Here is a 57,020-nt window from a genome sequence, read left to right on the forward strand (position 1 = left end):
GGCCAGGAGGCCCGCGATGCCGCTGAAGAGCACGAACCCGCCGCTGACGCCCGTCGCGCCGATGCCCAGCACCAGCGCGAGGTTGGAGACCAGGCCGTCGTTGGCGCCGAACACCGCCGCGCGGAACGACCCCGAGAGCCGGCGACGGCCGCGTGCAGCCAGACCGCGAACGACCTCGTGATGCACCTTCTCATCGGCGCGCATCGCCGGGGTGGCGTAGGCCTCGGTGTCGTACGGCGATCGCGCCTCCGCGGACTGGGCGAGGGCCAGGACGAAGATGGACCCGAAGTGCTTCGCCATCCATCCCAGCATCCGGGATCGGAAGCCCGCTCGCGGCAGCTTCGCCGGTTCCCCGCCGAGCAGGTCCAGCCAGTGCTGCTCGTGACGTCGCTCGGCCTCGGCGAGAGAGAGCAGGATCTCCTGCTCCTCGCCGGTGCGGCGCCCCGCGAGCCCCAGATACACGGCACCCTCCGCTCGCTCCTCGACGAGGTAGCGCGCCCAGCGCTTCCTGTCTGCAGCTGTGGGCGTGGGCGCAGGCACGGCCGCGGGCGCAGTCATGGGACCTCCGATCGAAAGGGAACATTCCACGCTATCCGTGCGGATGCCGCGGAACCGCACGGATCCGCGGATTCAGAGCATTTCGGGCGTCCGAAGCGCTCAGGAGCGGACGCGCTTGCGCAGCACCTCGATGCGCGCCTGCAGCTGGGTCACCGTGGCCTGCGCCACGGCGGGTCCGCCGCACACCCTGCGCAGCTCGGCGTGCACCGCGCCGTGCGGCTCGCCGCTCTGCCGCGCATAGAGCCCCACCAGGCTGTTCAGCAGCTGACGCTGCTCGCGGAGAGTGCGGTGCAGCGGGGCCGGCAGCGTCGTCGTGGTCTCAGGGCCGGCCTGTGCCTCCCGCGCCTCGCGGAGGCGCGATTGCCGGGCCTGGCGTTGCATCAGCAGTTCGTGCACGTGCTCGGGCTCGAGCAGGCCGGGCAGTCCGATGAACTCCTCCTCCTCCGGGGAGCCGGGTTCGGCGAGCTGCCCGAAATCCTTGCCCTCGAACACCACCCTGTCGAAGTGCGCGATCGACGAGATCGCCTGGTAGCTGAACTCCTGGGTGAGCGCGTCGGACGCCTCGTCCTCGCGATTCGCACTCTCCAGCAGCGAGTCGTCCAGGCCGTCGTCGTCCTTGTCCCGGCGGTCGAGGGCGTGGTCGCGCTGCCGTTCCATCTCGTTCGCGAGCGTCATCAGCACCGGGACGTTGGGCAGGAACACGCTGGCGGCCTCGCCGCGGCGCCGCGCGCGCACGAAGCGGCCGATCGCCTGGGCGAAGAACAGCGGCGTGGAGGACGAGGTCGCGTAGACGCCGACCGCGAGACGCGGCACGTCCACGCCCTCCGACACCATCCGCACCGCGACCATCCAGCGCCGATCGTTCTCGCTGAACTTCTCGATGCGCTCGGACGCCGAGGCATCGTCGGAGAGCACGACCGTCGGCTGCTCCCCCGTGATGCTGTGCAGGATCTTCGCGTAGGCGCGGGCCACGGTCTGGTCCGTCGCGAGCACCAGTCCACCGGCATCCGGCACATGGTGGCGGATCTCGGTGAGCCGGCGGTCCGCCGCGGACAGCACCGCCGGCATCCACGACCCCTCCGGGTCGAGGGCGGTGCGCCAGGCCTGCGAGGTGATGTCCTTGGTGTTGTCCTGCCCGAGGTGGGCCTCGAGTTCGTCACCGGCACTCGTGCGCCAGGTCATCTTGCCGGAGTACATGTGGAACAGCACCGGCCGGACGACGCCGTCGGCGAGGGCGCGACCGTACCCGTACCGGTAGTCGGTGACCGAGACGCGCGCTCCGGATTCGTCCGGGTGGTACTCCACGAACGGGATCGGCGCGGTGTCGCTGCGGAACGGCGTGCCGGAGAGCAGCAGCCTGCGCTTCGCGGGGCCGTAGGCGTCGCGGATCGCGTCTCCCCAGCTCAGGGCGTCGCCGCCGTGGTGCACCTCGTCGAGGATGACGAGGGTCTTCGCGTCCTCGGTCAGGTGGCGGTGCACGGACGACTTCGCGGCGACCTGCGCGTAGGTCACGACCACGCCGTGGTAGTGCCTGGCCGGCGCCCAGTGGCTGTTGCGGAACCGCGGATCGAGACGGATGTGCACGCGCGCGGCCGCATCCGCCCACTGCGTCTTCAGGTGCTCGGTCGGGGCCACCACGATCACCCTGTTCACCTCGCCCATGCGCAGCAGCTCGACGGCGAGGGTCAGGGCGAAGGTCGTCTTGCCCGCGCCCGGCGTCGCGGCGACCAGGTAGTCGCGCTGGTCTCGCTGGAAGTAGTCGTCCAGCGCCTCGCGCTGCCAGGCGCGCAGTTTGTCCGCTGTTCCCCATGGAGCGCGCTGGGGGAAGGACGGGGAAAGCATCGCCTCAACGATAGTCGAGGCCGGGGACATCGTCGGCGCACGCGGTAGGCTCGCATGCGGCGCGCCCGGCATCCATGGGCGCCCGCCGCGTGAAGGAGAGTTCGATGGCCGACCAGGAATCGTCCCGCACCCCGTACATCGCCAACGAGGGCGCCCACCCATGGCACCGGTTCGTCGCCATCGGGGACTCGTTCACCGAGGGCATCGGCGACCCGGACCCGAACGTGCCGGGAGGGCACCGGGGCTGGGCCGACCGCGTGGCCGAAGTGCTCGCCCAGGACTCGGACGACTTCGCGTACGCGAACCTCGCGGTGCGCGGCAAGCTCATCGCGCAGATCGTCGCCGATCAGATCGAGCCCGCGATCGCGCTGAAGCCGGATCTGATCTCGATCTGCGCCGGCGGGAACGACGTGATCCGCCCCGGCACCGACCCCGATGAGATCGCGGCCCAACTCGAGGGCGCGGTGTCGCGCCTGTCGGCCAGCGGTGCGGCCGTCGTGCTCTTCACCGGCATCGACACCGGCTTCACGCCGGTGTTCCGCCCGTTCCGCGGCAAGGTCGCGATCTACAACGAGAACGTGCGCACGATCGCGGACAGGTACGACTGCATCGTCGCCGACCAGTGGGCTCTGAAGGTCGTACAGGACCCGCGGTTCTTCGACGACGATCGGCTGCACTTCAACGCGCTCGGTCACCACGAGGTGGCGCGCATGGTGCTGCGCGCGCTGAACGTGCCCAACGACCTGCAGGCGATGCAGCCCGATCCGGTGCCGGTGCGCACCTGGCGCGAGGCGCGCGCCGAGGACATCGGCTGGGCGCGCGAGCATCTCGTGCCCTGGGTGCTGCGCCGTCTGCGCCACCAGTCGTCCGGGGACAACGTCGAGGCCAAGCGGCCGGAACCTGCGCCGGTGAGCCTGCCCGGCGATCCCGCCGCGTAGCCGCGGGCAGGGTCCGCCGTCAGCGCAGGTTCGGGTTCAGCGGGAGCTCGATGGCGCCGGTCTCCCCCGCGTGACGCGCCATCGGCACGCGCCGCCCGAGCACCTGCGCGACCACGTCGTGAGCGATCTTCGACGCGGTGAGACCGGCGTCCTCGAGGATCTGCTCCCGGGACGCGTGATCGATGAAGGCGTCCGGAACACCGAGTTCGTCCACCGCGGTGTCCACGCCGGCCTCGCGCAGCACCTGACGCACGCGCGTGCCGATTCCGCCCACCCGGATCCCGTCCTCCATGGTGATCACGAGCCGGTGCCGGGCCGCGAGCTCGACGATCGAGGGCTGCACCGGAATCGCCCAGCGCGGGTCGATCACGGTCGCACCGATCCCCTGCGCGCGCAGTCGCTGCGCGACATCCAGCGCCATCGAGGCGAACGGACCGATGCCGATCAACAGCACGTCCTCGGTCTCGTCCCTGGCCAGAACGTCGACACCGTCATCCAGCCGCTCGATCGCGGGGATCTCGTCCGGCGCAGCGCCCTTCGGATACCGGATCACCGTCGGCGCATCGTCGATCGAGACCGCCTCTTCCAGGACCTCCTGAAGGCGCGCTCCGTCGCGCGGTGCGGCGATGCGGATGCCCGGGACGATCTGCAGCATCGACAGATCCCAGATGCCGTGGTGGCTCGGTCCGTCGGGGCCGGTGACCCCGGCGCGATCGAGCACGAACGTCACGCCGGCCTTGTGCAGACCGACGTCCATCAGCACCTGGTCGAGGGCACGGCCCATGAACGTCGCATAGATCGCGACCACCGGGTGCAGACCGCCGAAGGCGAGCCCGGCGGCGGATGCGACGGCGTGCTGCTCCGCGATGCCCACGTCGTAGACGCGATCGGGGAAGCGCTCCGCGAAGGGTGCGAGTCCGGTGGGGCGCAGCATCGCCGCGGTCATCGCGATCACGTCGTCGTGACGGGCGCCGACGTCGACGAGCGCCTCCGCGAAGACATCGGTCCAGGCGCGCCCTGAGGACTTCGCCAGTGAGCCGCCCGTCTTGGGGTCGATGCGCCCGACCGAGTGGAACTGGTCGGCCTCGTCGTCGAGGGCCGGCTGGTAGCCGCGGCCCTTCTCGGTGATGACGTGCACGATGACCGGCGCGCCGAAGCCCTTGGCCAGTTGCAGGGTCTCCTGCAGCGCGCCGATGTCGTGTCCGTCGACGGGCCCGAGGTATTTGATGTCGAGGTTCGAGTACAGCGCGGCGTTGTTGGTGAACCGGCTGAGGAAGCCGTGCGTACCGCCGCGGACCCCGCGGAACAGCGCGCGCCCGAACGGGCCGAACGCGCGGAAGAGCCGGTCCGAGCGATGGTGCAGATCGCGGTAGGCGGCGGCCGTGCGGACACGGTTGAGGTAGCGCGACATCCCGCCGATGGTCGGCGCGTAGGATCGGCCGTTGTCGTTGACGACGATGACGAGGTTGCGGTCGTTGTCGTCGGAGATGTTGTTGAGCGCCTCCCAGGTCATCCCGCCGGTGAGGGCGCCGTCGCCGACGACGGCGACCACGTGGCGATCCGCACGTCCTGTGGCGGTGAGTGCACGGGACACGCCGTCGGCCCAGCTGAGCGAGCTGGACGCGTGCGAGGACTCCACGACGTCGTGCGGGCTCTCCGCACGCTGCGGGTAGCCGGCCAGTCCCCCGCGCGCACGCAGCTCGCTGAAGTCCTGCCGGCCGGTGAGCAGTTTGTGCACGTAGGACTGATGGCCCGTGTCGAAGATGATCGGATCGTCCGGTGAGGAGAACACCCGGTGCAGGGCGATGGTCAGCTCGACGACACCGAGGTTCGGCCCCAGGTGGCCCCCGGTCCTGGCGACGTTCTCGATCAGGAAGGAGCGGATCTCCGTGGCCAGCTCGTTCAGCTGATCCGGGGAGAGCCGGTCGAGGTCTCGGGGTCCGGTGATGCTCGGCAGGATCGGCATCGACGCTCCTCTTCGACTCGGTACGGCGTTCCGCACGGCGGCGCAGAACGTCTCCCATTCTATCCGTCGACCTGTACGGCGGCCGGGACGGCGCAGGGCCCGGACGGGGAACCGTCCGGGCCCTGCGCCTGCGTGCGGTCAGACCAGCGAACGCAGCACGTACTGCAGGATGCCGCCGTTGCGGTAGTAGTCCGCCTCACCGGGGNGTAGTCCGCCTCACCGGGGGTGTCGATGCGCACCACCGCGTCGAACTCGACGGTCTGCTTGCCCTCGGGCGAGAACTCGCTCGGGGTGGCGGTGACCTTGACGGTCTTCGGCGTGATGCCCTCGTTCAGCGCGGTCAGACCCTCGATCGAGATGATCTCGGTGCCGTCGAGACCCAGCGACTCCCAGGACTCGCCCGCAGGGAACTGCAGCGGGACGACACCCATGCCGATCAGGTTGGAGCGGTGGATGCGCTCGAAGCTCTCGGTGATGACCGCCTTGACGCCCAGCAGCGTGGTGCCCTTGGCCGCCCAGTCGCGCGACGAGCCGGAGCCGTACTCCTTGCCGCCGAACACCACGAGCGGGGTTCCCTGAGCCTGGTAGTTCATGCTGGCGTCGTAGATGTAGGCCTGCGGACCGCCGGGCTGGGTGAAGTCGCGCGTGAAGCCGCCCTCGATCTGCTGACCGCCGTTGACGGCCTTGACCATGGCGTTCTTCAGACGGATGTTCGCGAACGTGCCGCGGATCATCACCTCGTGGTTGCCACGACGCGAGCCGAAGGAGTTGAAGTCCTTGCGGTCCACTCCGTGCTCGGTCAGGTACTGCGCCGCGGGCGTACCGGGCTTGATGTTGCCTGCCGGCGAGATGTGGTCGGTCGTGACCGAGTCGCCCAGCGTCGCCATGACCCGCGCGCCGGTGATGTCGGCGACCGGGGTGAGCTCCATGGTCATGCCGTCGAAGTACGGTGCCTTGCGCACGTACGTCGAGTCGGCGTCCCACTCGAAGATCGGCCCCGTCGGCGTCGGAAGGCTCGTCCAGCGCTCATCACCGTCGAAGACGGTGGCGTACTGCTTGATGAACTGGTCGCGCGAGATCGACGAGTCGATGATGGCCTGCACCTCGTCGGGAGCGGGCCAGATGTCCTTCAGGAAGACATCGTTGCCCTCGCCGTCCTGGCCGAGTGCGTCGTTGTCGAAGTCGAAGTGCATCGAACCGGCCAGCGCGTAGGCCACCACGAGCGGCGGCGAGGCGAGGTAGTTCATCTTCACGTCGGGGCTGATCCGCCCCTCGAAGTTGCGGTTGCCGGAGAGCACGGCGGTGACGGCCAGGTCGTGCTCGTTGACGGCGGCCGAGACCTCGTCGATGAGCGGGCCCGAGTTGCCGATGCAGATCGTGCAGCCGTAGCCGACCGTGTAGAAGCCGAGGCCCTCGAGATCCTTGTCGAGACCGGACTTCTCGTAGTAGTCGGTGACGACCTTCGAACCGGGACCGAGGGTGGTCTTGACCCAGGGCTTCTGCTTCAGGCCCTTCTTCAGCGCGTTGCGCGCGATGAGGCCGGCGGCGATCATCACCGACGGGTTCGACGTGTTGGTGCACGAGGTGATCGCGGCGAGGGTCACGGCGCCGTTGTCGAGGACGTACTTGTCTCCCGACGGCGTGGTGACCGGCACCGGCTTCGACGCGTGCGCGGGCGCACCGCTGTTGATGTGCACCGGGCGGGTGGTCACCGTCTCCTCACCGGGCACCTGGCCGGGGTCGGATGCCGGGAACGAGTGCTTCGACTCGAGATCGATGAGCTCATCCGAGGTCGACGGCGAAGCGTAGTTCAGGATGTCCTTCTCGAACTGCTCCTTGGCCTCGGACAGCAGGATGCGGTCCTGGGGACGCTTCGGGCCGGCGATCGAGGGGACGACGGTGCCGAGGTCGAGTTCGAGGTACTCGCTGTACACGGGCTCGTTCGCCGCGTCGTGCCAGAGACCCTGCGTCTTGGCGTAGTCCTCGACGAGCGCGACGGCCTCCTCGGAGCGACCGGTGAGTCGCAGGTAGTCGAGGGTGACGTCGTCGATCGGGAAGATCGCCGCGGTCGAGCCGAACTCGGGCGACATGTTTCCGATGGTGGCGCGGTTGGCGAGCGGCACGGATGCGACGCCCGCGCCGTAGAACTCGACGAACTTGCCGACCACACCGTGCTGGCGCAGCAGGTCGGTGATCGTGAGCACGACGTCGGTAGCGGTGACGCCGGCCGGGATCTCACCGGTGAGCTTGAAGCCCACCACGCGCGGGATCAGCATCGACACGGGCTGGCCGAGCATCGCGGCCTCGGCCTCGATGCCGCCGACGCCCCAGCCCAGCACGCCGAGGCCGTTCACCATCGTGGTGTGCGAGTCGGTGCCGACGCAGGTGTCGGGGTAGGCGCGGAGGACACCGTCGACCGAACGGTCGTAGATGACCTTGGCGAGGTGCTCGATGTTCACCTGGTGCACGATGCCGGTGCCCGGGGGCACGACCTTGAAGTCCTGGAAGGCCGTCTGGCCCCAGCGCAGGAACTGGTAGCGCTCGCCGTTGCGCTCGTACTCGATCTCGACGTTGCGCTCGAGCGCGTTCTCGGTGCCGAACAGGTCCGCGATGACCGAGTGGTCGATGACCATCTCTGCCGGCGAGAGCGGGTTGATCTTGTTGGCGTCTCCGCCGAGTGCGGTGACGGCCTCGCGCATGGTGGCGAGGTCGACGATGCAGGGCACGCCGGTGAAGTCCTGCATGACCACGCGCGCGGGCGTGAACTGGATCTCCGTGCTCGGCTCAGCCGCGGCATCCCACGAGCCCAGCGCCTCGATCTGCGCCTTGGTGACGTTCGCGCCGTCCTCGGTGCGGAGGAGGTTCTCGAGCAGCACCTTCAGGCTGAACGGGAGCTTCTCGTGTCCGGCGACGGTGTCGATCCGGAAGATCTCGTAGTCGGTGCTGCCGACCGTCAGGGTGCTCTTCGCACCGAAGCTGTTCACCGTGGACACGTATCCGTCTCCTTCTAATGGGATGGGAGCGACAGGCGACTCCATCTTGCTCGCCGTGCACGTGCCATGGCTAGCAAGGCGGGCCTTACCAGTCTGCGCCGCCGCGCGCGTTGGCGGAAGCGTGAGATTTATCTTGATGTCAAGATAAATCTAACACTATTCGGACGTGCCCTCATCCACCACGCCGCTGTCCCGGTCCTTGGGGTACAGCGCCCGTGCGACCAGCCAGGTGACGGCGACGAGCGGCGCGAACAACGGGAGCCCCATCACGATCTTGAGGGTGCCCAGCAGGGCGACGTCACCGGCGAAGTAGAGCGGCAGCTGCACCGCGAGGCGCGCGAAGAAGACACCGGCCCACGCGATGCCGAGCCAGAAGAAGGTGCGCCGCTTGCGCTTGTCCTTGCGCCAGGCGATGCCGTCGCCCATGAGGTAGCCGACGATGAGACCGATCAGCGACCAGCCGATCAGCGCTGAGATCAGGTAGGCCGAGCCGTACAGCGTGTTCGTGATGAAGCCCGGCACGAAGTTGTCCTCGCCGCGCCCCGTCCAGAGCGCGAGGGCCGCGGCGACACCGGCGGCGATCAGGCCGCCGAATGCCGCGCTCGAAGGCGACCGCTGGATGAGGCGGATCGCCGTGAAGACCGCGGCGAGGCCGACGGAACTGACCAGCGAGATCCACAGCGGCTCGGGCCTGAGCGTGTACACGACCACGAAGACGAGGCCGGGGAGCACGGATTCGACGACGCCGCGCCAGCCGCCCATCGCCCGCCAGACCACATGACCGGTGGACGTGCTCTGATCCGCGTCGAGACCCATCCGGCGAGCGGCGTCCCCGAAGGCCGCCCCCAGCACGTCGGACGCGGGTGGGGTCTGCTCGGAGTCGCCCGGTTCGGCGGGCCGGCTCACACCGATCCCGGCGTGGAGGGCATCCGCAGCGGGATCAGGTCGCGAGGAGGCATCGGCGACGCTCCGCGGACCACGACGATCGAGCGGAACAGATCCTCGACCTGCTCGGCGGACTGGGGGTCGGATGCGGCGGCACCGCCGATCACCCCGCGAAGGAACCAGCGCGGGCCGTCGACACCGACGAAGCGCGCCAGGCGCAGTCCGGAGCCCTCGGCCGCAGTGCCGGGGACCTCGGCGAGAAGTTCCTTGCCGAGCGGGCCCTCGCGCTCCTCGGCGCGACCACCCTGGGAACGGATCTGGTCGCGCAGCTGAACGCGGGTCTCGTCCCAGAGCCCGCGGGTGCGCGGTGCGGCGAAGGGCTGCACCTGGAGCGAGGAGTCCGCGTAGTCGAGTCCGACCGCGACGATGCGCTTGGACTGCTCCTCGACCTCGAGGCGCAGGTTCAGTCCCTCTCGCGGCAGCACCTTGATACCGCCCAGGTCGATGTACGGGCGAACCGGGTTCGCCTCGGAATCGTCGAAGGGGCCGGCGGTCGCGCGGTCGGCGGGGGCGGACTTCAGCGCGTCGTCCGCGCCGTCCAGCTCGTTGTTCTCAGTCATCGTTCTCCCTGGGTGTACCCGGTGGATCCGAAGCCGCCGTCTCCGCGGACGCTCTCGGGCAGCTCGTCCATCGGGATGAAGTTCGCGCGTGTCACGGGCATGACGATCAGCTGCGCGATGCGGTCTCCGACCGCCACATCGTACGCGCTCCGGCTGTCCGTGTTCAGCAGACTCACCTTGATCTCGCCCCGGTAGCCGGCATCGACGGTTCCCGGCGAGTTCACCACGGTGATGCCGTGCTTGGCCGCCAATCCGCTGCGCGGCACCACGAAGGCTGCGTAACCCTCCGGCAGGGCGATCCGCACGCCGGTCCCGATCAGTGCCCGCTCCCCCGGCTCCAGGCGGATCGCCTCGGCGGCGACGAGGTCTGCTCCGGCATCACCGGGGTGGGCGTAGCCAGGAGTCTGGGCGGCGATAATGGGGACGTCCACGGAATCGGTCACCTGACGAGGCTAATGCAGATGAACACCCCCGCCACACGCCCCCGCTACAGGGAGCGCCTCGCACCGAGCCTGTGGATGCTGATCACCATCGCACTGGCCGGCCCGATGGTCGCTCTGGTGTTCGTCCCCGTCGGTGCGACTCTCGCTCTTGTCCTCGGCGCGGCGGTCTCGCTGCTCCTGGTGACCGCCGGCATCCTGCTCTCGCCCGTGATCGAGGTCGACGGCACAGTGCTGCGCGCAGGGCGCGCGCACATCGACGTGCGGTGGCTGGGCGATGCCGAGCAGCGCACGGGCGAGGATGCGCGCCGCGCCCGGGGGCCGGACCTGGCCCACGACGGCTGGCATCTGGTACGTGGCGGCATCGACGGCGTCGTGGTCGTGCCGCTCACCGATCCCGACGACCCGCACAGTGCCTGGACGCTCTCCTCGCGCACCCCCGACCGGCTCGCCGCCGCCATCCGCGCGGCACGTCAGGAAACAGAACGCGCCCCGATCTGACGATCGGGGCGCGAAGGGCGTGCGGCCGTCAGGCGGCGCATTCCTTGCAGATGGGGCCCTCGGGGCCCTCGTGGTCCAGCTGCGAGCGGTGCTTCACCAGGAAACAGCTCATGCAGGTGAACTCGTCCTGCTGAGCGGGGAGCACGACGACGTCGAGCTCGACATCAGACAGGTCAGCACCGGGAAGCTCGAACCCGGTCGGGTTGTCCGAGTCCTCGTCGTTGCTGGCGCCGGCACGATTGTCCGGCACGCGCTCCTTCAGAGCTTCGATCGACTCGGAGTCGTCTTCGCTCTTGCGGGGTGCGTCGTAGTCGGTTGCCATGCGGGAGATCTCAACTTTCACAGTGGTGTGCGGGGTCACCGTCGGGTGTGCGGCGGCCATAGTTTGCACGACCTCGGATGATTTCGCAAATATCCGGGGACGCGACCGGGAAAACTCACGGCGCGCCCACGGTATTCCCAGGGCCTATGCGTGCGCCGTGACACCATGAACGCACACCCATCCTGAGGGGCATTCGCATGGAAAACGTCACCATCGTCGGCGCTGAGTCGGGCGTGCTCGTGCTCGCCACCGAGTCGGGCGAGCGCTTCGCCCTGCCCATCGACGACCTCCTGCACCGCGAGATCCGTCGTGCGTCCAGAGACGCCGAGGCCGCGCCCGCGCGCCTGGCAGCCAGCCCGCGCGACATCCAGGCCCAGATCCGCGCCGGTCTCTCCGCCGCCGAGGTGGCGGAACTGCTCGGTGTGAGCGTGTCGGACGTCGAGCGCTTCGAAGGACCGGTGCTCGCGGAGCGGGAGCACATCGTCGGCCAGGCGCTCGCGGTCCCGGTGCTGATCGGCAGCGAGGTCGAGCCCGACGCGCAACCGACCTTCGGCTCCGCCATCCGGACGAAGCTGTCCGAGGCGCGCGCGAGCGATGAGCACTGGGCGAGCTGGAAGGACGAGTCCGGGTGGATCGTCAAGCTCGTCTTCGTCGCCGACGAGGTCGAGCACGACGCCCGCTGGAGCTTCGATCCGCGGCGCAGTCTGCTCTCTCCCCTGAACGCCGACGCCACGCAGCTGTCGCGTCAGGGATCACTTCCCGATGGCCTCATCCCGCGACTGCGCGCGGTCGAGACCGAGAAGACGTCGCCGTACAAGGACGACTCCCGCTTCGACTCGGGTGCATTCGGTCCGCGACTGGTCCCGGCACCGGAGATCGCCAACATCGATCTCGAGGACGAGACGCCGGCACGGGCATCCGCGGCGGTGCAGGATGCCGCTGCCCGGCATGCCCCCGCCGAGTCCAAGACCAGCGCCGAGACCGCAGATCTGCTCGAGGCGCTGCGCCGCCGCCGCGGTCAGCGGGAGACGGCACCTGTTCTCGAAGAGGTGGAGGACGCGAACGAGACCGGACCGATCGCCCTGTTCGAGTCGCTCGACGAGGACGAGGCCCCGGAACCCCAGCCCGAGCAACCGGAGCCGGACCGGACGGCACGTCGTGGCCGGCGCGGTGCGATGCCGTCCTGGGACGAGATCGTCTTCGGCGCACGCACCGACGAGTGATCAGGCGGCGAAACCGCCGAACCTCAGATACGGCACCCGCCACTCTTCGGGAGTGAGCGCGCCGTGCTGACCGACCATGTTGCGTCCGCGCTGGTCCTCGGCCGCACCGTCGTAGAGGGCCCTGTTGCCGCGCGCGATCGCGAGGATGTCGCCGATTCGGGCGGTCGCGGCATCGGAGACCTCGGGACCGAACAGCCCGGCCGCGATCGCCTCGTCACGCGGGAGCACGTCAGCGAGGCCTTCGAGGTCACGGCGCCAGCGTCCCAGGACGGCGGCGGCGTCGGCGTCCTGCTCGAGGTAGACGTGCAGCATGCGCGGTTCTCCCCCGATGTGCCGCACACCGTCGTGCCAGCCGTCGCTCTCGTCCAGGACGACCTGTCGGTGCGCAGGGACGTCGACCATCCCGTGGTCCGCCGTGACCAGCACGCCGACCCCGGGCGGCACCGTGAGGCGCAGGGCGGCGTCGATGTCCTCGAGCGCCGCCACCCATTCGGCCGAGTCGACGCCGTGCTTGTGGCCGGCCTTGTCGGTCTCCGGCAGATAGCAGTAGACCAGAGCGCCGGGGTTCCGCTCCGCGAGATCCCAGGCGGTCGCCACGCGCTCGGCAGGACGTCCGGCGGGAACGAAGGATGCCCCGCGCAGCGTCGCGTGCGTGAACCCGCTGTGGGCGTGGCCGGCGAAGCCCACGGCGAATGCGGGATGCCCGGCGCTCACAGCCCGCTCGAAGACGGTCGGCTGCGCCTGCCAGGTGAGCGGATCGATCCCCGCCCCCTCCCATTCGGTGAGCTGGTTCACGAGCACGTCACGGCGCGGATCGCGCACGCGGTATCCGACCAGACCGTGCGCACCGGGCATCTCGCCGGTGAGCAGCGTCGTGAGAGCCGCGGCCGTCGTCGTCGGGAAGACCGACGCCGCGGCATCCTTCTTCGACATGGCGGCGGTGAGCGTACGCGCGTGACCGGCGTGCGCACGCAGCGGAAGGGCACCGAGGCCGTCCACGACCACGAGCACTGTGGATGAGACCGGCGGCAGCGTCTCGGACTCCCCGCGCAGCGAGGCGAGAAGGTCGGGCGCCACCCCGGCGATGCTGCGCGCCTGAGCGGGCCCGGCCGGTAGCATGAGAGTCATCGTCGCCAGTCTCGCACAGGCGACGGCGCTGAATTCGTTGCCCAGGAAGTCACAGCCGAAAACAACATGGCCCGATCCACTCCTCCCGAACCGGTCGACGAGCGCATTCAGGACATCGATCTCTCGCAGGAGATGCAGGGATCGTTCCTGGAGTACGCCTACTCGGTGATCTACTCCCGCGCTCTCCCCGATGCCCGCGACGGCATGAAGCCCGTCCAGCGACGCATCCTCTACCAGATGGCCGAGATGGGGCTGCGCCCGGACCGCGGCCATGTCAAGAGCGCCCGCGTCGTGGGCGAGGTGATGGGAAAGCTGCACCCGCACGGCGACTCCGCGATCTACGACGCCCTGGTCCGCCTCGCGCAGGACTTCGCCCTGCGCGTGCCGCTGGTCGACGGCCACGGGAACTTCGGTTCGCTCGACGACGGACCCGCGGCCTCGCGATACACCGAGGCGCGCCTCGCGGCATCCGCCCTCGCGATGACGGAGAGCCTCGATGAGGACGTCGTCGACTTCGTGCCGAACTACGACGGCCAGTTCCAGCAGCCGGCTGTGCTGCCCGCCGCGTTCCCGAACCTGCTGGTCAACGGCGCGAGCGGCATCGCGGTCGGGATGGCCACGAACATGGCGCCGCACAACCTCATCGAGGTCGTCGCAGCCGCCACGCACCTGCTCGAGAACCCTGACGCCTCGACAGAGGACCTGATGGAGTTCGTTCCGGGACCGGACTTCCCGTCCGGCGGCATCCTGATGGGTCTCGACGGCGTCAAGGACGCGTACACCACCGGCCGCGGCGCGTTCAAGCTGCGCGCGAAGACCTCGATCGAATCACTCGGCCCGCGTAAGACCGGCATCGTCGTGACCGAACTGCCCTACCAGGTCGGCCCGGAGCGCGTGATCGCGAAGCTCAAGGACGCCGTGGGGGCGAAGAAGCTCCAGGGCATCAGCGACGTGCAGGATCTCACCGACCGCAAGAACGGCCTGCGGCTGGTCATCACGGTCAAGACGGGCTTCGATCCGGCCGCGGTGCTGGAGCAGCTGTTCCGGCTGACGCCGCTCGAGGACTCGTTCTCGATCAACAACGTCGCCCTGGTCGACGGCCAGCCGCGCACGCTCGGGCTCAAAGAGCTGCTGCGCGTGTACCTGGCCCACCGCATCGATGTGGTCACCCGGCGCAGCCAGTACCGTCTGGCCCGGCGCAATGAGCGCCTGCACCTGGTCCGCGGCCTCCTGCTGGCCATCCTCGACATCGACGAGGTCATCCAGGTCATCCGCTCGTCCGACGATTCCGAGAGCGCACGCGCGCGCCTGCAGCAGGTGTTCGAGCTCGACGAGATCCAGGCCGAGTACATCCTCGAACTGCGGCTGCGCCGGCTCACGAAGTTCTCCCGCATCGAGCTCGAGGCCGAGCGCGACAAGCTGCTCGCCGAGATCGCGGAGCTCGAGACGCTGCTCGGCGACCCCGCGCTGCTGCGCGGGCAGGTCGCCGCAGAGCTCGACGCCGTGGCCGAGACCTTCGGCACCCCGCGGCGGACGCTGCTCCTGAACGCCGCGCCGCCGAAGCAGCGTCAGACGAAGTCGGCGGCCGAGCTGCAGATCGCGGATGCCCCGACGACGGTGCTGCTGTCGACGACGGGCCGCGCGGTGCGTGTGGACCTCGAGCCGGGCGCCGCGATCGCCACGCCCGCGCGACGCAGCAAGCACGACGGCATCATCGCAAGGCTGGAGACCAGCACGCGGAGCGAGATCGGTGCGGTCACCAGCACCGGCCGTGTCGTGCGATTCACTCCGATGGACATCCCCGCTGTACCCGCGACCTCCGTCGGTCTGGGCGCCGGGGTGCGGATCGCCGACTACCTCGGCATCACCGACAGGACCGAGCGCGTACTCGCGCTGATCCGGTTCGACGATGACACTCCCCTCGCGCTGGGCACGAAGGACGGCGTGGTCAAGCGCATCGTCCCCACAGCTCTCCCGGTGCGACCGGAGCTGGAGATCATCGGACTGAAGCCGAAGGATGTCGTCGTGGGCGCCGCGCCGGCTGCAGATGACGCCGAGCTCGTCTTCGTGACCTCGGACGCGCAGCTGCTGCACTTCGCCGGCTCGAACGTGCGCCCCCAGGGTGCGCCCGCGGCCGGCATGGCGGGCATCAAGCTCGGCAGCGGCGCAGAGGTCATCTCGTTCACCGCGGTGTCCGCACCGGACGACGCGGTCGTGGTGACCGTCTCCGGAGCCGACGCGGTTCTGGCCGGCACGGACAACGGCCGCGCGAAGGTGTCGCTGTTCTCGGAGTTCCCCGGCAAGGGCCGCGCCACGGGCGGTGTGCGGGCACACGCGTTCCTGAAGGGCGAGGACCGCCTTCGTCTGGCCTGGGTCGGTTCCGATCCCCGCGCCCTGGGCACCGACGGGGCGGCCAGGCAGCTGCCGGAGTCCGGTGCCAAGCGCGACGGTTCCGGTCAGCCCCTCGACGCGGTCATCGGCTCGATCGGCACGGCGATCGGCTGAGTGTCATCTCTGGGTCGCTGAGCCTGCCGGGCGTCGCCAGGGGGTCTCACTGGGTCGCTGAGCCTGTCGAAGCGTCGTCCACGCCGCTCGCCCCCGAGAGCGCCGGAAGCTCAGCGCTCCGGCCGTCGATCAGCGCCTGCTTCTTCGCCCTGCTCCATCCCTGGATCTGCTTCTCGCGGAAGAACGCCGCATCAATGGTCTCGAACTGCTCGGCATAGACGAGCACAAGAGGCCGCCGCTTGATCGTGAAACGCGCGGCCCAATGCTCGTCATGGTTGTGCTGCCAGACTCGCGCGTCCAAGTCGCCATTGGTGCTACCGGTGTAGAAGCTGCCATCACGGCAACGAAGGATGTATGTCCACGCCATGCTCGAGAGTCTGGCCCGGAATAGGGCAGGGTGTGCTGGGGTTGTGGACAACTCAAACGGATGCGCCTCGACGCTTCGACAAGCTCAGCGACCCAACAACGGGGCCCCGACGCTTCGACAAGCTCAGCGACCCAACAACGGGGCCCCGACGCTTCGACAAGCTCAGCGACCCAACAACGGCGCCTCGACGCCTCGACAAGCCCAGCGACCCAACAACGGCGCCTCGACGCCTCGACAAGCTCAGCGACCCAACAACGGCGCCTCGACGCCTCGACAAGCCCAGCGACCCAACAACGGCGCCTCGACGCCTCGACAAGCCCAGCGACCCAACAACGGCGCCTCGACGCTTCGACAAGCTCAGTGGCCTGCGGAGGGATGACGGCGCATCCAGACATCGATGCCGTCGTCGTCCTCGACGACGAAGCCGTGGCGGGCGTAGAGCCGCTGCGCGGGTGAGCCGACGAGTACCTGCAGACGGAGAGGTGCATTCGTCTCCGCCAGCACCTCCGTCAGCACCGACGTTCCGAGGCCCCGTCCCTGGTGCTCGGCGGCGAGGTAGAACATCTCGAGCCAGACGTCACCGCCCTCCGGCCGGAGCGTGATCGTGCCCGCTGTGGTGTCGTCGACCAGGATCATGCGCGTGTGCGCGGGCGAGAAGTGCTCGATGACCCGGGCTCTCGACTTCTCCGGGTCCCAGCCGATCAGCCGATCGAGATCGGCACGCATCACGCGCTCCTTGAGAGCGATGACCGTCTCCAGATCATCCGGGGTCGCGGGCCGCAGCCGCACCTCGGGCGGCATCACGCGTCGATCGACTCGCGGCTCAGCTTGTCGCTGGAGCTCATGATGAACTCGCGTCGCGGAGCCACGTCGTTGCCCATCAGCAGCTCGAAGGTGCGCACCGCGGCATCCGCGGACTCGGCGTCCTCGACCGTGACGCGGCGCAGCAGCCGGCCCGACTTCTCCATGGTCGTGTTCGCGAGCTGATCGGCGTCCATCTCGCCCAGGCCCTTGTAGCGCTGGATCGGGTCCTGCCAACGCTTGCCGGCCCTCTGCAGCTTCGTGAGCAGCGCGTGCAGCTCGCCCTCGGAGTACGTGTAGATGGTCTCGTTCGGCTTGGAACCGGGGTTCATGACGATCACGCGATGCAACGGGGGCACCGCCGAGAACACCCGGCCGGCTTCGACGAGCGGACGCATGTACCGGAAGAACAGCGTGAGCAGCAGGGTCCGGATGTGTGCGCCGTCCACGTCGGCGTCGCTCATCAGGATGACCTTGCCGTAGCGGGCCTGGCTCAGATCGAACGAGCGCCCGGAGCCCGCGCCGATCGTCGTGATGATCGCCGCGCACTCGGCGTTGCCGAGCATGTCGCTGACCGACGCCTTCTGCACGTTGAGGATCTTGCCGCGGATCGGCAACAGCGCCTGGAACTCGCTGTTGCGAGCATGCCGGGCGGTGCCCAGGGCGGAGTCTCCCTCGACGATGAACAGCTCGGACTGCGTGACGTCGCTGGATCGGCAGTCCACGAGCTTCGCCGGCAGCGAGGACGACTCCAGCGCGTTCTTGCGACGTTGGGTCTCCTTGTGCGCACGCGCCGACACGCGGGCCTTCATCTCGGCGACGACCTTGTCGAGCAGCTGCGACGCCTGGCTCTTGTCGTCGCGCTTCGTCGAGCTGAATCGGGCCGCGAGCTCCTTGCGGACGACCTGCGACACGATCGAGCGCACCGCAGGTGTTCCGAGGACCTCCTTCGTCTGGCCCTCGAACTGCGGTTCGGGCAGGTTCACGGTGAGCACCGCGGTGAGCCCCGCCAGGACGTCGTCCTTCTCGAGCTTGTCGCTGCCGACCTTGAGGCGTCGCGCGTTCTGCTCCACCTGACCGCGCAGCGACTTCAGCAGCTCCTGCTCGAAACCCTGTTGATGCGTGCCGCCCTTCGGCGTGGCGATGATGTTCACGAACGACCGCGTCGTGGTGTCGTACCCGGTCCCCCAGCGCAGCGCGAGGTCCACGGAGCAGGTGCGTTCGACCTCGGTGGCGACCATGTGCCCGTCGGGCTGCAGCACCGGGACGGTCTCCTTGAACGTCCCTTCGCCCTGGATCCGCCAGGTGTCGGTCACGGGTGCGTCGGTGGCGAGATACTCGACGAACTCGGAGATGCCGCCCTCGTAGTGGTACGACGTCTCGTTCCGCTCGCCGCCGCGGTCGTCGCTGACGACGAGCTCGAGCCCGGGTACGAGGAACGCCGTCTGGCGCGCCCTGGTCTCCAGCTCACCGAGCTGGAAGGCGGCGTCCTTTGTGAAGATCTGCCGGTCAGCCCAGTACCGGATCCGCGTGCCGGTCGCGCCCTTGGCCGCCTTGCCGACCACCCGCAGCTCGCTCTTCTCCGAGAACGGCGTGAACGGGGCGTCCGGGCGCTTCTCGCCGCCGTCGTCGTCGAAGATCCCGGGTTCGCCCCGGTGGAACGACATCGCGTAGGTCTTGCCGCCGCGGTCGACCTCGACGTCGAGCCGCTCCGAGAGGGCGTTCACGACCGAGGCGCCGACGCCGTGCAGGCCGCCGGATGCCGCGTAGGAGCCGCCGCCGAACTTGCCGCCGGCGTGCAGTTTGGTGAAGACGACCTCGACGCCGGTGAGGCCGGTGCGCGGCTCGACGTCGACGGGGATGCCGCGGCCACGGTCATGCACCTCGACGCTGCCGTCGGAATGCAGGATGATGTCGATCTTCGCGCCGTTGCCGGCCACCGCCTCATCCACGGCGTTGTCGATGATCTCCCAGAGGCAGTGCATGAGGCCGGGCGATCCGTTCGACCCGATGTACATGCCCGGGCGTTTCCGGACGGCTTCGAGGCCCTCGAGAACCTGCAGATGATGGGCGGAGTACTCGGCGGTCACAATCCTCGATTCTATTCGCCGTGGAGCGCGCCACCCGGCCGACACTCCCCCGTGCGCCCGCACCCGTGCCGATCAGTACGCGCAGAGCGAAACACGCCGTCCCGCGGGCATTGCTCACAGGTCTGCGTGGTTGTATTGAGCACGACCACACAGACGTCCGAGACCGAGGAGGAACCGAGATGAACGCTACGACCGAACGTGAGACGTCCACCGTCGAGTACCGCCTGACGGCCATGGACCGGTGCGATTCCTGCGGTGCGCAGGCCTACATCGCCGCCGAGGTCAACGGGTCCGAGCTGCTGTTCTGCGCTCACCACGGCCGCAAGTACGAAGAGAAGCTGCGCGCCGTCGCCACGAGCTGGCACGACGAGACCGCGCGCCTCGCAGAAGCGGTCTGACCTCCCGCTCCGTCGCCGCAGTCGAGGTCAGTCGACCTCGACCCGGCGTACGCGCGGCGTGAGTCGCAGGAGGATCTCCTCCCCGACTGTGTCGATGCGCTCCGCAAGCGCGGTCGCGTCCTGTTCACCCTGTGCGCCTCGGCCGAACACGGTGACGAGATCACCCTCGGACGCAGCGGGCCATGCCTCCACCAGGCTGGTCATCGCGCCGACCTCGCGCAGGAGCCGAGCCCCCGCGGGCGTGCCGATCACCGCACCCGCGAGCGTCGACGGAAGGCCGTCGAAGGATCCGATCCCGACCTCCACGACGTCGCCGGCGACGGACAGGACCTGCGCGCGCAGCTCGGCAGCCGGGAGGACGCCGGGGATCTGCGGTCCGTCCGCCGAACGGACGCCGTAGCAGAACGCCCCGATCCGGCTCAGCGAGCCGCGCAGCTCGGGGCGCCACCAGGACGCCGCGGATGCGGTGAGATGCAGCACCTCGGGCTCCGCCCCCGCATCGCGGAGCGACTGCACCGCGACGCGGAACTCCCCCGCCGCCTCGTCGTCCTCGCTGTCGCTGGCCTCGGCGAGATGGCTCCACACGCCGACCACGGCGAGGACGCCGCGCTGCTCGGCGGCTCGGGCCTCGGCCACGAACGCCGGCCAGTCCTCCGGCCGGACGCCGTTGCGATGCAGGCCCGTGTCGATCTTCAGATGCACACGCGCTCGGACCCCGAGAAGCGCCGCCTGTGCGATCACCCGGCGCAGGTACGGCAGCGTGCCGACGCCGAGGTCGACGCCCGCCTCGATCGCCGCGGCGATCTCGTCGTCGGGCGAGGTCGCCCAGGCGTAGACGCGGGCCTCCTGCCGCCGGGCACGGATGCGCAGTGCCGAAGCGATGTCGTACGACCCGAACCAGGAGACGCCGTCGGCCGCGTCCACCGCCCATTCCAGCCCGTGCCCGTATGCGTCGTCCTTCATGACGAGCATCAGCTCGCTGGGGACGATCTGCGCGCGCACCGCGGCGATGTTGCTCTGCAGCGTCCCGCGCGAGATCTCCAGCATCGGAACGCTCATGCCCGCCACTCCCGTCCTGAGCTCATCCCGGCGACGCCGACGAGCTCGCCGACGGTGAGACCGGTGATCCGTGCCCACTCCGCCAGAGCGTCGCGTGCGGGCCCCTGGCCGCCGAAGTAGGTGACTTCCGCACCCTCTGCCGCCCCGGCTCCCTGCAGATCGATGACGCAGACATCCATGGCCACCCGGCCGATGATGGGCCGCAGCACGCCATCGATCTCCGCCAGGGCTCGATTTCCGAGGGATCGGACGATGCCCTGCGCGTAGCCGCCCGTGACGAGCGCGACGGTGGTCGGTTCCTGGGCGCGGTGCGTGTAGCCGTAGGACACGGCGTCACCGGCACGCAGCGGCTTCGTGGACATGACGGTGCCGACCAGGCGCATCACCGGGGGCGTGCCGGCGCCGGGAAGACCGTAGAAGAGGAACGGATCGACGTCGGGCGATCCGGAGGTGACGGCGTCGACACCCGCCATCCGCAGTCTCTGCGCGATCTCGTCGTCGTCGACCAGCACCTGAAGGGACCCGGCCGCCGCGGCCCCGGCGACCTCGTCCACGCCGTGCCCCCACGCATCCCTGCGCAGGTCAGCGCGAGTGCCGCCTGCCGCGACCGCCGTCCTGACCGCGGACGCCAGTGCAGCCCGGGAGAGGACGGCACGCGGGAGTGCGCTGCTCGCGGCGGATCTCACAGGGTGTCCTCCGTCACACCTGAATGGTCTTGAAGCCCTTGTCACGGGTGGGACGCATCAGGATCTTCGTGCGAGCAGCCTCGGCGTACTCGTCGAGATCGCTGCGACGCGCCGGGGAGAGCGTCAGCCCGCGACGCTCTGCGACGGCATCGACGAGCACATCCGTGAGCTCGGGGTTCAGCGGGAGCACGGGGCCCTGCACGTTGCTGGCGAAGGTGTTGCCCACGCGCACGAACTCGCCCCGCCCTTCGTCTCGGCCGAAGCTGCCGTGACCGTCGCGCACCGTGCCGTAGGCGGATGCCGCGTCGGTGAGCGTCCACTCGGAGGCGTGGTCCTCGAAGCCCACCACGGGTCCATGCGGTGTGTCGACGATGATGTAGCCGACCCGCCGCTCGCTGACGCGCACGACGCGGTACGGCAGCACGCCGATCCCGTCGAGCGTCTCGCCGTCCGGTGCATCGAGGCGCTCGCCGAGCAGCTCGGCCGAACCGCCGACGGAGAACAGCACACCGCCGTCCGCGACGAACTCGTCGAGCCTGCCCTTCCTCGCGATCAGGTCGGCGTGCACGCCCCGCAACGCGGACAGCGGGCCGTTGCCGATCACGAGGACGTCGAGCTCACGGGGAAGCTCCTCGCCGGGGGCGACGAGCACCGTCGTCGTCTCCACGCCTCGCGCGGCGAGGCGCCGCTCGATGGCGCGGACGTTGCCGCGGTCGCCGGTGATGCCGAGTTCGGCCGGGTACAGCTGTGCGATGGTGACCAGGGTCATCGGCGCGTCTCCTGCTCTTCGCGGCCGAGGATGCGTCGACCGACCATCATCAGCTCGTAGTTGACGAACCAGATCTGACGACCGGCCGCCGTCTCGGGGAACGAGCGCATGAGCTCCACGGCCTTCTCCATGTCGGGTTCGACCGTTCCGATCTCCACGCCCGCGTACGCGAGCGCGAGGGCGAGCTGATGTGCTTTCTCACCGGTGACCACATCGACCCGCGGCAGCGGGGCGAAGTCCACGTCGTACAGCCACGAGACATCAGGTGTGCCGTCGTCGATCGCGATGAGTGCGCGCTCGGGCGTACCGTCCAGCGCATCCAGGTTCATCTGCAGGCTCGGCGCGTTCTTGAACATCACGAACTCGACCTGCTCACCAGCGGGGTTCCCGCGCAGCGGGATGACCTCGCCGCGGCCATAGGCGGGCGCCATGGTGGCGAAGCCCGCCGCGGACCGGTCGGCGTCGAACTCATCACCCAGCACACGCGCGGCGACGGTCAGCGCGGCAGCGGCGTCCGCCGCATAGTGCAGTCCTCGTGCGGGCAGCGTGATGCGGGCATCCGTGCCACCGACGTTCACGACGATGTCGCGTCCTCTGACCTCGCGCACCTCGGCGAACGCGTCTCGCGGCGTCGCACCGGCGGTGCCGCTGCGCGTGTCGGCGGCGTTGGCCAGGCCGTGGGCGGAGGCCGCGACGATGTCCTCTGCGATGCCGAAGAACGAGACCGGAGCCTTCATGGCGCCCACGTCGATCTTCGACAGGTAGGGGTCGTCACGGTTGACGACGACGTGATCTGACGCCCGGGTCGAGGCGTCCAGCATCATGTCGGCGACGCGCTCGGTCTCGAAGAACCGGAACAGCTGATCGACCTGCACGTTCAGCGACAGGATCACCGACGGCGAGAGACGGTCGGCCAGGTCGGCGGCGTAGCCCTCATCGATCTCGAGGACCGCGACGTCGGCCTTGATCCGACCGGTCAGCGACGCATCGGCGAGCAGCGCACTCGTCACACCCTGCGGCAGGTTCGCGCCGGTCGGGTTGGTGAAGACCTTCAGGCCGTGCGCGCGCAGCACCTCGCTGACCATGTGCGTGGTCGTCGTCTTGCCGTTCGAACCGAGCACGAAGATCACGCCGTAGCGGAACTGGTCCGCGAGCGTGGGCAGCAGAGTCGGCGCCATCCGGTTGGTGAGGTACCCCGGAAACGCCGACCCGCCACCGCGCAGGCGCGTCGCGAAGCGGGCGAGCTTACCCGCCAGAACCGGCACGATGTACCGGGGACCCGCCGACCGCGCCTGAGGTGCGGCCGCCATCATTCGAGGTAGTCCCGCAGCGACTGCGAGCGGCTCGGGTGACGCAGCTTGGCCATCGTCTTCGACTCGATCTGACGGATGCGCTCGCGCGTGACGCCGAACGTGTCGCCGATCTGGTCGAGGGTCTTGGGCTGGCCGTCGCCGAGGCCGAAGCGCATACGGATCACGCCCGCCTCGCGCTCCGAGAGCGAGTCGAGCAGCTGCTCGAGCTGACGCTGCAGCATCGTGAAGCCGACCGCGTCCGCGGGGACCACGGCCTCGGTGTCCTCGATGAGGTCACCGAACTCGCTGTCGCCGTCCTCGCCGAGCGGGGTGTGCAGCGAGATCGGCTCGCGGCCGTACTTCTGCACCTCGATGACCTTCTCGGGGGTCATGTCGAGCTCGCGGGACAGCTCCTCGGGGGTGGGCTCGCGGCCCAGGTCCTGCAGCATCTGGCGCTGCACGCGGGCGAGCTTGTTGATGACCTCGACCATGTGCACCGGGATGCGGATGGTGCGGGCCTGGTCGGCCATGGCGCGGGTGATCGCCTGGCGGATCCACCAGGTGGCGTAGGTCGAGAACTTGAAGCCCTTGGTGTAGTCGAACTTCTCGACCGCGCGGATGAGACCGAGGTTGCCCTCCTGGATCAGGTCCAGGAACTGCATGCCGCGGCCGGTGTAGCGCTTGGCGAGGGAGACGACGAGTCGCAGGTTGGCGCCGAGCAGGTGGCTCTTGGCACGCTGGCCGTCACGCGCGACCCACTGCAGATCCAGGCCCAGCTGGCTGGTCTTCTCCGCCGCCGTCATCGTGGACAGCTTCTCCTCGGCGAACAGACCGGCCTCGATCCGCATCGCGAGCTCGACCTCTTCGGCCGCGTTCAGCAGCGCGACCTTTCCGATCTGCTTGAGGTAGTCCTTGACCGGGTCGGCGGTGGCGCCGGTGATCTGGGTCGAGTAGACGGGGACGTCGTCCTCGTCGTTCGAGGTGATGACGATGGCGCCGGTCGGCAGCGGCTCGGTGAAGGCGGGCTTCTTGTCGCCCTCCTCCTCGTCGTCGGCAGTGTCGTCGGCGTGGGCGTCCTCGGCGGCCGCCTCGGCGACCGGGTCGTCCTTCTTCCGTCGCGCCGCGGGCTTCTTCGCGGCGGCCTTCTTGGCAGGCGCTGCCTTGTTGGCCGCGGGCTCGGCGGCTTCGACCGCGTCGACGTCAGCGGGCTCGGCCTCGGCAGGGGTCGTCGTCTTGGTCGTCCGGCTCTTCTTGGTCGTGGCTTGAGTCACGTTTCGCCTTTCACGGGGCGGTGCGCACGCCCCGGGAGATTTCGGACACTAGTAAGACCCTTGTCAAGTCCGATCGCGAATACGACGGTTGACAACGGGTCGAATGTCCATTATCACACACCCGAGAGCGTTCGGATGCCGCAAAGCACCGATTCCGCTCTCAGCCTCGCTTCCCGTCTTCCTCGCCGGTGGGACGGGAGGCCAGATACCGTTCCAGCTCGGCAGCGATCTCATCGGCGCTGGGCAGGTCGCGCTCGTCGAAACCGCCCTCGTCGGCGTCCTCCGGATCGCGGCCCGCCATGTAGGCGTCGTACCGGCGCTCGAGAGTGTGCACCATCTGCATGAGCTCTTCGTTGCCGTGCACCTGCTCCTCGACCCGCGACAGGTAGTCCGCGCGGCTCTCCTGCACCTCGTCCATCCTCAGCACCAGGCCCGTGGCTGCCATGAGGCGTTCGGCCGCCGTGATCACCGCATCCGGGTACTCGGTGTCGGCGAGGTAGTGCGGTACGAGCAGCACGAATCCCGCGACGCGGTCGTCGCGCTGCGAGAAGCGGTACTCGAGCAGATGGCCGGCAGTCGACGGCACCTGGGTGCGCGGGCGCCAGACCGAGTGCGCCACGATCAGGTCGCGTCGGTTTCCGCTCACCGTGGTGCCGATCGGGCGGGTGTGCGGAACCGGCATCGCGATCGAGTGCACCCAGGAGACACCGGACACCGCGAACTCGGTCGCCAGGTCGAGGACAGCGTCGGAGAAGGCGTTCCACGCGAAGTCGGGCTCGTATCCGGCCAGGAGCAGGAACGGCTGCCCCAGCGCGTCGTGCGCGAGCGACAGCTCCAGACGAGCCGGGCGGAACTCCGTCAGATGGTCCTGGTCGAACGAGACCACGGGGCGTCGCGCGCGGTAGTCGAGCAGCATGTCGTTGTCGAAGACCACGATCGGCTGCGGACCGGCCGTCTCCTCCAGGTGATCGATCAGGCCCGACACCGCGTTCCCCGCGTCGGTGAACCCGGTGAGCAGGATGACGAGAGGAAGGCCGGTCGGCACGACCGGGGCGTTCGCGACGCGTTCGTGGACGTCTCCGGTGAAGGGCATGCATCCATGCTACGAGCCGGTCACGATGCGGAGGCCGTCGGTCTCAAGCTGAGAGCGAACACCGGTGCGGGCTCCCCGCTCCGTCCCTGAATAGGATGGGTGGCATGACGCTACCCGCGCTCTCGCACACGACCGAAACGTTCCCCGAAAGCGCTGCAGACGCCGCAGTGCTCGTGATCCAGGATCCGGAGGTCGCGCCAGAAGCGCTCACGGCCTACCCGGGTCTCGTGGAGTTCCTCTCCGGCGTCGGATTCCGCGGATCAGCAGGGGCGACGGCCCGGGTGCACCTCCCGGGGATCACATCGCTCCCGCTCACCGTCGTCAGCGTCGGCAAGGAGCCGACCGCCGCTGCGGTGCGCGACGCCGTCGCCACCGCCGCGCGCACTCTGACCGGCTTCAGCCGTGTCGCGATCGGATTCGCCCCGGGCGCCGACGCGCACGCCGCCGCAGCGGCAGAGGGGGCCGTGCTCGGCGGCTACCGCTTCGACGACTACCGCAGCGATCGCGGTCCCTCGCGCGCCGACGAGCTCGTGCTGCACGCGGAATTGAGCGACGCGGATGTCGCACGCGCCGTCGCCGTCGCCGAAGCCGTCGCCCTCATCAAGGACCTGGTGAACGTGCCCGCGGAGTGGCAGAGCCCCGCACAGCTCGCCGACAGCGCGATCGACGCGGTGAAGGACCTCGACGTCTCGGTGGAGGTGCTGGACGAGAAGCAGCTCGAGGAGCAGGGCTACGGCGGCATCCTCGGCGTGGGGCGCGGGTCGGATCGCCCGCCGCGCCTGGTGCGTCTGGACTACTCCCCCGCCGGCGCGAGCCGGCACATCGCCCTGGTCGGCAAGGGGATCACGTTCGACACCGGCGGCCTCTCGCTGAAGCCCGCGGCCAGCATGGTCGGGATGAAGTTCGACATGGCCGGCGCCGCGACGGCACTCGCCGCGGTCCGAGCCGTCGCCGCTCTCGGACTGCCCGTGCGCGTCACCGCGTGGCTGTGCATCGCGGACAACATGCCGTCCGGCCGCGCGACGCGCCCCGGCGACGTTCTCCGGATGCTGGACGGCCAGACCGTCGAGGTGCTCAACACCGACGCTGAGGGCCGGCTGGTGATGGCCGACGGCCTGGTCGCCGCAAGCCGCGAGAACCCCGACGTCATCATCGACGTCGCCACGCTCACCGGTGCGATCATCGTCGCGCTCGGGATGCGCCACACCGGCGTGATGGGCAGCGACGAAGCGGTGGCCGAGTACCTGTCCGCCGCCGACAGCGTCGATGAGCTCGCGTGGGCGCTCCCGCTCCCCGATCACATGGAGGAGTCGCTGGAGTCGCCGATCGCCGACATGATCAACTCCAACATGAGTGACCGCTCCGGCGGCTCTCTGTTCGCCGGCCTGTTCCTGCGCCGCTTCGTCGGCCGCACCTCCGATGAGGCCGACGCTCCGCGCATCCCGTGGATCCACCTGGACATCGCCGGCTCGGGCGAGCACAAGGGCTCGGCGTACGGCTTCACGGAGAAGGGCCCGACCGGGGCCACGGTGCGTTCGCTGATCGCATTCGCCGAAGCGTCCTCCAAGGAGGCATGATGACCACCCACACCTTCGACGTCGTCATCCTGGGCGGCGGCAGCGGCGGCTACGCGGCTGCCCTGCGCGCCGCTGAACTGGGCAAGAAGGTCGCCCTGATCGAGAAGGACAAGGTCGGCGGCACCTGCCTGCACCGCGGCTGCATCCCGACCAAGGCCCTGCTGCACGCGGCCGAGGTCGCCGAGCACGTCCGCGATGCGGCATCCGTCGGCGTGTCCGCGACCCTCGAGGGAATCGACGCCGCCGGCGTCCGCTCCTACCGTGAGGGGATCGTCGCCAAAAAGTTCAAGGGTCTCGAGGGCCTGATCAAGGCCCGCGGCATCACCGTGGTCAGCGGCGCCGGCCGCCTCGACACCGACCGGGCGGTCGTCGTCGGTGAGGACCGTTACGTGGGCGCCGACGTCGTGCTCGCGACGGGCTCGTACAGCCGGTCCCTGCCGGGTCTCGAGATCGGCGGCCGGATCCTCACCAGCGAGCAGGCACTGGCACTGGACGAGGTACCCGCGCGGGTCCTCATCCTGGGTGGCGGTGTCATCGGTGTCGAGTTCGCAAGCGTCTGGCGCTCGTTCGGTGCAGAGGTGACGATCATCGAAGCGCTGCCGCATCTGGTCCCCAACGAGGACATCGCCCTCAGCAAGGGCTTGGAGCGCGCTTTCCGTCGACGTGGGATCGGGTACTCGCTCGGAGTGCGCTTCCAGTCGGCCGCTCAGACGGCGGATGCCGTGACCGTCACGCTCGAGGACGGCAAGACGCTGGAAGCCGACTACCTGCTGATCGCCGTCGGGCGCGGTCCCGCCACGGCGGATCTCGGCTTCGCCGAGGCCGGAGTCACGATGGACCGCGGCTTCGTGATCGTCGACGAGGAGCTGCGCACCGGCGTGCCGGGTCTGTGGGCCGTCGGCGACATCGTTCCCGGCCTGCAGCTCGCTCACCGTGGATTCCTGCAGGGCATCGCGGTCGCCGAGCGCATCGCCGGGCAGAGCCCCGCTCCGATGGCCGAGACGAACATCCCCCGGGTCACCTACTGCAGCCCGGAGGTCGCGTCGGTGGGCGTCACCGAGGAGGCAGCGGTGGCCGCGCACGGTGCGGACCAGGTCGTCTCCTACGACTACAACCTCGCAGGCAACGGCAAGAGCGAGATCATCGGCACGGGCGGCCTCGTCAAGGTCGTCCGCCTCAAGGACGGGCCTGTGCTCGGCGTGCACCTGCTCGGCGATCGCGTCGGTGAGCTGATCACCGAGGGCCAGTTGGCCGTCGCGTGGGAGGCGCACCCCGAGGACATCGCTCCGCTGATCCACGCCCACCCCACTCAGAGCGAGGCTCTGGGCGAGGCGTTCCTTGCACTCGCGGGCAAGCCTTTGCACGCATTGTGAAAACTTTTTCGCGCATTGTGGAAGTTTCCTTCTGTCTCTGCGCGGTCAAGGCCACTAAGCTGAACACCACACGAACTTCCTGAAGGAGACTCCGACATGAGCACATCCGTGGTCCTCCCCGCTCTCGGAGAGAGCGTCACCGAGGGTACGGTCACCCGCTGGCTCAAGCAGGTCGGCGACACCGTCGAGGCTGACGAAGGCCTCCTCGAGATCTCGACCGACAAGGTCGACACCGAGATCCCCGCACCCGTCAGCGGTGTGCTCGAGGCGATCCTGGTCGAAGAGGACGAGACGGTCGAGATCGGCGCACTGCTCGCCCGCATCGGCGACGGCTCCGGCGCGGCACCTGCCGCCGAAGCCCCCGCCGCAACCGAGGCCCCCGCCGCCGCGCCCGAGGCGCCCGCCGCTCCCGCTCCGGCTGCCGAGGCACCGTCTCCGGCTGCGGAGGCCCCGGCGGCACCCGCGCCTGCAGGGGATGCCACAGACATCGTGCTCCCCGAGCTCGGTGAGAGCGTCACTGAGGGCACCGTCACGCGCTGGCTCAAGCAGGTCGGCGACAGCGTCGAGGTCGACGAGGCACTCCTCGAGATCTCGACCGACAAGGTCGACACCGAGATCCCGTCGCCGGTCGCCGGCGTTCTGCAGGAGATCGTCGCCGCCGAGGACGAGACCGTGGCCGTCGGCGCCGTGCTCGCCCGCGTCGGCTCCGGTGCTCCCGCCGCCGCTCCGGCCCCCGCTGCGCCTGCTCCGGCCGCCGCAGCACCTGCTCCGGCACCGGCTCCCGCTGCTCCGGCACCGGCTCCGGCTGCTCCGGCACCGGCTCCGGCTGCTCCGGCACCGGCTCCGGCTGCTCCGGCACCGGCTCCGGCTGCGCCGGCACCGGCTCCCGCTGCTCCGGCACCGGCTCCCGCTGCTGCGGCTCCTGCTGCTGCAGCGGAGGGCTCGGACAACGTCTACGTCACCCCGCTTGTGCGTCGCCTCGCCGCCCAGCAGGGCGTCGACCTGGCCAGCGTGCAGGGTTCCGGCGTCGGTGGACGCATCCGCAAGGAGGACGTGCTGAAGGCCGCCGAGGCGAAGTCCCAGGCTCCTGCGGCTTCGGCCGCCCCTGCCGCCGCGGCGCCTGCGCCGCTCGAGGTCTCGCCGCTACGCGGCACCACGCAGAAGATGTCGCGCCTGCGCAAGGTCGTCGCCGAGCGCGCCGTGGCCTCCATGCAGCAGACCGCACAGCTGACCACGTTCGTCGAGATCGACGTGACGGCGCTGGCCCAGTACCGCGACAGCGTCAAGGTGGCGTTCCAGCAGAAGACGGGCGACAAGCTCTCGTTCCTGCCGTTCTTCACCCTGGCCGCCGCTGAGGCGCTGCAGGCCTTCCCGATCATCAACTCGACGGTCGACGGCGACAGCATCGTCTACCCCGCGACGGAGAACATCTCCATCGCGGTCGACACCGAGCGCGGCCTGCTGACGCCGGTCGTGCGCGATGCGGCGACGAAGAACCTCGCCCAGCTGGCGCACGAGATCGCCGATCTCGCGGCCCGCACGCGTGACAACAAGCTGAAGCCCGACGAGCTGGCCGGCGGCACCTTCACAGTGACCAACACCGGTTCACGCGGCGCGCTGTTCGACACCCCGCTGGTGTTCCTGCCGCAGTCCGCGATCCTCGGCACCGGCGTCGTGTTCAAGCGCCCCGGCGTCGTGAACGTCGGCGGCGTCGACGCGATCGCGGTCCGCTCGTACGTGTACTTCGCGATCTCGTACGACCACCGGATCATCGACGGTGCCGACGCCGCGCGCTTCCTCGGCGCGGTCAAGGCCCGCCTCGAGGCGGCGGACTTCGCCGCCGTGCTCGGAGCGTAAGTCTCAGGACGAACCCGGCTGGTCCGCGACGGCATAGACGTCGCGGACCAGCCATTCGTCTTTCCGGCGCAGGAGCACCAGGACCTGCTGCTCCCCGTCCGGGTCGCCACGACGGACCACCGCGATGTCGCCGTAGGAGTCCACCAGGGCGACCGCATCACCGGCATCCGCGCTCTCGATCGCCTTGAGCACAGCGGAGGCCGAACCCGCGACGACCGCGTCCGCGCAGACGGCGTCACCCTCTTTCAGACATCGTTCGACCTGCTTCACGAGACCGGGAGCAGCGGCCACAGGGTCATCCGTCCGTGGTGGCTTCGCCGTCGCAGCCGGGTTCGATGCCTTCGGAACGGGCGTCTCCGCCGCGGGCTTCACCGCGGCCTGAGCGGATGCGTGCTCGTCCCCCTCGCCCGTCGGCCACAGCAGCCCCACGGCCAGCACGGTCGTCGCCACGGCGGCGCCGATGAGGAGCGGCCGTCTGCGCGTCCCGCCGGGCTTGCCGGTGCCGCGGTCGGGCACCCGCTCCGGGGCCGGTTCGCGCTCGCCTCGTCCGCTCGGCACCACTCGGCGCAGTGCCCGGCGCGTGCTCTCGATCGTCGCCACGGCCCGCTCCGCGATGACCATCTGCCAGCCACGGCGTTCGTCGACCGGCTCGTCGAGGCCGCCGGAGAAGCGGTTCGCGACCACGTCTCCGGCAGCGGCCGGAGCGAAGACCTCCCGTTGCAGCGGCCTGGGCGCAGCGAGTTCGGTCAGCTCGGCATCCCAGCGCTCCATCCGTCGTCTGGCGGCACGGAGGTCCGACAGCCCCGATCCGATGTCGCCGAGCAATCGCTCGAGACTCCGGTCCGCACTGCCGTCGCGCAACCGCGCGATCAACGCTCTCGCTCCCTCAGCGGCGGACTCGCCCGCGCCGAGGACGAACACCGGCCTGCCGCCGTCGGTGAGCCACCACGCGCCAGCCAGCGGGGACCCGTCCAATTCGACCAGGCCCCGCAGCAGACTGCCTGCCAGGGTGACGCACTCGCCCGTGCTCAGGGCCTGCTGCGCCGCGGCTCGACGTCCGAGGAAGGTCGAGATCCGCTCGGTGCACCAAGGCAGAAGCACGTCGGTCCTGTCGGGCCTGCGCACGAGATCCAGAGGCGCCGCGACATGGTCGGCCCCACCGAACGCCCAGAACGGCTGACCGGCGCAGCCGGCAGCATCCATGACCACCCGCACCTCGTCGCCGTCCGCCACCAGCTCGCCCGCGAACGGCCCCTCCTGCGGGTCCAGCATCCGGATCCGCCGGTGCACACCGGCGACGAGCTCGTCGGGCGATCTGTTCTCGGCCATGTGCCCATCCCAGCGCAGCAGGAACAGCGGGTGTCCACCGGAATCCCGGACCTGTGCAGGGAATGTCCGATTCCCCCGCCTGTGGAGCGCGAGACCGGGCGGCGACGGCCCCCTGACGACCGGTAGGCTGGTACCCATGGCAAAGCGTGATTCCGCACCCGAGAAGCGACCCGGATTCTTCTCCCAGCTGAAGTCCCTGTTCCGCTTCACGCGCGAGATCTACGGCTGGCTCCCCTGGGCGCAGGCCGCGATCGTCGTCGGCGGTGTGCTGATCGGTGTGATCCTCGGCTACCTGATTCCGCCGAGCGGTGTGCTCGCGATCATCCTGTGGGGCATCACCGGTCTCATGCTCGGTCTGCTCGGCGCGATGATGCTGATGACCCGCCTCTCCACGAGTGCGATGTACCAGAAGATCGACGGCATGCCCGGCGCCAGCGGCCACGTGCTGTCGACCAGCCTCGGCCGCAACTGGCAGGCCTCCGACACCCCTGCGGGCATCAACCCGAAGACCCAGGAGGCCGTCTACCGTGCGGTCGGCCGCGGTGGCGTCGTGGTGGTCGGCGAGGGGGCGCGCGGACGTCTGACGCGCCTCGTGAACGAGGAGCGTTCGAAGGCTCAGCGTGTGGCAGCCGGAGTTCCGGTCACCGTCCTCTACGTCGGACACGGTGAGGACGAGGTGCAGATCAAGGACCTCGCGAAGACGATCAAGAAGCTGCCGAAGAAGATCGACAAGGCCACGATGGCCGCGGTGATCAACCGCATCGAGTCCGTCTCGCAGTCCGTCACCTCGCTGCCGATCCCGAAGGGCATCGACCCGATGAAGGCCCGCGCGCAGCGTCCGCGCTGATCGCCGGCATCCAGAGTCCATGAAGAAGGCCCCGTCCGCTGACGGGGCCTTCTCTCGTCTCACTCGCCGAGCGGCTGCTTGGGAAGGCGGCGCACCTTGGCGCGGCGGCGGGGCCGCTCAGGGATCATCGAGCGCATCTCGTCGAGCTTGCCGAAGCACAGCAGGCGGTCACCGGCCTCGAGCACGACGTGCTTGCGCGGATTCGGGATCACATTCACGCCCCGGTGCAGCGTGAGCACGGTGATGTCCCGGTCCCACAGACCGAGGTCGCCGAGCTGTTTGCCGACCTGCTCCGCCCCCGAGTGCATCACGAGCTCGGCGACGCCGTAGCCGGTGGACACGCTCAGCCGCTGACGGACGTCGATGTCCGGGAACGCCACCTGCTCCGAGATGTAGTCGATGATGGCTCCCGCGACGTCGAGCTTGGTCGCCGCCTCGATGCCCTGCAGGCCGGGTGAGGAGTTGACCTCCATGACCAACGGACCGTCCTCGCCCTCGAGCATGTCCACGCCGGCGACGCGCAGGCCCATGATCTGAGCCGCACGCACCGCCGTCTGCTCGTACACCGGGTCGAGGGTGACAGCCTCCACGCGGCCGCCCCGGTGCACGTTGGAGCGGAACTCGTCTCCGTCGGCCACACGTCGCATGGCGGCCACCACGCGCCCTCCGACGACCAGTGCACGGATGTCGCGCCCACGAGACTCGGCGATGAACTTCTGGATCAGCACGTTCTGCTTGGTGGAGTGCAGCGTCTCGATGATCGCCTCGGCGACCTTCACCTGCGGGGCGAGGATCACGCCGATCCCCTGCGTGCCCTCCAGCAGTTTGATCACCACCGGCGCCCCTCCGACCCGTTCGATCGCCGGCCGCACGTCGGCGCGGTTGCGCACGAAGGCCGTCGCCGGCATCGCGATGTTGTGCCGCGACAGGATCTGGTTGGCGCGCAGCTTGTCCCGCGCACTGGAGATCCCGTTCGCGGTGTTCGGCGTGTACACGTCCATCTGCTCGAACTGGCGCACGACGGCGGTGCCGAAGAAGGTGATCGAGTTCCCGATGCGCGGCAGGATCGCGTCGTAGTCGCTGAGCTGCTTGCCGCGGTAGAAGAGGTCGGGTTCATCCGCCGTCAGGTCGATCGCGAACCGCAGGGTGTTCAGGACTTTGACGTTGTGTCCGCGCTGCTGCGCTGCGGCGCGGAGACGCTGGGTGGAGTAGGACTGCGGTGCTCGGGAGAGGACGGCGATCTTCAACGGGGATTCCTGCCAGGATGTAGGGATGGGTCGGTCTTCTCATTCAAACACGCTCACGGGGTGGCGTGAGTGGGTCGGGCTGCCCGATCTCGGCGTGGCGTGGATCAAGGCCAAGATCGACACCGGCGCTCGGACCTCATCACTGCACGCGTTCGACATCCAGGAGTTCCAGCGCGAGGGTGCGGACTGGGTGCGTTTCCGTGTGAACCCCTGGCAGGACACCGCAGAGGACGCCGTGCTCGCCGAGTACCCCGTGCACGACCGTCGCGAGGTGCGCAGCTCGTCAGGACACGCCGAGACGCGTCTGGTGGTGAAGCTGCGCGTGCGGCTCGTCGACCGCGAGGTGGTCGCGGAGGTCACGCTGACCAACCGCGACGAGATGGGTTTCCGCATGCTCATCGGGCGCGAGGCGCTGCGCCGCGGATACATCGTGGACCCCGCGCGGTCGTTCCTCGGCGGCAGGGCGCCGAAGGAGGCGCGCCGACGCAATCGCGGCAGGGACGCTGCGACTGGCTCAGCGCCTCAATAGGGTCAGGCCCTGATCAGCACCAGGCCGGATGCCTTGTCGTGCAGGCCGCGCTGGTCGGCATCCCAGATCACCGCGGGGATGACGACGACGAGCAGCAGTGTGCGGATGATCGGACGCCACAGACCCGACCAGCCGCCGCCGAGGCGGATCACACGCATGCCCAGCATCCGGTGCCCCGGGCTGCCGCCGGCGGTCGGGATGAACAGGATCTGCAGCACGGCGAACACCATCATCGGCGCGAACTGCCGCCATCCGGCCTCCGCGGGCAGATCGAACTGGTTGTAGCCGAGGAAGCCGATCGCGATGATCGTGGCCGCCGCATAGTCGATCAGCAGGGCGCCGATCCTGCGACCGACGCGGGCGATGCTCCCGGGCCCCGTCTGCGGCATTCCGAGGCGCTCTCCGGGGTACGTGTTCACAGCATCCGTCACGGTTCCAGCTTAGGCGTCGCCTGTAACATGCTCGAAACACGGCAGACACGGCGGGGAAACCGCCTCTCCGTAATCTGCCTCGTGGGCCAAGTCCCCCGAATCCCTTCCACAGGAGTGCTACATGTTCAGTGAACCGTCCGAGCTGATCGCCTACATCAAGGAGAACGACGTCAAGTTCCTTGACATCCGTTTCACCGACCTGCCCGGTGTGCAGCAGCACTTCAACATCCCGGCCGCCACGGTCGATGAGGACTTCTTCCGGGACGGACAGCTGTTCGACGGCTCCTCGATCCGCGGCTTCGCGTCGATCCACGAGTCCGACATGCAGCTCATCCCCGATGTGACCACGGCGTACATCGACCCGTTCCGTGAGGCCAGCACGATCGTCATGGTCTTCGACATCTACAACCCCCGCACCGGCGAGATCTACAGCAAGGACCCGCGTCAGGTCGCGAAGAAGGCCGAGAAGTACCTCGCATCCACCGGCATCGCCGACACCGCGTACTTCGCGCCCGAGGCCGAGTTCTACATCTTCGACGACGTGCGCTACTCGGTGACCGCCGGCGAGAGCTTCTACAAGGTGGACTCCGAGGAGGCGGCATGGAACTCGGGCCGCGAGGAGGAGGGCGGCAACCTCGGCAACAAGACCCCCTTCAAGGGCGGCTACTTCCCCGTCGCGCCGGTCGACAAGACCGCAGACCTCCGCGATGACATCACCCTGCGCCTGATCGATGCCGGCTTCCACCTGGAGCGCTCGCACCACGAGGTCGGCACCGCCGGTCAGCAGGAGATCAACTACCGCTTCGACACGATGGTGCACGCGGCCGACGACATCCTGAAGTTCAAGTACATCGTCAAGAACACGGCCGAGGAGTGGGGCAAGACCGTCACGTTCATGCCGAAGCCGCTGTTCGGCGACAACGGCTCCGGCATGCACACGCACCAGTCGCTGTGGCTCGAGGGCAAGCCGCTGTTCTTCGACGAGAACGGCTACGGTCAGCTCAGCGACACCGCTCGCTGGTACATCGGCGGCCTGCTCAAGCACGCGCACGCCGTGCTGGCCTTCACCAACCCGACCCTGAACAGCTACCACCGCCTGGTGAAGCACTTCGAGGCGCCGGTGAACCTGGCCTACTCGGCCGGCAACCGCTCCGCAGCCATCCGCATCCCGCTGACCGGCTCGAACCCGAAGGCCAAGCGCATCGAGTTCCGCGTTCCCGACGCCTCGGGCAACCCGTACCTCGCGTTCGCCGCGCAGCTGATGGCCGGCCTCGACGGCATCCGCAACCGCATCGAGCCGATGGAGCCCATCGACAAGGACCTCTACGAGCTGCCTCCGGAGGAGGCCAAGAACATCCCGCAGGTGCCGAACTCCCTGCTGGACTCGCTCGAGGCGCTCCGCGAGGACCACGACTTCCTGCTCGAGGGCGGCGTGTTCACCCAGGAGCTCATCGACACCTGGATCGACTACAAGTACAACAACGAGATCCTGCCGATGGCGCAGCGCCCGCACCCGTACGAGTACGAGCTGTACTACGGCGTCTGATCCGTTCGCCGAACACACACGAATGCCCGCTCCCTTTCCGGGGGCGGGCATTCGCGTAACGTTCCCGTGGAGGAACACATGACACCTGAACACCGCCCTGTGCGCATCGGCGTGCAGATCCAGCCGCAGCACGCGCCCTACGAGAAGTTCCGAGACACCGCAGCCGCGCTCGAGGAACTCGGCGTCGACGTCCTGTTCAACTGGGACCACTTCTTCCCGCTTCGCGGCGAACCGGACGGCATGCACTTCGAGTCATGGACGATGCTCGCGGCCCTCGCTGAGCAGACCAGCCGCGTCGAGATCGGCGCCCTGGTGAACTGCAACAGCTACCGCAACGCGAACCTGCAGGCGGACATGGCTCGCACGATCGATCACATCAGCGCGAAGGGCGGTCAGGGGCGGTTCATCTTCGGCACCGGGTCGGGCTGGTTCGAGCGCGACTACGACGAGTACGGTTATGACTTCGGCACGGTGGGCAGTCGCCTGGACGCACTCGCCAGGGATCTTCCCGTCATCGAGGACAGGTGGGCGAAGCTGAATCCGCCGCCCACCCGAACCATCCCCGTGCTCATCGGTGGTGGGGGCGAGAAGAAGACGCTGCGAATCGTCGCACAGCACGCGGACATCTGGCATTCGTTCAGTGACGCCGCGACTCTGGAGCGGAAGCTCGGGATCCTCGCCGAGCACGGACGCGTCGTCGGCAGGGACACCTCGCAGATCGAGATCTCCACCGAGATCGGCAACCGCAGCCTCCACGAGGTCGAGCAGCAGTACGCCCTCGGTGCGCGCCTCTTCACGATCGGCATCTCCGGCCCCGACTACGACATCACGCGCGTGACGGACTGGCTCGCCTGGCGCGACGACAAGAACCGCTGACCGTCGCCGAGGCCGGGCAACACGATGCGCCGGTCCTTGAGACCTGGTTAACCCCGCCGGTACACGCCCGCGACGAGCGGCTGCAATTCTCCGTCGCCGGACGCCGCGGCGAGTCGCATCGTCAGAACTTCACCGTCGGATGCGAGGACCATGACGTTCCTGCCCCGCTCCGAGCTCCGCTCGAGGACGAGTTCACCGTCGGTCCAGGTGGCGGTGCCCGGTGACGCGGGGACGAACCCGTAGGAGTCGAACCACCACCAGCCGTCGCCGAGGACGACGCCGTGGCCGGCCATCGCACCGTCCGCGCGGGTCTCGGAGTAGTCGATGATCAGCGCATCGCCCGGCCCTGGCGCGAGATGCAACGACGCCTGCGCGTGTCCCGCCGGCGTCCACGCCGTCGCGAAGACCTCCTCCTCGCCCGTCCATCGGCCGTGGAGTTTCTCCAGCCGGCTCACCACGGCATCGGCCGTTCCGGAGCACGTGTGCCGTCATTCGGCATGTGCGGAAGTTCCTCGCCTCCGGCACGGATGCAGAGCCAGCGCAGTTCCCCGGGGCTGTCGGGCAGCGCCCGCCAGGTGCGCCAGGTGTTCTGGCCGACTCGGACGACCGAGCCGGGACCGACGTCGACGACGTCATCGTCGAGGCCCATCTGACCTCGTCCCTCAAGGAACACGTAGAGCTCCTCGACACGGCTGTGCGCGTGCCAGTACCCGGCCTCCTCCCCCGGCACCAGCGCGTTGGCGGTCATGCCGATGTACTGCATGGTCAGCTCGTGGTCGACGACCCGTCGGCCATCCCGCGACCGGCTCTCGTCGAACCCGCCGAAGTGACCTCTCCAGTCGTCCAGACCGCCGATCTGGGTGACCTCGTAACCCTCGCTCATCCCGCATCCTCTCTCGGTCAACCGTAGAAGTTCTTCTCGAAGACCCGCCGGGCGCGTCGTGTGACCCCCAGATACTCCTCGTCGAGCTGCGTCGCGGACCTGTCCGGATAACCGAGGAGCCGGGCCACCGCGTCGAGTTCCCGGCGGTCGGCCGGGAGTACGTCTGTCGCCTTGCCCGTGTACAGCGTGATCGCCGATCGCAGCCTGCTGGAGAGCAGCCACGCCTCGCGCAGGCGACTGACGCCGGATGCCGGCAGCAGCCCCGCATCCTCCGCTGCGGTGAGCGCGCCCAGGGTCGACGTCGTGCGGAGTCCCGGGATGCGGGATGCGTGCTGCAGCTGCAGCAGCTGCGCCATCCATTCCACATCGCTGAGCGTGCCGGGGCCGAGCTTCAGATGCCTGCGGGGGTCAGCGCCCTGCGGGAGGCGCTCGCCCTCGACCCTGGCCTTGATCCGCTTGATCTCGCGAACCTCCTGCAGCCCGATCGACTCCGGATAGCGGATGCCGTCGGCGAGCTCGGTGAAGCGGGCGATGAGCTTCGCGCTGCCTGCGATGCCCCGTGCGCGCAGCAGCGCCTGGGCCTCCCAGGACAGCGACCAGCGCCGGTAGTACTCCGCGTAGGCGTCGAACGAGCGCACCAGCGGTCCGTTGCGCCCCTCCGGTCGCAGGTCGGCGTCGAGTTCGAGCGGCAGCCGGTGATCAGTGAGGTGCTCCCGCAGGCCGGCGACGATCCGCGCGGACAGCTGCTGGGCGGTGTGCGGGTCGACGCCGTTCGCGTCGTAGACGAACAGCACATCCGCATCGGATCCGAACCCCAGCTCCGCGCCGCCGAAGCGTCCCATCCCGATGACCGAGAAGTCCAGCGCATCGTGCTCCGGCGGAACGACCTCACGCCGCACGGCGCGGAGCGCCGCCTGGATCGCCGCCTCGGTGATGTCGGTGAGCGCCTGAGCGACCTCCTCGATCGTGAGCACGTCCAGCACCGCGCCCATCGCGGTGCGCAGCAGCTCCCTGCGGCGCAGCGCACGGACGGCCTTCGCCGCATCTGCGACCGTCACGTGCCGGGTCTGGATGGCCTTCGCCTCGTCGTCGAGAGCCTTCGCCGAGCGCGGGCGCAGCTGCCCCTCGCTGTCCAGCCACGCGACGGACTCCGGGATCCACTCCATCAGCTCGCCGATGTACTTCGAGCCGGACAGCACGCGGGTGAGCCTCTCCGCCGCGCCGGCGGAGTCGCGCAGCATGCGCAGGAACCACGGGGTGTCGCCGAGCCGCTCGCTGATGCGGCGGAACGCGATCAGCCCGTAGTCGGGATCGCTGCCGTCGGCGAACCAGCGCACCATGATCGGCATCAGCGATCGCTGCACCACCGCCTTGCGGCTCAGCCCGCCGGTGAGCGCGCCGATGTGCCGTAGCGCTCCGGCCGGATCGCGGAAGCCGATGGCCGCCAGACGGTCGTGGGCCTGCGCCGCCGAGAGGGTGCGCTCCTCCTCGGGGAGCGCAGCCACGGCGCTGAGCAACGGCCGGTAGAACAGCCGCACATGGAGCTCGCGCACTTCGCGCCGGATGGCCTCCCAGCGCTGCCACACGCCCTCACCGGTGTCTGCGAGCCCGGTGGCGCGGGCCAGCACCCGCAGCCCGGCATCCGTTCGTGGCATGAGATGGGTGCGCCGCAGGTCGCGCAGCTGCAGACGATGCTCCAGCAGGCGCAGCATCCGGTAGTCCGCGCCGAAGACCCCGGCCTCTGAGCGGCCGATGTACCCGCGATCGCGGAGCGCGTCCAGCGCTTCGAGCGTGCCGCGCACCCGCAGCGACTCGTCGGCGAGGCCGTGCACGAGCTGCAGCAGCTGCACGGTGAACTCGATGTCTCGGAGGCCACCCTCACCGAGTTTCAGCTGATAGGCGGCGTCCCCCGGGTCGATGTGCGCGGTGACGCGCTCGCGCATCTGCTGCACGCTGTCGACGAAGTCGTCGCGCGCGGCGCTCGACCAGATCAGCGGCTGCACGGCGGCGAGATACTCCTCGCCCAGCACCGGGTCGCCGGCGAGCGGTCTGGCCTTCAGCAGCGCCTGGAACTCCCAGCTCTTCGCCCAGCGCTCGTAATACGCGAGGTGCGAGGTGAGCGAGCGCACCAGCGCACCCTGCTTGCCCTCCGGGCGCAGCGCGGCATCGACCTCCCAGAGTGGAGGCTCCACCTCCATGCCCGAGAGGACCGTCATGACATCGCGGGCGAGGCGGGTGGCGTGATCGAGCGCGCGCGATTCGGCGAGCACCTCGTCGTCGGCGGTGCCTGCCACGAAGATGACGTCCACGTCGCTGATGTAGTTCAGCTCGCGCGCTCCGGCCTTGCCCATGCCGATGATCGCGAGGCGCGTGGCCTGCACCTCGGCGAGCGGGACGCTCTCGGCCAGGCGGGCTCTGGCGACGGCGAGTGCGCCTTCCAGCGCCGCCCCTGCGGCATCCGCCAGCGCCGCGCAGACCTCGTCGATGAGCCCGACCGGATCGGCGGACATCACGTCGACGAGCGCGATCTCGCTCAGCGCACGGCGGTACGCCACGCGCAGGGCGATCACGGCATCCTGCCCTCCGTCGGACGCGACGCCGTCGCGGGCATTCACCGCCTGCAGCATCCGCTCCCGCAGCGCCTGGGAGTCCGGTACGACTGTCGCCTCGTCTCGCAGCACCGTGAGATGCTCCGGATGCCGCAGCAGGAACCCCGCTACGCCGGAGGACGCGCCCAGCAGCCGCCAGGCGCGTGATCGCGCATCGGGATCGCCCAGGAGCGGGGCGAGATCGCCCGGCGCGCGCCGGGCGATCCGCAGCAGTCCCTCCAGCGCTCCGTCCGGGTCGGCGGCGATCGCGCCCTGGAGGAGCGCCGCCCGCGAGAATCCGGTCAGCTCCGCGAGCTCCTCCAGCGCCGCCGACGCCGTGCTCAGCTCGGCGAAGCCGAGCCGGGCGAGCGCCGACAGCGAGACGGACTCGTCCTGGCGGGCCATGGATCAGAGCAGCTCGAGGTTGCTCTTGAGCTCGAACGGCGTGACCTGACCGCGGTACGCCTCCCACTCCTTGCGCTTGTTCAGCAGCACGTAGTTGAACACCTGCTCGCCGAGCGTCTCGGCCACCAGCTCGGAATCCTCCATGAACTCCAGTGCGTGGTCGAGGCTGGCCGGCAGCGGCTCGTAGCCCAGCGCCCGGCGCTCGGCGTCGCTGAGCGTCCAGACGTTGTCCTCCGCCTCGGGAGGCAGGTCGTACTCCTCCTCGATGCCCTTCAGGCCGGCTGCGAGGATCAGCGCGTACGCCAGATACGGGTTGGTCGCCGAGTCCAGGCCGCGGTACTCGACCCGCGAGGACTGGCCCTTGTTCGGCTTGTACATCGGCACGCGGACGAGGGCGGACCGGTTCTGGTGTCCCCAGGTGACGAAGCTCGGTGCCTCGCCGCCGCTCCACAGCCGCTTGTACGAGTTGACGAACTGGTTCGTCACCGCGGCGATCTCGTTGGCATGCCGCAGCAGGCCGGCGATGAAGTGCCGGCCGGTGCGGGAGAGCTGGTACTGCGCGCCTTCCTCGTAGAACGCGTTCACGTCGCCCTCGAACAGGGACATGTGCGTGTGCATGCCGCTGCCGGGGTGGTCGCTGAGCGGCTTGGGCATGAACGTCGCGTACACGCCCTGCTCGATCGCGACCTCCTTCACGACGGTCCGGAACGTCATGATGTTGTCCGCGGTGGTGAGTGCGTCGGCGTAACGGAGGTCGATCTCGTTCTGACCGGGGCCGCCCTCGTGGTGGCTGAACTCGACAGAGATGCCGAGGTCCTCCAGCATCCGCACCGCGCGGCGACGGAAGTCGTGCGCCGTGCCGCCGGGAACGTTGTCGAAGTAGCCGGCGGAGTCCGCCGGGATCGGCCCCTCCGGGCCGATCTGCGAGGACTTCAGCAGGTAGAACTCGATCTCAGGATGCGTGTAGAACGTGAACCCGGCATCCGCCGCCTTCGCGAGCGTGCGCCGCAGCACGTGCCGCGGATCGGAGACCGCGGGCTGCCCGTCGGGCGTCGTGAGGTCGCAGAACATGCGAGCGGTGGGATCGATCTCGCCGCGCCAGGGCAGGATCTGGAACGTCGTCGGGTCGGGCTGCGCGAGCAGATCGGACTCGAACGAGCGGGTCAGGCCCTCGATCGCAGAGCCGTCGAAGCCGATGCCCTCGGCGAACGCGCCTTCGACCTCTGCCGGCGCGATCGCGACCGATTTCAGCGTGCCGATGACGTCGGTGAACCACAGGCGCACGAACTTTACGCCGCGCTCCTCGATGGTCCGCAGCACGAAATCACGCTGTTTGTCCATGTGTCAGTCCCAGCCGTTCTCGGCCGCTTCTTCTTCGGCCCACTTGTTCGAGCGCTCGACCATGACCTCGGGAGCGCGCGCAGCCTCGGCTGCGGTGTCGAACGGGCCGACCCGGTCGTACGACGCCGAGATCATGCCGTACTCGACCTGCTTGGTGGTCAGGTTGTACCAGTACTTGTCGTCACCCTCGGGCATGGCCCCATCCCTTCGTCAGCCGTTGTCACGATCCTAACGTCGCGACGCACTCTCGCTAGGCTTATGACCATGGCAAAAGCGATCGGCGTCGACATCGGCGGCACGGGTATCAAAGCAGGAATCGTCGACCTCACGCACGGCACCATGGCGTCTGATCGCGTGCGTGTGCCCACGCCCGAGGGTGCGGCGCCCGAAGACGTGCTCACGGCAGTGAAGACCGTGCTCAAGACCCTCGACGTGCATGAGTCCACCCTTCCGCTCGGCGTCGCCTTCCCGGCGATCGTCAAGCGCGGCAAGACGCTGTCGGCGGCCAACGTCTCGAAGACCTGGATCGACTTCGAGGCGGAGCAGTTCTTCCGCGAGGGTCTGGACCGCAACATCGTCTTCGTCAACGACGCGGATGCCGCCGGCGTCGCGGAGGCGCGTCACGGCGCGGCGCGCGACGTCATGGGCCTCACCCTGATGACCACGCTCGGCACCGGCATCGGCTCCGCATTCCTGCACGACGGCGTCCTCATCCCCAACTCCGAGCTCGGCCACCTCAACTTCGGCACCTACGCATCGGTGGAGACCTGGGCCGCCACTTCCGCGCGGGAGCGCGAGGGCCTGACATGGGCCGAATGGGCGGAGCGCCTGCAGGCCTTCTACTCGCACATCGAGTTCCTGTTCAGCCCGGACCTTTTCGTGGTCGGCGGAGGCGTGTCGAAGAACGCCAGCGACTTCCTGCCCCTGCTCGACCTGAAGACCCCGATCGTTCCGGCCATCCACCGCAACAACTCCGGCATCATCGGAGCCGCGTCGCTCGCCGGCGACTGAGCACGAAGACAAGCGCCCCGGCATCCGTCGATCGGATGCCGGGGCGCCGTGCTGTGAGGTGAACGGGCCGGCCTGTACGCCGGGTTCTGTCCGGGGGCTTGCGCCCCGTGGACGGTCATCTCTCTCGGCGACACGTTGCCGTGCCGCTCCAGCGGCCTACCCGAGGACTCGGCGAGCCGCGTCAACATCCTCTGTCTGGCCTTGCTCCGGGCGAGGTTTACCTGGCGGGCCGTGTCACCACGGCCCCCGGTGGTCTCTTACACCACCCTTTCACCCTTACCCCTCCGGACCCTTCGACAAGCTCAGGGACCCAGGAAGGGCGGTCTGCTCTCTGTGGCACTGTCTCGCGGATTGCTCCGGGTGGGTGTTACCCACCGCCCTGCCCTGTGGAGCCCGGACGTTCCTCGGTGCGGTCACCCGCAACGCGACCGTCCAGCCGACCCGTTCACCCTTCGATTCTAGGCGTCTTTGCCCGCGTCCTCCGCGATGCGCAGATCGAGCGGGATGTCGATGTCGAAGCCGGGGAACAGCCGTGCGGTGGCTGCGTCCGCTGCTGCACGGACGATCTCGGCCGCGGCATCCGCCTGCTCCGCAGGACAATGCACGATCACCTCGTCGTGCAGGAAGAACGCCAGGTGCGCGCCGTGCTGGAAGACCGGGCCGGATGCCGATGCCGGCGAGCCGGCGGGCGGCAGGGCGGACAGCCGGTGCCGGATCTCGGCCAGCCACAGCAGGGACCACTCCGCGGCAGTGCCCTGGACGACGAAGTTGCGGGTGAAGCGCCCGCGGTCGCGCGCCCGGCTGCGCGCTCGGCGCTCCTCGGCCCCGCCCGCGCTCGGGTCGCTCGCCCGGGACTGCGTGGCGCGCCATTCGTCGGACGGCGGCGGCGAGCTGCGGCCGAGCAGCGTCGACACGACGCCGCCCTCCTCGCCGGTGCGCGCGGCGCGGTCGACCAGAGCCATCGCCGCCGGGAACACCTTGCGCAGCCGCGGCACCAGGCGCCCGCTCTCGCCCGTCGTCGCCCCGTACATCGCGCCGAGCACGGCGTACTTCGCCTCGGACCTGGTCGCCACCGCGCCGGAGCGCACGACACCCTCGTAGAGGTCGGCGCCGCGGGCGGCCGTCGCCATTGCTCGATCCTGCGACATCGCGGCGAGCACCCGGGGCTCCAGCTGCGCGACATCCGCGAGCACGAACCGCCACCCGGCATCCGCACGGACGGCGGGACGCAGGCTGCGCGGGATCTGCAGCGCTCCCCCGCCGCTGGACGCCCAGCGGCCCGTGACGACCCCGCCGGTGAGGTAGATCGGGCGGAACCGGCCCTCGTGCACCCACTCGCGCAGCCAGGCCCAGCCGTTCGCCGTGTGCAGTCGAGCGAGCTTCTTGTAGGCCAGCAGCGGAGCCACGGCCGGATGCTCCTGCTCGGCGAGCTCCCACCGCGACGTGGACTCCACGAGGATACCGGCGCGGTGCAGCGACCGCAGCAGGCGTGGCGGACTGTCGATGGGCACGTCGCGCTCGCCGAGCTGCTCACCGACCTCCATCGCCAACTGCGCCATCTTCGCCGGGCGCGCACCGGTGAGCGGCCGAGGACCGAGGGCGTCTTCGAGGATCCGCTCGTGCGCGGCGACATCCCAGGGCAGGCCCGCTGCGGTCATCTCCTCCGCGATCAGCGCCCCCGTCGACTCCGCCCTGCACAGCAGCTCGAGTCGGGCATCCGCGGCGCGGCCGAGCGCGGCGCGCTGGCGCGCCCACTCGGCGAGCAGCTCATCTATGCCGTCGCCCTGATCGACCCCGGCGTCGACTTCGAACAGCGCCTGCGGGCGAATCTCCGCGGACTCGGTGCGGACCCAGCGTGCGGATGCCGGAACCGGCTGCGACAGCGACGCGGTGTCGCGCAGGATGGCGTGGCACAGCAGCAGATCATGCGCGCGGCGCAGCCGGATGCCGGCGGCCAGCAGTGGCGGGTAGGCCTCGCGCAGCGCGCGCACGACCCAGAGCGGCGTGCTGCGCTCCGCACGCGCCACGACCTCGTTCAGCTCGGCGAGGGCGCAGCTCTCGCGGGAGAACTCGGCTCCCTCCTCGTCGCAGTGAACGAGAACCCAGGAGCCTTGTGCGTCGCGGCCGAGCACGACGGCCGCAGTGCGCAGGTCCGTCGCATCCGTTCGTTTCACGTCTCGACGTTACGCCAGACCGGCGACACCGACGCGCGAGCGTCTAGCGTTGAAGTCACACGACAGAGGGAGCCATCATGACCGACTCGTCCACCTTCACCGCACACAACGGATTCACCCTGCCGGTGCAGGGGCTCGGCACGTACAACCTCCGCGGCGAGGCCGGAGCCGACTCCGTGCGTCAGGGAATCGAGCTCGGCTATCGCCTGATCGACACCGCGTTCAACTACGAGAACGAGGGCGCCGTCGGCTGGGGCGTCGCCGGCGCCGCCGTCGACGCCGCCGAGCTCATCATCACGACGAAGCTGGCTGGCCGGCATCACGCCGCCGAGCGGGCGCGCACAGCGCTGGAGGAGAGCAGGTTCCGTCTCGGTGTCGACCAGATCGACCTGGTGCTGATCCACTGGCCGAACCCGAGCACAGGCCTCTACGTCGAGGCCTGGCAGGCACTGATCGACGCCAGAGACCGGGGGCTCGTCCGGCAGATCGGCGTCTCGAACTTCCTCCCCGAGCACCTCGAGCGCATCGAGCAGGCCACCGGCGTGCGCCCGGTGGTCAATCAGATCGAGCTGCATCCGCACTTCCCGCAGCAGGAGGCGCTCGCCTATCACCGCGAGCAGGGCATCCTGACCGAGGCATGGAGTCCGATCGGGCGCGCCCGCGACGTGCTCGACGAGCAGACGATCATCGACATCGCGACCGCGCACGGGGCGACACCGGTGCAGACCGTGCTCGCCTGGCATCGCTCACGCGGCGTCGTCGCGATCCCGAAGGCCGCCGACCCCGCGCACCAGAGCCAGAACCTCGCCGCGAACGACATCGTGCTGACCTCGGAGGAGGTCGAGCGGATCACCGCACTCGGACGCGCGGACGGCCGGCTGTTCGGCGCCGACCCGCGTACGCACGAGGAGCAGTGACGCGTCCGTCCGAGTGAGTTCCCGAGATCTGGGCGAGTTCTGCGCGAGATCCCGGGTTCTGCACGAGACCGACGTCACGCGCGTGGGTTTCGCGCAGAACTCAGGGGCTCGCCGCGACGGCAGACACCCGTCGACGTCTAGAGCCCTGATTCGTCGGTGCGCACCAGGATCGCGCCGCACTCGGGGCACGACACCACAGCGTCCTCCGGCTCACGGCGGATGGCGGTGAGGTCGGTGCCCGACAGCACCATCCGGCATCCTTCGCAGGTGCGCGCGCGCAGCAGCGCGGCCGCAGGAACGGTCCGCTCTGCGCGGCGGTCGTAGTCGGCCAGCAGATCGGCGGGGATGCCGGCGGCGACGGCGGCGCGGTCACGGGCGAGCTGCTCGCCCTCGGCCTCGGCGGCGGCCATGTCGGCCTTGGCCTGGCGGGTGAGCTCGCCGCCCTCGGCGCTGGTCGCGTCGATCAGCGCCTGCTGTGCGGCTACGGCGGCCTCGGCCTCCTCGACGGCGCCCATGCGCTCCAGCTGCACGTCCTCTAGTGCGCTGAGGCGCTGGCCGAGGCTCGCGATCTCCTGCTCGAGGGCGACCGCGTCCTTGGGGTTCGTGACGGTCGTGAGCCGTTCGGCGTCGCGATCGCGACGCTGCTCGGCGAGCGCGACATCGGATTCCACGCGGGTGAGCTCCGCCTGCGCGTCATCCCGCACACCGGCGAGGGCGGTCAGCTCGCGAAGCTGCTCCTGCCGCTGCGCGGCGAGCTCGGAGATACGGGCACCCTGCGACGGGTTCTTCGCGGCCTTCGCAGCCCGCGCGATACGCAGGTCGAGATCGGCGATGTCGAGCAGGGCGCGCTGGCTTTCGGGATTCGCGTTCACGGAGTCAAATGTATCCCGCGTCGTCAGCCGACGTCGCCGTCGAGATAGAACCAGTCCCGCCCCTCGCGCACGAAGCGGCTGCGCTCACGGAGCTCACCGCGCCCGGACTCGTCGCGATAGGCCGCGACGAACGCGACGGTCCCTTCGGTGTCGAACGGTCCGCCGCCCTCCTTGGCGGTGATCTCCAGCCACAGCCAGCGCGTGTGCGGATCCGGATCCAGCACGTCAGGGCGCGCGGACGGATGCCACGACCTGAGCAGGTACGGCGCATCGCCGATCGCGAACGCCGAGAACCGCGAGCGCATGAGGCGCTCCGCGGTCGGGGCGGGGGCGCCGGCGATGATCGGCCCGCAGCACTGACCGTACGTGCTCCCGCTCGAGCACGGGCATCGATCGGAATCTGAGGGTCTGGTGCGCATGGTGCGCCCAGAGAGACTCGAACTCCCGACCCACACGGTGTAAACGTGTTGCTCTACCAACTGAGCTATAGGCGCGCTCCTCCCACTTTAGCCAGGTTCACGGTGCTCCATGACGTCGCCGCGGAGGGATAGGCTGAGCACAGTGCGCGTTGTGTGAAGCCGACAAGGCTCACCGATGCGGCGTCCCGTTCCCTTGGCATGATCTGCCATCACGACGAAAGGTCGACCGTGACCGTTCACGATCAGGATCCGTACTCGCAGGGCCCGCTCGACAGCGACCCCGAGGAGACCGGCGAGTGGCAGCAGTCCCTCGATGAACTCGTCGAGGCGAAGGGCCACGGCCGCGGGCGAGAGATCATGCTCAGCCTGCTGAAGCGCTCGAAGGAACTGCACCTCGGCGTGCCGATGGTCCCGACCACGGACTACATCAACACCATCGCCGCCGAGAACGAGCCCGCGTTCCCCGGCGATGAGGAGCTCGAGCGCCGCTACCGGCAGTGGATCCGGTGGAACGCCGCGATCACGGTGCACCGCGCGCAGCGGCCCGGCATCGGCGTCGGCGGGCACATCTCCACGTACGCCTCCGCCGCCTCTCTGTACGAGGTCGGCCACAACCACTTCTTCCGCGGCCAGGACCACGCCTCCGGCGGCGACCAGATCTTCTACCAGGGCCACGCCTCCCCCGGCATGTACGCCCGCGCCTTCCTCGAAGGCCGTCTCACCGAGACGCAGCTCGATGCGTTCCGCCAGGAGAAGTCCGGCGCCCCCAACGGCCTGCCCTCCTACCCGCACCCGCGGATGATGCCGGAGTTCTGGCAGTTCCCCACAGTGTCGATGGGTCTGGGACCGATCAACGCGATCTACCAGGCGATGACCAACAAGTACCTCGCCAACCGTGGCATCAAGGACGTCGCCGACTCGCACGTCTGGGCCTTCCTCGGCGACGGCGAGATGGACGAGGTCGAGTCGCGCGGTCAGCTCCAGGTCGCGGCGAACGAGGGCCTCGACAACCTGACCTTCGTGATCAACTGCAACCTGCAGCGTCTGGACGGTCCGGTCCGCGGCAACGGCAAGATCGTGCAGGAACTGGAGAGCTACTTCCGTGGCGCCGGCTGGAACGTCATCAAGGTGGTCTGGGGCAGGGAGTGGGACGACCTGCTCGCCCGCGACACCGAGGGTGCGCTGCTGAACCTCATGAACGTCACCCCTGACGGTGACTACCAGACCTACAAGGCCGAGAACGGCGCCTATGTCCGCGAGAACTTCTTCGGCCGCGACGAGCGCGCGCTCGCCCTGGTCAAGGACTACACCGACGACCAGATCTGGCGCCTGCGTCGCGGCGGCCACGACTACCGCAAGGTGTACGCGGCCTACAAGGCCGCCATGGAGCACAAGGGGCAGCCGACCGTCATCCTCGCGAAGACGGTCAAGGGCTACGGTCTCGGGCCGCACTTCGAGGGCCGCAACGCGACCCACCAGATGAAGAAGATGACGCTGGACGACCTCAAGCTGTTCCGCGACACCATGCACATTCCGATCACGGATGCGCAGCTCGAGGCCGACCCGTACCGCCCGCCGTACTTCCACCCTGGAGAGAACGACGAGACGATCCAGTACATGCTGGAGCGTCGTCGCGACCTCGGCGGTTTCCTGCCCGAGCGCCGCACCACGCATGTGGGACTGGAACTGCCCGACGAGAAGGCGTACTCGCTGCCGAAGAAGGGCTCGGGCAACCAGGAGGTCGCCACGACCATGGCCTTCGTGCGCATGGTCAAGGACCTCATGCGCGTGAAGGGCTTCGGCGAGCGGATCGTCCCGATCATCCCGGACGAGGCCCGCACGTTCGGCATGGACGCGTACTTCCCCACCGCGAAGATCTACAACCCGAACGGCCAGAACTACACCTCGGTCGACCGGGAGCTGCTCCTCGCCTACAAGGAGAGCCCGCAGGGTCAGCTGATGCACGTCGGCATCAACGAGGCCGGCGCGACCGCCGCGTTCACGGCGACGGGCACCTCGTACGCCACCCACGGTCAGCCGCTCATCCCGCTCTACATCTTCTACTCGATGTTCGGCTACCAGCGCACCGGCGACGCCTTCTGGGCGGCCGGAGACCAGATGGCCCGTGGTTTCGTGATCGGCGCCACGGCCGGACGCACCACGCTGACCGGTGAGGGCACCCAGCACGCCGACGGCCACTCGCCCCTGCTCGCCTCGACCAACCCCGCGACGCTCGTCTACGACGCCGCGTACGGCTACGAGGTCGCGCACATCGTGCAGGCCGGCATCGAGCGGATGTACGGCGGCACGCACCCCGACCCGGACGTCATGTATTACCTGACGGTGTACAACGAGCCTATGCGCCAGCCGGCCGAGCCGGAGGACGTGGACGTCGAGGGCATCCTGAAGGGACTGCATCGCGTCTCGGTCGGGACCGGTGAGGGCCACCGCGTGCAGCTGCTCGCCTCGGGCGTCGGTGTGCCGTGGGCCATGGAGGCTCAGGAGCTGCTGCGCGAGGACTGGGGCATCTCGGCCGACGTCTGGTCGGTGACCTCGTGGAACGAGCTGCGCCGCGACGGCCTCGCCGCCGACGAGCACAACTTCCTGCACCCCGAGCAGGAGCCGCGCACCGCGTACCTCACCGAGAAGCTGCAGGCGGCCTCGGGCCCGGTCATCGCGACCAGCGACTACATGCACGCCGTGCAGGACCAGATCCGCCAGTGGGTCCCCGCGCCCTACTACACGCTGGGTGCAGACGGGTTCGGCTTCGCCGACACCCGTGCCGCGGCGCGCCGGTTCTTCAAGATCGACGGCCCGTCGATGGTCGTCCGCACCCTCCAGGCGCTGGCCGACGAGGGCAAGGTCGAGCGCTCGATCATCGCTCAGGCCATCGCGAAGTACGACCTGTACAACGTGAACGCGGGCACCAGCGGGAACGCGGGCGGCGAGAGCTGAGCGCCGAGTGACAGCGACTCCTGCGCCGGCCGTCGACAAGGCAGCGACGCTCGCCTGGCTACGCCGGATCTCCGGCGACCTGGCCACGGCGACGATCAAGCGCCTCGAGGAGACGCTGCCCTGGTACGCCGACATGCCACCGGCCCGACGGTCCTCCGTCGGGCTGGTGGCCCAGGCCGGCATCACCTCGTTCATCCAGTGGTACGAGGATCCGACGTCCACGGCCTGGATCGGCGCGGACTTCTTCGCCGCCGCTCCGCGCGAGCTGCTGCGCAGCGTCACCCTGCAGCAGACGCTGCAGCTGATCCGCGCGACGGTGGACGTCACCGAGGAGCGCGTCGCCGGTAAGGACGAGAGCGTCCGTGAGGCGATCCTGCTGTACTCGCGCGACGTCGCCTTCGCCGCAGCGGACGTGTACGCACGCGCGGCAGAGTCGCGCGGGTTGTGGGATGCCAGGCTCGAGGCTCTCGTCGTCGACTCGATCCTCACCGGCGAGGCCGACGAGGAGCTGCCCAGCCGCATCGCGGCCCTGGGCTGGCACGGTCATGGCGAGGTCAGCGTGATCGTCGGCACGACGCCCGCCCAGTTCGACGTCGACACGGTGCGCCGCACCGCCCGCAAGCTGGCCGTCGACGTGCTGATCGGCGTGCAGGGATCACGGCTCGTGCTCGTCGTGGGGCGCGCCCGCCTGCCCGGGCGCGAGGAGCCGACCGACGAACTGCCCTTCGAGGAGATCGCCGGCCGGCTGGAGCCGTCCTTCGGCCCCGGCTACGTCGTGCTCGGCCCGCCCGTCGCGGCCCTGGTGGATGCGGGCCAGAGCGCCAGAGCCGCTCTCGCCGGCTTCGCCGTCGCGCGCGCCTGGCGCGGCGCTCCCCGTCCCGTCGAGGCAGACGACCTGCTGCCGGAGCGCGCGCTCGCGGGAGACGCCCTGGCGAAGCAGACCCTCATCGAGCGGATCTACCGCCCGTTGCAGTCGCACTCCCCCGATCTCGTGACCACGCTGTGGAGCTACCTCGACAACGGCCGGTCCCTCGAGGCCACCGCTCGCGAGCTGTTCGTGCACCCGAACACCGTGCGCTACCGGCTGAAGCGGGTCAGCGAGGTGATCGGCTGGGACGCGACGGGTCCTCGCGAGGCGCTGATCCTGCAGACCGCACTCATCCTCGGCTCGATCGGCACCGCGGAGCCCGTCCGCCGTCGCCCGCTCGGACGTCGCCCGCGCTGACAGCTGTGCGCCACGCACAAACGAAACGCGGATTGTTGTGAGAGATCATCCACCGTCTCCGCGTGATCGTTGACAGAATGGGTGAGTGATCGTCGTCGCCTGCCCTGGACAGGGCTCTCAGACCCCCGGCTTCCTCTCCCCCTGGCTCGAACTCGACGGTGTCGCCGAGCAGCTCGCGGCCTACTCCGAGGCCGCCGGCGTCGACCTGGTGCAGCACGGCACCACCTCCGATGCCGAGACCATCCGTGACACGCAGATCGCTCAGCCGCTGATCGTCGCCGCCTCCCTGATCGCCGCGACCCAGCTCGAGAAGCGTGCCGGCCGTCGTCCCGGTGCGGTCGCCGGCCACTCCGTCGGCGAGTTCGGCGCCGTGGCGATCGCCGACGTCCTCAGCGACGTCGACGCGGTGCGTCTCGTCGGCATCCGCGGTCGCGCGATGGCGGATGCCGCAGCGCAGACGCCCACCGGCATGAGCGCGGTCCTCCGCGGCGACGAGGACGAGGTGCTCGCACGCCTCGCGGAGCTCGATCTGACGCCCGCCAACTACAACGTGGCCGGCCAGATCGTCGCCGCCGGCGCGCTCACCGCACTGGCGCAGCTCGCCGAGGACCCGGTCCCCGGCACGCGGGTCATGCCTCTCCAGGTCGCCGGTGCCTTCCACACCTCCTACATGGAGCCCGCCGTCGAGACCCTGCGCTCCGCGGTCGCCGACGTCACTGCGGCAGACCCGCAGTCGACCCTGTGGTCGAACCGCGACGGCGCCGTCGTCGCGTCGGGCGCGGACGCCGTGGATCGCCTCGTCACCCAGGTGTCTTCGCCGGTGCGGTGGGACCTGTGCATGGCGTCGTTCGCCGAGCACGGGGCGACCGGGTTCATCGAGCTCGCCCCCGCAGGCGCCCTCGTCGGACTCGCCAAGCGCGGGCTGCCCGGCGTGCCGAACGTCGCCGTGAAGACCCCGGAAGATCTCGACGCGGCGGTTGCGCTGCTGAACGGAGAAGCAGCATGACTCCCATCCTCGCCCAGACGACCGGCCCCGCGTACACGCGTATCTACTCCTACGGCGCCGCCCGTGGCGAGAACGCCGTGCCGAACGACGACCTGATCGGCCCGATCGACTCCAGTGACGAATGGATCCGGCAGCGCACCGGCATCGTCACCCGCACCCGGGCCGTCGCCGAGACCGACGCGATCGATCTGTCGACGCTCGCCGCAGCGGAGGCCATCGAGAAGTCGGGCGTCGCGCCCTCCGACATCGACCTCGTCATCGTCGCGACGATCAGCAACCCGAAGCAGTCGCCCTCGGTGTCGGCGATCGTCGCCGACCGCGTCGGTGCGAACCCTGCGGCGGCCTACGACATCAACGCCGCATGCGCGGGCTACGCCTACGCGATCACCCAGGCCGACGCACTGATCCGCAGCGGCGCAGCGCGCTACGCGCTCGTGATCGGCGCGGAGAAGCTCTCCGACATCGTCGACCCGGCCGACCGGAGCATCTCGTTCCTGCTCGGTGACGGCGCCGGCGCGGCGGTGGTCGGTCCCAGCGACACCCCGGCGATCTCGCCGGCCGTGTGGGGCTCGGACGGCAGCAACGCCGAGGCCGTGGGCATGAACCACACGCTCACCGAGTTCCGTGACGGCGCCGCCCCCTGGCCGACCCTGCGCCAGGAGGGTCCGAAGGTGTTCCGCTGGGCCGTCTGGGAGATGGCGAAGGTCGCCCGCGAGGCGCTGGACCGCGCCGGCATCGAGGCCGCCGACCTCGCGGCATTCATCCCGCACCAGGCCAACATGCGCATCATCGACGAGTTCGCCAAGCAGCTGAAGCTGCCCGAGACGACCGTGATCGCACGTGACATCGAGACCACGGGCAACACCTCCGCGGCATCCATCCCGCTCGCCACCCACCGTCTGCTGCAGGAGCACCCGGAACTGTCGGGTGGTCTCGCGCTGCAGATCGGGTTCGGCGCCGGTCTGGTGTTCGCCGCCCAGGTCGTCGTCCTCCCCTGAGAACGCGCCGCCGTTCCCTAGACTGTTCCCGGTTCCGAATACCATCCCAAGAAAGAGGAAAGAAATGGCTCTCACCAACGACGAGGTCCTCGCAGGCCTGGCTGAGCTCATCACCGACGAGACCGGCATCGACGCGTCCGAGGTCGCCCTGGAGAAGTCGTTCACCGACGACCTCGACATCGACTCGATCTCGATGATGACGATCGTCGTCAACGCCGAGGAGAAGTTCGGCGTGACCATCCCCGACGACGAGGTCAAGAACCTCAAGACCGTGGGCGACGCCGTCAGCTTCATCGTCGCCGGCGCGGAGTAATTCCCGTGGATGCCACCCCCGCGCATCCGCGGGGCGTGGCATCCGCCGTCCCTGAACGATCCCCACGAAGGAACCATCCATGACCAAGCGCATCGTCGTGACCGGTATCGGCGCCACGTCGGCACTCGGAGGCACCGCTCCCGAGAACTGGGCGAACCTGCTCGCCGGCGTCCCCGGCGCGCACACCCTGCCCCACGAGTGGATCGAGACGTACCAGATCCCCGTGAAGTTCGCCGCCGAGGCCACCGTCCGCCCCGAGGAGGTGCTGCCGCGACACGAGGCGAAGCGCCTCGACCCGTCGACCCAGTTCGCGCTGATCGCGGCACGGGAGGCGTGGGAGGATGCCGGATCGCCCGAGATCGACCCCGAGCGCCTGGGTATCGACTGGGCAACCGGGATCGGTGGCGTCTGGACCCTTCTGGACGCCTGGGACACGCTGCGCGAGAAGGGCCCCCGTCGGGTCATGCCGCTCACGGTCCCGATGCTGATGCCGAACGCGGGCGCGGGCAACCTGTCGCTGCACTTCGGGGCCAAGGCTTTCGCCCGCACGGTCGTCAGCGCGTGCGCCTCCAGCACCGAGTCTCTGGTGAACGCCTACGAGCACCTGCAGGACGGCCTGGCCGACGTGGTGATCGCCGGTGGTGCCGAGTCGGCGATCCACCCGATCACGATGGCGTCCTTCGCCTCGGCGCAGGCGCTCTCCCGTCGCAACGACGACCCCGAAGGCGCGTCGCGTCCGGGTGCCGTCGACCGGGACGGCTTCGTCATGGGCGAGGGCGGCGCGGCGCTCGTGCTCGAGACCGAGGAGCACGCCAAGGCCCGCGGTGCGAAGATCTACGCCGAACTCGTCGGCGGCGGCGTCACCGCCGACTCGTACCACATCACGGGCAACGACCCGACGGGCGCGGGAGCCGCACGCGCGGTCGAGGCCGCACTGGAGCAGGCGGGCGCCACGCCCGACCAGGTGACGCACATCAACGCGCACCTGACCTCGACGCCGGTCGGCGACCCGAACGAGTACGAGGCCCTCAAGCGCGTCTTCGGCGAACGGATCGACGAGATCCCGGTGTCGGGCACGAAGGCTTCGACCGGTCACCTGCTGGGTGGCACCGGCGCACTCGAGGCGGTGTACACCGTGCTCGCGCTGCGTGATCGCGTCGCCCCGCCGACCATCAACATGACCGAGCAGGATCCGGCCGTGCCGTTCAAGCTCTCGGGTGAGCCGCAGCCGCTCGGCGAGGGCCCGCAGCTCGCCATCAGCAACTCGTTCGGCTTCGGCGGTCACAACGCGGTCGTCGCGTTCCGCAGTTACGACGCCTGACCCAAGGTCTGCATGACGACGCCCCCGGGGATCCCCGGGGGCGTCGTCGCATCCGTCAGCGCGAGGCGAGCTCGCGGGTCCTCGCCTCCCGCATCCGGGTGAGGCGCGGCAGGAACCAGCCGATCAGCGGGCCGACGCCGAACGCGAAGAGCACGGTGCCGACGCCCACCGGGCCGCCGAGCAGGAACCCGATCACCAGGACGCTCCCCTCGATCAACGTGCGGACGACCCACACCCGCCACCCCGTGCGGGCGACCAGCCCGGTCATCAGGCCGTCCCTCGGGCCCGGTCCGAAGTCCGCCGAGATGTAGAGGCCGGTCGCGAAGGCGAGCAGTACGAGTCCGAACAGGAAGAGCGGCACGCCCACCCACAGCGAGGTCGCGGCGGGGACGAGCCACAGCGCCAGGTCCGCGCTCGGTCCGACCAGCAGGGCGTTGAGTACTGTTCCCAGGCCCACGCGCTGCCGCAGCGGGATCCAGAGCAGCAGGACGACGACGGCGGTGAGGTTCGTCACCAGCCCGTATCCGAGACCGGTGCTCCCTGAGATGCCCAGCGACAGGACGTCCCACGGCGCGACGCCGATGCCTCCGCGGATCATCAGGGCGAGCGCCACACCGTAGAGGAAGAGTCCGGCCACCAACTGCAGCAGGCGCTCCACGAGCTCCCTGTGGCTGCCTGCAGAGATCGGCAGCAGGATCGATCGGAGGTTCATCCATTCATGCTCGCGGATCCGCGTCGGTTGCGGATCGGACCACCGCACGGAAAGTGGTCTGCCTGATCCAGTCCACTCTGCCGCAGAATGGATGCATGACTTCGCGCCTGGTCTCCCTTCTCGGCGTACAGAGCGCCGCCGGCGCATCCGCCGTGTCTCTCGCTGATCAGATCCGGGCGCTCGTCCTCGACGGCCGGCTCACCGTCGGCGAGCGCCTCCCCAGCGAGCGCGCGCTGGCGCTCGAGCTGCGACGCTCCCGCTCGACGATCACACACGCCTACGACGTCCTCGCCGAGGGCGGCTACGTCGACAGGGTGCACGGAGGCGGGACGAGGGTGACGCTGCCGCACCACGGTCTCGCACCGGCCCTCGCCAGTGACGATGACGCGATCGACATGTCCGTCGCATCGATGGGTTCGACGCCCGGTCTGTACGACGCGACGGTCCGGGCGCTGCCTCGCCTCGCTGCGCTGCGCAGCAGCAGCGGGTATTCGCTGCAGGGCCTGCCGGACTTCCGGGAT

At 69.4% G+C, this 57,020-nt stretch carries 51 protein-coding genes, 1 tRNA gene and 1 other RNA gene (2 of these 53 running past the window's edge); 21 read left to right on the forward strand and 32 right to left on the reverse strand.

Going from position 1 to position 57,020, the window contains the following annotated elements:
• Positions 1-558, reverse strand: the 5' portion of a protein-coding gene (locus DY023_RS09930) for a VIT1/CCC1 transporter family protein (RefSeq protein ID WP_116242170.1). Its footprint begins 552 nt before the window's first position; 558 of the gene's 1,110 nt are visible here — the first part of the coding sequence; the start codon lies at positions 556-558; its stop codon lies off the left edge, out of view.
• Between the two features lie 99 nt (positions 559-657).
• Positions 658-2,400 (reverse strand): DEAD/DEAH box helicase, encoded by a 1,743-nt coding sequence (locus DY023_RS09935; RefSeq protein WP_181905797.1) that lies wholly within the window; start codon positions 2,398-2,400, stop codon positions 658-660.
• 104 nt (positions 2,401-2,504) lie between these two features.
• Between DY023_RS09935 and DY023_RS09940 the strand changes: the two genes are divergently transcribed.
• On the forward strand, positions 2,505-3,338 hold the full coding sequence (locus DY023_RS09940; RefSeq protein WP_116242172.1) for an SGNH/GDSL hydrolase family protein: 834 nt from the start codon (positions 2,505-2,507) through the stop codon (positions 3,336-3,338).
• A gap of 19 nt (positions 3,339-3,357) precedes the next feature.
• Here DY023_RS09940 and dxs read toward each other — a convergent pair whose 3' ends face one another.
• The 5 genes from dxs to dut all read right to left on the reverse strand — a co-directional run bounded on the left by dxs (position 3,358) and on the right by dut (position 10,245).
• Entirely contained in the window at positions 3,358-5,304 is a 1,947-nt protein-coding gene (dxs, locus tag DY023_RS09945) for a 1-deoxy-D-xylulose-5-phosphate synthase (protein ID WP_116242173.1), read from the reverse strand.
• A 59-nt stretch (positions 5,305-5,363) separates the two neighbouring features.
• On the reverse strand, positions 5,364-8,297 hold the full coding sequence (acnA, locus tag DY023_RS09950) for an aconitate hydratase AcnA (RefSeq protein ID WP_425453449.1): 2,934 nt from the start codon (positions 8,295-8,297) through the stop codon (positions 5,364-5,366).
• Positions 8,298-8,453: 156 nt separating this feature from the next.
• On the reverse strand, positions 8,454-9,203 hold the full coding sequence (locus DY023_RS09955; RefSeq protein WP_245958654.1) for a DUF3159 domain-containing protein: 750 nt from the start codon (positions 9,201-9,203) through the stop codon (positions 8,454-8,456).
• Positions 9,200-9,802: a DUF3710 domain-containing protein gene (locus DY023_RS09960; RefSeq protein ID WP_116242174.1), complete on the reverse strand. Its 603-nt coding sequence runs from the start codon at positions 9,800-9,802 to the stop codon at positions 9,200-9,202. The genes DY023_RS09955 and DY023_RS09960 overlap by 4 nt, the downstream gene beginning before the upstream one ends.
• Positions 9,799-10,245 (reverse strand): dUTP diphosphatase, encoded by a 447-nt coding sequence (dut, locus tag DY023_RS09965; RefSeq protein ID WP_181905798.1) that lies wholly within the window; start codon positions 10,243-10,245, stop codon positions 9,799-9,801. Before dut ends, DY023_RS09960 begins: the two co-directional genes overlap by 4 nt.
• Before the next feature lie 18 nt (positions 10,246-10,263).
• On the opposite strand from dut, the gene DY023_RS09970 reads away from it, so the two are divergent.
• Positions 10,264-10,743, forward strand: coding sequence for a DUF3093 domain-containing protein (locus DY023_RS09970; RefSeq protein ID WP_116242238.1), 480 nt, complete (start codon positions 10,264-10,266; stop codon positions 10,741-10,743).
• Between the two features lie 28 nt (positions 10,744-10,771).
• Here the strand turns inward: DY023_RS09970 and DY023_RS09975 are convergent, their stop codons facing one another.
• Positions 10,772-11,065, reverse strand: a complete 294-nt coding sequence (locus tag DY023_RS09975; RefSeq protein WP_116242239.1) for a DUF4193 domain-containing protein — start codon at positions 11,063-11,065, stop codon at positions 10,772-10,774.
• 197 nt (positions 11,066-11,262) lie between these two features.
• On the opposite strand from DY023_RS09975, the gene sepH reads away from it, so the two are divergent.
• The gene (sepH, locus tag DY023_RS09980) at positions 11,263-12,288 is read left to right on the forward strand and encodes a septation protein SepH (protein ID WP_116242176.1); all 1,026 of its coding nucleotides are present in this window, start codon (positions 11,263-11,265) and stop codon (positions 12,286-12,288) included.
• Here the strand turns inward: sepH and DY023_RS09985 are convergent, their stop codons facing one another.
• Complete coding sequence (locus DY023_RS09985) at positions 12,289-13,416, reverse strand: alkaline phosphatase family protein (protein WP_116242177.1); 1,128 nt, start codon at positions 13,414-13,416, stop codon at positions 12,289-12,291. It lies immediately after the preceding gene.
• A gap of 66 nt (positions 13,417-13,482) precedes the next feature.
• On the opposite strand from DY023_RS09985, the gene DY023_RS09990 reads away from it, so the two are divergent.
• Complete coding sequence (locus tag DY023_RS09990) at positions 13,483-15,921, forward strand: DNA gyrase/topoisomerase IV subunit A (RefSeq protein WP_116242178.1); 2,439 nt, start codon at positions 13,483-13,485, stop codon at positions 15,919-15,921.
• Between the two features lie 46 nt (positions 15,922-15,967).
• Here DY023_RS09990 and DY023_RS09995 read toward each other — a convergent pair whose 3' ends face one another.
• The 3 genes from DY023_RS09995 to DY023_RS10005 form a co-directional block, all read right to left on the reverse strand.
• Positions 15,968-16,288 carry a GIY-YIG nuclease family protein gene (locus DY023_RS09995; RefSeq protein WP_116242179.1) on the reverse strand — a complete coding sequence of 107 codons (321 nt, stop codon included), beginning with the start codon at positions 16,286-16,288 and terminating at the stop codon, positions 15,968-15,970.
• Between the two features lie 357 nt (positions 16,289-16,645).
• Positions 16,646-17,089: a GNAT family N-acetyltransferase gene (locus DY023_RS10000; protein WP_116242240.1), complete on the reverse strand. Its 444-nt coding sequence runs from the start codon at positions 17,087-17,089 to the stop codon at positions 16,646-16,648.
• Positions 17,089-19,179, reverse strand: coding sequence for a DNA gyrase/topoisomerase IV subunit B (locus DY023_RS10005; protein ID WP_116242180.1), 2,091 nt, complete (start codon positions 19,177-19,179; stop codon positions 17,089-17,091). The genes DY023_RS10000 and DY023_RS10005 overlap by 1 nt, the downstream gene beginning before the upstream one ends.
• 179 nt (positions 19,180-19,358) lie before the next feature.
• Here DY023_RS10005 and DY023_RS10010 point away from each other — a divergent pair, with 179 nt between their 5' ends.
• Entirely contained in the window at positions 19,359-19,577 is a 219-nt protein-coding gene (locus DY023_RS10010; protein ID WP_116242181.1) for a DUF7455 domain-containing protein, read from the forward strand.
• Between the two features lie 27 nt (positions 19,578-19,604).
• On the opposite strand, the gene DY023_RS10015 is transcribed toward DY023_RS10010, so the two are convergent.
• From DY023_RS10015 to DY023_RS10040, 6 genes are all read right to left on the reverse strand, one after another.
• The gene (locus DY023_RS10015) at positions 19,605-20,636 is read right to left on the reverse strand and encodes an alanine racemase (RefSeq protein WP_116242241.1); all 1,032 of its coding nucleotides are present in this window, start codon (positions 20,634-20,636) and stop codon (positions 19,605-19,607) included.
• A complete protein-coding gene (locus DY023_RS10020) occupies positions 20,633-21,322 on the reverse strand; it encodes an alanine racemase C-terminal domain-containing protein (protein ID WP_245958655.1) in 690 nt (229 codons plus the stop codon). The genes DY023_RS10015 and DY023_RS10020 overlap by 4 nt, the downstream gene beginning before the upstream one ends.
• A 13-nt stretch (positions 21,323-21,335) precedes the next feature.
• Complete coding sequence (locus DY023_RS10025) at positions 21,336-22,091, reverse strand: type 1 glutamine amidotransferase (RefSeq protein ID WP_116242182.1); 756 nt, start codon at positions 22,089-22,091, stop codon at positions 21,336-21,338.
• Positions 22,088-23,401 carry a MurT ligase domain-containing protein gene (locus tag DY023_RS10030; protein ID WP_181905799.1) on the reverse strand — a complete coding sequence of 438 codons (1,314 nt, stop codon included), beginning with the start codon at positions 23,399-23,401 and terminating at the stop codon, positions 22,088-22,090. Before DY023_RS10030 ends, DY023_RS10025 begins: the two co-directional genes overlap by 4 nt.
• Positions 23,401-24,654, reverse strand: coding sequence for an RNA polymerase sigma factor (locus DY023_RS10035; RefSeq protein WP_116242184.1), 1,254 nt, complete (start codon positions 24,652-24,654; stop codon positions 23,401-23,403). The genes DY023_RS10030 and DY023_RS10035 overlap by 1 nt, the downstream gene beginning before the upstream one ends.
• Before the next feature lie 160 nt (positions 24,655-24,814).
• Positions 24,815-25,747 carry a proteasome assembly chaperone family protein gene (locus tag DY023_RS10040; protein ID WP_116242185.1) on the reverse strand — a complete coding sequence of 311 codons (933 nt, stop codon included), beginning with the start codon at positions 25,745-25,747 and terminating at the stop codon, positions 24,815-24,817.
• Positions 25,748-25,851: 104 nt separating this feature from the next.
• On the opposite strand from DY023_RS10040, the gene DY023_RS10045 reads away from it, so the two are divergent.
• The 3 genes from DY023_RS10045 to sucB all read left to right on the forward strand — a co-directional run bounded on the left by DY023_RS10045 (position 25,852) and on the right by sucB (position 30,554).
• The gene (locus DY023_RS10045; protein WP_116242186.1) at positions 25,852-27,324 is read left to right on the forward strand and encodes a leucyl aminopeptidase; all 1,473 of its coding nucleotides are present in this window, start codon (positions 25,852-25,854) and stop codon (positions 27,322-27,324) included.
• Complete coding sequence (gene lpdA, locus DY023_RS10050; RefSeq protein WP_116242187.1) at positions 27,324-28,697, forward strand: dihydrolipoyl dehydrogenase; 1,374 nt, start codon at positions 27,324-27,326, stop codon at positions 28,695-28,697. Before DY023_RS10045 ends, lpdA begins: the two co-directional genes overlap by 1 nt.
• Before the next feature lie 96 nt (positions 28,698-28,793).
• Positions 28,794-30,554: a 2-oxoglutarate dehydrogenase, E2 component, dihydrolipoamide succinyltransferase gene (gene sucB, locus DY023_RS10055; RefSeq protein ID WP_116242188.1), complete on the forward strand. Its 1,761-nt coding sequence runs from the start codon at positions 28,794-28,796 to the stop codon at positions 30,552-30,554.
• 3 nt (positions 30,555-30,557) lie between these two features.
• On the opposite strand, the gene DY023_RS10060 is transcribed toward sucB, so the two are convergent.
• Entirely contained in the window at positions 30,558-31,883 is a 1,326-nt protein-coding gene (locus DY023_RS10060; RefSeq protein ID WP_116242189.1) for a hypothetical protein, read from the reverse strand.
• Positions 31,884-32,019: 136 nt separating this feature from the next.
• On the opposite strand from DY023_RS10060, the gene DY023_RS10065 reads away from it, so the two are divergent.
• On the forward strand, positions 32,020-32,730 hold the full coding sequence (locus DY023_RS10065) for a DUF4191 family protein (protein ID WP_116242190.1): 711 nt from the start codon (positions 32,020-32,022) through the stop codon (positions 32,728-32,730).
• A gap of 59 nt (positions 32,731-32,789) precedes the next feature.
• Here the strand turns inward: DY023_RS10065 and DY023_RS10070 are convergent, their stop codons facing one another.
• A complete protein-coding gene (locus DY023_RS10070) occupies positions 32,790-33,977 on the reverse strand; it encodes a RimK family alpha-L-glutamate ligase (RefSeq protein WP_116242191.1) in 1,188 nt (395 codons plus the stop codon).
• Positions 33,978-34,002: 25 nt separating this feature from the next.
• Between DY023_RS10070 and DY023_RS10075 the strand changes: the two genes are divergently transcribed.
• The gene (locus tag DY023_RS10075) at positions 34,003-34,506 is read left to right on the forward strand and encodes an ATP-dependent zinc protease family protein (protein ID WP_116242192.1); all 504 of its coding nucleotides are present in this window, start codon (positions 34,003-34,005) and stop codon (positions 34,504-34,506) included.
• 2 nt (positions 34,507-34,508) lie between these two features.
• Here the strand turns inward: DY023_RS10075 and DY023_RS10080 are convergent, their stop codons facing one another.
• Positions 34,509-34,895, reverse strand: a complete 387-nt coding sequence (locus DY023_RS10080) for an RDD family protein (protein WP_116242193.1) — start codon at positions 34,893-34,895, stop codon at positions 34,509-34,511.
• 163 nt (positions 34,896-35,058) lie between these two features.
• On the opposite strand from DY023_RS10080, the gene glnA (DY023_RS10085) reads away from it, so the two are divergent.
• Together glnA (DY023_RS10085) and DY023_RS10090 are read left to right on the forward strand one after the other, a co-directional pair.
• Complete coding sequence (gene glnA / locus DY023_RS10085) at positions 35,059-36,483, forward strand: type I glutamate--ammonia ligase (protein ID WP_116242194.1); 1,425 nt, start codon at positions 35,059-35,061, stop codon at positions 36,481-36,483.
• A 78-nt stretch (positions 36,484-36,561) separates the two neighbouring features.
• Positions 36,562-37,359, forward strand: coding sequence for an LLM class F420-dependent oxidoreductase (locus DY023_RS10090; protein WP_116242195.1), 798 nt, complete (start codon positions 36,562-36,564; stop codon positions 37,357-37,359).
• A 47-nt stretch (positions 37,360-37,406) separates the two neighbouring features.
• Here the strand turns inward: DY023_RS10090 and DY023_RS10095 are convergent, their stop codons facing one another.
• From DY023_RS10095 to DY023_RS10115, 5 genes are read right to left on the reverse strand one after another with little or no spacing between them, the layout of a single operon-like run.
• Entirely contained in the window at positions 37,407-37,814 is a 408-nt protein-coding gene (locus DY023_RS10095; protein WP_116242196.1) for a DUF1579 domain-containing protein, read from the reverse strand.
• Positions 37,811-38,242, reverse strand: a complete 432-nt coding sequence (locus DY023_RS10100; protein WP_116242197.1) for a cupin domain-containing protein — start codon at positions 38,240-38,242, stop codon at positions 37,811-37,813. Before DY023_RS10100 ends, DY023_RS10095 begins: the two co-directional genes overlap by 4 nt.
• Before the next feature lie 17 nt (positions 38,243-38,259).
• A complete protein-coding gene (locus DY023_RS10105) occupies positions 38,260-41,235 on the reverse strand; it encodes a bifunctional [glutamine synthetase] adenylyltransferase/[glutamine synthetase]-adenylyl-L-tyrosine phosphorylase (RefSeq protein ID WP_116242198.1) in 2,976 nt (991 codons plus the stop codon).
• A 3-nt stretch (positions 41,236-41,238) separates the two neighbouring features.
• Positions 41,239-42,576, reverse strand: a complete 1,338-nt coding sequence (gene glnA / locus DY023_RS10110; RefSeq protein ID WP_116242199.1) for a type I glutamate--ammonia ligase — start codon at positions 42,574-42,576, stop codon at positions 41,239-41,241.
• Positions 42,577-42,579: 3 nt separating this feature from the next.
• Positions 42,580-42,771 (reverse strand): SPOR domain-containing protein, encoded by a 192-nt coding sequence (locus DY023_RS10115; RefSeq protein WP_116242200.1) that lies wholly within the window; start codon positions 42,769-42,771, stop codon positions 42,580-42,582.
• A gap of 69 nt (positions 42,772-42,840) precedes the next feature.
• Between DY023_RS10115 and ppgK the strand changes: the two genes are divergently transcribed.
• Entirely contained in the window at positions 42,841-43,587 is a 747-nt protein-coding gene (gene ppgK, locus DY023_RS10120; protein ID WP_116242243.1) for a polyphosphate--glucose phosphotransferase, read from the forward strand.
• Between the two features lie 59 nt (positions 43,588-43,646).
• Here ppgK and rnpB read toward each other — a convergent pair.
• Both rnpB and DY023_RS10130 read right to left on the reverse strand, forming a co-directional pair.
• An RNA gene (rnpB, locus tag DY023_RS10125) (RNase P RNA component class A) lies at positions 43,647-44,031 on the reverse strand.
• Between the two features lie 14 nt (positions 44,032-44,045).
• Positions 44,046-45,761 carry a bifunctional 3'-5' exonuclease/DNA polymerase gene (locus DY023_RS10130; RefSeq protein ID WP_245958656.1) on the reverse strand — a complete coding sequence of 572 codons (1,716 nt, stop codon included), beginning with the start codon at positions 45,759-45,761 and terminating at the stop codon, positions 44,046-44,048.
• 77 nt (positions 45,762-45,838) lie between these two features.
• Here DY023_RS10130 and DY023_RS10135 point away from each other — a divergent pair, with 77 nt between their 5' ends.
• Positions 45,839-46,678, forward strand: coding sequence for an aldo/keto reductase (locus DY023_RS10135; protein ID WP_116242201.1), 840 nt, complete (start codon positions 45,839-45,841; stop codon positions 46,676-46,678).
• Between the two features lie 137 nt (positions 46,679-46,815).
• Here DY023_RS10135 and DY023_RS10140 read toward each other — a convergent pair whose 3' ends face one another.
• The 3 genes from DY023_RS10140 to DY023_RS10150 all read right to left on the reverse strand — a co-directional run bounded on the left by DY023_RS10140 (position 46,816) and on the right by DY023_RS10150 (position 48,044).
• Positions 46,816-47,550 (reverse strand): zinc ribbon domain-containing protein, encoded by a 735-nt coding sequence (locus DY023_RS10140; RefSeq protein WP_116242202.1) that lies wholly within the window; start codon positions 47,548-47,550, stop codon positions 46,816-46,818.
• Positions 47,551-47,573: 23 nt separating this feature from the next.
• A complete protein-coding gene (locus tag DY023_RS10145; protein ID WP_116242203.1) occupies positions 47,574-47,969 on the reverse strand; it encodes a YchJ family protein in 396 nt (131 codons plus the stop codon).
• Positions 47,969-48,044 (reverse strand) — tRNA-Val (locus DY023_RS10150). Before DY023_RS10150 ends, DY023_RS10145 begins: the two co-directional genes overlap by 1 nt.
• A 153-nt stretch (positions 48,045-48,197) precedes the next feature.
• Between DY023_RS10150 and aceE the strand changes: the two genes are divergently transcribed.
• The 6 genes from aceE to DY023_RS10180 all read left to right on the forward strand — a co-directional run bounded on the left by aceE (position 48,198) and on the right by DY023_RS10180 (position 55,787).
• The gene (gene aceE, locus DY023_RS10155; protein WP_116242245.1) at positions 48,198-50,924 is read left to right on the forward strand and encodes a pyruvate dehydrogenase (acetyl-transferring), homodimeric type; all 2,727 of its coding nucleotides are present in this window, start codon (positions 48,198-48,200) and stop codon (positions 50,922-50,924) included.
• 7 nt (positions 50,925-50,931) lie between these two features.
• The gene (locus tag DY023_RS10160; RefSeq protein WP_116242204.1) at positions 50,932-52,149 is read left to right on the forward strand and encodes a PucR family transcriptional regulator; all 1,218 of its coding nucleotides are present in this window, start codon (positions 50,932-50,934) and stop codon (positions 52,147-52,149) included.
• An 85-nt stretch (positions 52,150-52,234) separates the two neighbouring features.
• Positions 52,235-53,155, forward strand: a complete 921-nt coding sequence (locus tag DY023_RS10165) for an ACP S-malonyltransferase (protein WP_116242205.1) — start codon at positions 52,235-52,237, stop codon at positions 53,153-53,155.
• Entirely contained in the window at positions 53,152-54,153 is a 1,002-nt protein-coding gene (locus DY023_RS10170; RefSeq protein WP_116242206.1) for a beta-ketoacyl-ACP synthase III, read from the forward strand. The genes DY023_RS10165 and DY023_RS10170 overlap by 4 nt, the downstream gene beginning before the upstream one ends.
• 64 nt (positions 54,154-54,217) lie before the next feature.
• On the forward strand, positions 54,218-54,466 hold the full coding sequence (locus DY023_RS10175) for an acyl carrier protein (RefSeq protein ID WP_116242207.1): 249 nt from the start codon (positions 54,218-54,220) through the stop codon (positions 54,464-54,466).
• Positions 54,467-54,545: 79 nt separating this feature from the next.
• Positions 54,546-55,787 (forward strand): beta-ketoacyl-[acyl-carrier-protein] synthase family protein, encoded by a 1,242-nt coding sequence (locus DY023_RS10180; protein ID WP_116242208.1) that lies wholly within the window; start codon positions 54,546-54,548, stop codon positions 55,785-55,787.
• A 55-nt stretch (positions 55,788-55,842) separates the two neighbouring features.
• Here DY023_RS10180 and yczE read toward each other — a convergent pair whose 3' ends face one another.
• Positions 55,843-56,499, reverse strand: a complete 657-nt coding sequence (yczE, locus tag DY023_RS10185) for a membrane protein YczE (RefSeq protein ID WP_116242209.1) — start codon at positions 56,497-56,499, stop codon at positions 55,843-55,845.
• A gap of 95 nt (positions 56,500-56,594) precedes the next feature.
• Here yczE and yczR point away from each other — a divergent pair, with 95 nt between their 5' ends.
• On the forward strand, positions 56,595-57,020 hold the 5' end (the start) of the coding sequence (gene yczR, locus DY023_RS10190) for a MocR-like transcription factor YczR (protein ID WP_116242210.1). The gene runs 978 nt beyond the window's last position; 426 of the gene's 1,404 nt are visible here — the first part of the coding sequence; it begins with the start codon at positions 56,595-56,597; the stop codon falls past the right edge of the window.

Source organism: Microbacterium bovistercoris, from assembly GCF_003387575.1.
GTDB lineage: Bacteria > Actinomycetota > Actinomycetes > Actinomycetales > Microbacteriaceae > Microbacterium > Microbacterium bovistercoris.

Excerpts from the sequence above, each read along its gene's own strand:
- DY023_RS09935 (WP_181905797.1), bottom strand. The coding sequence starts at position 2,400 with ATGCTTTCCCCGTCCTTCCCCCAGCGCGCTCCATGGGGAACAGCGGAC.
- DY023_RS09940 (WP_116242172.1), top strand. The coding sequence starts at position 2,505 with ATGGCCGACCAGGAATCGTCCCGCACCCCGTACATCGCCAACGAGGGC.
- dxs (WP_116242173.1), bottom strand. The coding sequence starts at position 5,304 with ATGCCGATCCTGCCGAGCATCACCGGACCCCGAGACCTCGACCGGCTC.
- DY023_RS09960 (WP_116242174.1), bottom strand. The coding sequence starts at position 9,802 with ATGACTGAGAACAACGAGCTGGACGGCGCGGACGACGCGCTGAAGTCC.
- DY023_RS09970 (WP_116242238.1), top strand. The coding sequence starts at position 10,264 with ATGAACACCCCCGCCACACGCCCCCGCTACAGGGAGCGCCTCGCACCG.
- DY023_RS09975 (WP_116242239.1), bottom strand. The coding sequence starts at position 11,065 with ATGGCAACCGACTACGACGCACCCCGCAAGAGCGAAGACGACTCCGAG.
- sepH (WP_116242176.1), top strand. The coding sequence starts at position 11,263 with ATGGAAAACGTCACCATCGTCGGCGCTGAGTCGGGCGTGCTCGTGCTC.
- DY023_RS09985 (WP_116242177.1), bottom strand. The coding sequence starts at position 13,416 with ATGACTCTCATGCTACCGGCCGGGCCCGCTCAGGCGCGCAGCATCGCC.
- DY023_RS09990 (WP_116242178.1), top strand. The coding sequence starts at position 13,483 with ATGGCCCGATCCACTCCTCCCGAACCGGTCGACGAGCGCATTCAGGAC.
- DY023_RS09995 (WP_116242179.1), bottom strand. The coding sequence starts at position 16,288 with ATGGCGTGGACATACATCCTTCGTTGCCGTGATGGCAGCTTCTACACC.
- DY023_RS10000 (WP_116242240.1), bottom strand. The coding sequence starts at position 17,089 with ATGCCGCCCGAGGTGCGGCTGCGGCCCGCGACCCCGGATGATCTGGAG.
- DY023_RS10010 (WP_116242181.1), top strand. The coding sequence starts at position 19,359 with ATGAACGCTACGACCGAACGTGAGACGTCCACCGTCGAGTACCGCCTG.
- DY023_RS10015 (WP_116242241.1), bottom strand. The coding sequence starts at position 20,636 with ATGAGCGTTCCGATGCTGGAGATCTCGCGCGGGACGCTGCAGAGCAAC.
- DY023_RS10025 (WP_116242182.1), bottom strand. The coding sequence starts at position 22,091 with ATGACCCTGGTCACCATCGCACAGCTGTACCCGGCCGAACTCGGCATC.
- DY023_RS10030 (WP_181905799.1), bottom strand. The coding sequence starts at position 23,401 with ATGGCGGCCGCACCTCAGGCGCGGTCGGCGGGTCCCCGGTACATCGTG.
- DY023_RS10040 (WP_116242185.1), bottom strand. The coding sequence starts at position 25,747 with ATGCCCTTCACCGGAGACGTCCACGAACGCGTCGCGAACGCCCCGGTC.
- DY023_RS10045 (WP_116242186.1), top strand. The coding sequence starts at position 25,852 with ATGACGCTACCCGCGCTCTCGCACACGACCGAAACGTTCCCCGAAAGC.
- lpdA (WP_116242187.1), top strand. The coding sequence starts at position 27,324 with ATGACCACCCACACCTTCGACGTCGTCATCCTGGGCGGCGGCAGCGGC.
- sucB (WP_116242188.1), top strand. The coding sequence starts at position 28,794 with ATGAGCACATCCGTGGTCCTCCCCGCTCTCGGAGAGAGCGTCACCGAG.
- DY023_RS10060 (WP_116242189.1), bottom strand. The coding sequence starts at position 31,883 with ATGGCCGAGAACAGATCGCCCGACGAGCTCGTCGCCGGTGTGCACCGG.
- DY023_RS10065 (WP_116242190.1), top strand. The coding sequence starts at position 32,020 with ATGGCAAAGCGTGATTCCGCACCCGAGAAGCGACCCGGATTCTTCTCC.
- DY023_RS10075 (WP_116242192.1), top strand. The coding sequence starts at position 34,003 with ATGGGTCGGTCTTCTCATTCAAACACGCTCACGGGGTGGCGTGAGTGG.
- DY023_RS10080 (WP_116242193.1), bottom strand. The coding sequence starts at position 34,895 with ATGCCGCAGACGGGGCCCGGGAGCATCGCCCGCGTCGGTCGCAGGATC.
- glnA (WP_116242194.1), top strand. The coding sequence starts at position 35,059 with ATGTTCAGTGAACCGTCCGAGCTGATCGCCTACATCAAGGAGAACGAC.
- DY023_RS10090 (WP_116242195.1), top strand. The coding sequence starts at position 36,562 with ATGACACCTGAACACCGCCCTGTGCGCATCGGCGTGCAGATCCAGCCG.
- DY023_RS10100 (WP_116242197.1), bottom strand. The coding sequence starts at position 38,242 with ATGAGCGAGGGTTACGAGGTCACCCAGATCGGCGGTCTGGACGACTGG.
- DY023_RS10105 (WP_116242198.1), bottom strand. The coding sequence starts at position 41,235 with ATGGCCCGCCAGGACGAGTCCGTCTCGCTGTCGGCGCTCGCCCGGCTC.
- glnA (WP_116242199.1), bottom strand. The coding sequence starts at position 42,576 with ATGGACAAACAGCGTGATTTCGTGCTGCGGACCATCGAGGAGCGCGGC.
- DY023_RS10115 (WP_116242200.1), bottom strand. The coding sequence starts at position 42,771 with ATGCCCGAGGGTGACGACAAGTACTGGTACAACCTGACCACCAAGCAG.
- ppgK (WP_116242243.1), top strand. The coding sequence starts at position 42,841 with ATGGCAAAAGCGATCGGCGTCGACATCGGCGGCACGGGTATCAAAGCA.
- DY023_RS10135 (WP_116242201.1), top strand. The coding sequence starts at position 45,839 with ATGACCGACTCGTCCACCTTCACCGCACACAACGGATTCACCCTGCCG.
- DY023_RS10145 (WP_116242203.1), bottom strand. The coding sequence starts at position 47,969 with ATGCGCACCAGACCCTCAGATTCCGATCGATGCCCGTGCTCGAGCGGG.
- DY023_RS10170 (WP_116242206.1), top strand. The coding sequence starts at position 53,152 with ATGACTCCCATCCTCGCCCAGACGACCGGCCCCGCGTACACGCGTATC.
- DY023_RS10175 (WP_116242207.1), top strand. The coding sequence starts at position 54,218 with ATGGCTCTCACCAACGACGAGGTCCTCGCAGGCCTGGCTGAGCTCATC.
- DY023_RS10180 (WP_116242208.1), top strand. The coding sequence starts at position 54,546 with ATGACCAAGCGCATCGTCGTGACCGGTATCGGCGCCACGTCGGCACTC.
- yczE (WP_116242209.1), bottom strand. The coding sequence starts at position 56,499 with ATGAACCTCCGATCGATCCTGCTGCCGATCTCTGCAGGCAGCCACAGG.